33 protein-coding genes and 2 pseudogenes are annotated in these 44,584 nt (G+C 40.9%); 10 read left to right on the plus strand and 25 right to left on the minus strand.

Going from position 1 to position 44,584, the window contains the following annotated elements:
* Positions 1 to 35: 35 nt before the first annotated feature.
* The 7 genes from JWQ54_RS05380 to JWQ54_RS05410 form a co-directional block, all read right to left on the minus strand.
* Positions 36 to 1,550: a right-handed parallel beta-helix repeat-containing protein gene (locus tag JWQ54_RS05380; RefSeq protein ID WP_299581312.1), complete on the minus strand. Its 1,515-nt coding sequence runs from the start codon at positions 1,548 to 1,550 to the stop codon at positions 36 to 38.
* Between the two features lie 161 nt (positions 1,551 to 1,711).
* Positions 1,712 to 2,797 carry a glycosyltransferase family 4 protein gene (locus JWQ54_RS05385; RefSeq protein WP_299581314.1) on the minus strand — a complete coding sequence of 362 codons (1,086 nt, stop codon included), beginning with the start codon at positions 2,795 to 2,797 and terminating at the stop codon, positions 1,712 to 1,714.
* 41 nt (positions 2,798 to 2,838) lie between these two features.
* Complete coding sequence (locus tag JWQ54_RS05390; RefSeq protein ID WP_299581316.1) at positions 2,839 to 3,426, minus strand: serine acetyltransferase; 588 nt, start codon at positions 3,424 to 3,426, stop codon at positions 2,839 to 2,841.
* A 7-nt stretch (positions 3,427 to 3,433) separates the two neighbouring features.
* Complete coding sequence (locus JWQ54_RS05395) at positions 3,434 to 4,417, minus strand: glycosyltransferase (protein ID WP_299581318.1); 984 nt, start codon at positions 4,415 to 4,417, stop codon at positions 3,434 to 3,436.
* Positions 4,418 to 4,425: 8 nt separating this feature from the next.
* The gene (locus JWQ54_RS05400) at positions 4,426 to 5,898 is read right to left on the minus strand and encodes a lipopolysaccharide biosynthesis protein (protein WP_299581320.1); all 1,473 of its coding nucleotides are present in this window, start codon (positions 5,896 to 5,898) and stop codon (positions 4,426 to 4,428) included.
* The gene (locus JWQ54_RS05405) at positions 5,885 to 7,078 is read right to left on the minus strand and encodes an O-antigen ligase family protein (protein ID WP_299581322.1); all 1,194 of its coding nucleotides are present in this window, start codon (positions 7,076 to 7,078) and stop codon (positions 5,885 to 5,887) included. The genes JWQ54_RS05400 and JWQ54_RS05405 overlap by 14 nt, the downstream gene beginning before the upstream one ends.
* A gap of 247 nt (positions 7,079 to 7,325) precedes the next feature.
* Positions 7,326 to 8,105, minus strand: a complete 780-nt coding sequence (locus JWQ54_RS05410) for a polysaccharide biosynthesis/export family protein (protein WP_299581325.1) — start codon at positions 8,103 to 8,105, stop codon at positions 7,326 to 7,328.
* A 504-nt stretch (positions 8,106 to 8,609) separates the two neighbouring features.
* Here JWQ54_RS05410 and JWQ54_RS05415 point away from each other — a divergent pair.
* The 5 genes from JWQ54_RS05415 (at position 8,610) to JWQ54_RS05435 (ending at position 14,114) form a co-directional block, all read left to right on the plus strand.
* The gene (locus JWQ54_RS05415; protein ID WP_299581327.1) at positions 8,610 to 9,293 is read left to right on the plus strand and encodes a hypothetical protein; all 684 of its coding nucleotides are present in this window, start codon (positions 8,610 to 8,612) and stop codon (positions 9,291 to 9,293) included.
* Between the two features lie 65 nt (positions 9,294 to 9,358).
* The gene (locus tag JWQ54_RS05420) at positions 9,359 to 10,780 is read left to right on the plus strand and encodes an MBG domain-containing protein (RefSeq protein WP_299581330.1); all 1,422 of its coding nucleotides are present in this window, start codon (positions 9,359 to 9,361) and stop codon (positions 10,778 to 10,780) included.
* A gap of 16 nt (positions 10,781 to 10,796) precedes the next feature.
* Positions 10,797 to 11,765, plus strand: coding sequence for a type IX secretion system membrane protein PorP/SprF (locus JWQ54_RS05425; RefSeq protein WP_299581333.1), 969 nt, complete (start codon positions 10,797 to 10,799; stop codon positions 11,763 to 11,765).
* A 580-nt stretch (positions 11,766 to 12,345) separates the two neighbouring features.
* Positions 12,346 to 13,368, plus strand: a complete 1,023-nt coding sequence (locus JWQ54_RS05430; RefSeq protein WP_299581336.1) for an Atu2307/SP_0267 family LLM class monooxygenase — start codon at positions 12,346 to 12,348, stop codon at positions 13,366 to 13,368.
* A 410-nt stretch (positions 13,369 to 13,778) separates the two neighbouring features.
* Positions 13,779 to 14,114 (plus strand): hypothetical protein, encoded by a 336-nt coding sequence (locus JWQ54_RS05435; RefSeq protein WP_299581339.1) that lies wholly within the window; start codon positions 13,779 to 13,781, stop codon positions 14,112 to 14,114.
* Between the two features lie 307 nt (positions 14,115 to 14,421).
* Here JWQ54_RS05435 and JWQ54_RS05440 read toward each other — a convergent pair whose 3' ends face one another.
* The 14 genes and pseudogenes from JWQ54_RS05440 to JWQ54_RS05505 all read right to left on the minus strand — a co-directional run bounded on the left by JWQ54_RS05440 (position 14,422) and on the right by JWQ54_RS05505 (position 34,744).
* The gene (locus JWQ54_RS05440; RefSeq protein WP_299581342.1) at positions 14,422 to 16,914 is read right to left on the minus strand and encodes a M1 family metallopeptidase; all 2,493 of its coding nucleotides are present in this window, start codon (positions 16,912 to 16,914) and stop codon (positions 14,422 to 14,424) included.
* Positions 16,915 to 17,150: 236 nt separating this feature from the next.
* Entirely contained in the window at positions 17,151 to 17,642 is a 492-nt protein-coding gene (locus tag JWQ54_RS05445; RefSeq protein ID WP_299581345.1) for a nuclear transport factor 2 family protein, read from the minus strand.
* A 566-nt stretch (positions 17,643 to 18,208) separates the two neighbouring features.
* On the minus strand, positions 18,209 to 19,762 hold the full coding sequence (locus JWQ54_RS05450; RefSeq protein ID WP_299581348.1) for a M81 family metallopeptidase: 1,554 nt from the start codon (positions 19,760 to 19,762) through the stop codon (positions 18,209 to 18,211).
* Between the two features lie 106 nt (positions 19,763 to 19,868).
* Positions 19,869 to 20,216: pseudogene (locus JWQ54_RS05455) on the minus strand (PQQ-dependent sugar dehydrogenase).
* Positions 20,217 to 20,333: 117 nt separating this feature from the next.
* Positions 20,334 to 21,494, minus strand: a complete 1,161-nt coding sequence (locus tag JWQ54_RS05460) for an efflux RND transporter periplasmic adaptor subunit (protein ID WP_299581351.1) — start codon at positions 21,492 to 21,494, stop codon at positions 20,334 to 20,336.
* Entirely contained in the window at positions 21,491 to 25,876 is a 4,386-nt protein-coding gene (locus JWQ54_RS05465; protein WP_299581354.1) for a CusA/CzcA family heavy metal efflux RND transporter, read from the minus strand. The genes JWQ54_RS05460 and JWQ54_RS05465 overlap by 4 nt, the downstream gene beginning before the upstream one ends.
* A 64-nt stretch (positions 25,877 to 25,940) precedes the next feature.
* Positions 25,941 to 26,324, minus strand: a complete 384-nt coding sequence (locus tag JWQ54_RS05470) for a hypothetical protein (RefSeq protein WP_299581357.1) — start codon at positions 26,322 to 26,324, stop codon at positions 25,941 to 25,943.
* Positions 26,325 to 26,355: 31 nt separating this feature from the next.
* A complete protein-coding gene (locus JWQ54_RS05475; RefSeq protein ID WP_299581359.1) occupies positions 26,356 to 26,604 on the minus strand; it encodes a hypothetical protein in 249 nt (82 codons plus the stop codon).
* Between the two features lie 405 nt (positions 26,605 to 27,009).
* On the minus strand, positions 27,010 to 27,498 hold the full coding sequence (locus tag JWQ54_RS05480; protein ID WP_367187086.1) for a hypothetical protein: 489 nt from the start codon (positions 27,496 to 27,498) through the stop codon (positions 27,010 to 27,012).
* A gap of 243 nt (positions 27,499 to 27,741) precedes the next feature.
* Entirely contained in the window at positions 27,742 to 27,984 is a 243-nt protein-coding gene (locus tag JWQ54_RS05485; RefSeq protein ID WP_299581361.1) for a hypothetical protein, read from the minus strand.
* Between the two features lie 117 nt (positions 27,985 to 28,101).
* Positions 28,102 to 29,481, minus strand: a complete 1,380-nt coding sequence (locus JWQ54_RS05490; RefSeq protein ID WP_299581363.1) for an efflux transporter outer membrane subunit — start codon at positions 29,479 to 29,481, stop codon at positions 28,102 to 28,104.
* 4 nt (positions 29,482 to 29,485) lie between these two features.
* Entirely contained in the window at positions 29,486 to 32,656 is a 3,171-nt protein-coding gene (locus JWQ54_RS05495) for an efflux RND transporter permease subunit (RefSeq protein WP_299581365.1), read from the minus strand.
* A 29-nt stretch (positions 32,657 to 32,685) separates the two neighbouring features.
* Positions 32,686 to 33,837, minus strand: coding sequence for an efflux RND transporter periplasmic adaptor subunit (locus JWQ54_RS05500; protein ID WP_299581367.1), 1,152 nt, complete (start codon positions 33,835 to 33,837; stop codon positions 32,686 to 32,688).
* Between the two features lie 382 nt (positions 33,838 to 34,219).
* Positions 34,220 to 34,744, minus strand: a complete 525-nt coding sequence (locus tag JWQ54_RS05505) for a hypothetical protein (protein ID WP_299581369.1) — start codon at positions 34,742 to 34,744, stop codon at positions 34,220 to 34,222.
* A 424-nt stretch (positions 34,745 to 35,168) separates the two neighbouring features.
* On the opposite strand from JWQ54_RS05505, the gene JWQ54_RS05510 reads away from it, so the two are divergent.
* From JWQ54_RS05510 to JWQ54_RS05530, 5 genes are all read left to right on the plus strand, one after another.
* The gene (locus JWQ54_RS05510; RefSeq protein WP_299581372.1) at positions 35,169 to 36,341 is read left to right on the plus strand and encodes a cupin domain-containing protein; all 1,173 of its coding nucleotides are present in this window, start codon (positions 35,169 to 35,171) and stop codon (positions 36,339 to 36,341) included.
* Positions 36,342 to 36,384: 43 nt separating this feature from the next.
* Positions 36,385 to 37,254: a formate dehydrogenase accessory sulfurtransferase FdhD gene (gene fdhD, locus JWQ54_RS05515; protein ID WP_299581374.1), complete on the plus strand. Its 870-nt coding sequence runs from the start codon at positions 36,385 to 36,387 to the stop codon at positions 37,252 to 37,254.
* Positions 37,244 to 37,600 (plus strand): hypothetical protein, encoded by a 357-nt coding sequence (locus JWQ54_RS05520; protein ID WP_299581376.1) that lies wholly within the window; start codon positions 37,244 to 37,246, stop codon positions 37,598 to 37,600. The genes fdhD and JWQ54_RS05520 overlap by 11 nt, the downstream gene beginning before the upstream one ends.
* A gap of 11 nt (positions 37,601 to 37,611) precedes the next feature.
* Positions 37,612 to 39,930, plus strand: coding sequence for an FdhF/YdeP family oxidoreductase (locus tag JWQ54_RS05525; protein WP_299581379.1), 2,319 nt, complete (start codon positions 37,612 to 37,614; stop codon positions 39,928 to 39,930).
* A 78-nt stretch (positions 39,931 to 40,008) separates the two neighbouring features.
* Positions 40,009 to 41,244 (plus strand): OFA family MFS transporter, encoded by a 1,236-nt coding sequence (locus JWQ54_RS05530; RefSeq protein ID WP_299581382.1) that lies wholly within the window; start codon positions 40,009 to 40,011, stop codon positions 41,242 to 41,244.
* Positions 41,245 to 41,365: 121 nt separating this feature from the next.
* Here the strand turns inward: JWQ54_RS05530 and JWQ54_RS05535 are convergent, their stop codons facing one another.
* The 4 genes and pseudogenes from JWQ54_RS05535 to JWQ54_RS05550 all read right to left on the minus strand — a co-directional run.
* The gene (locus JWQ54_RS05535) at positions 41,366 to 42,172 is read right to left on the minus strand and encodes an AraC family transcriptional regulator (protein WP_299581385.1); all 807 of its coding nucleotides are present in this window, start codon (positions 42,170 to 42,172) and stop codon (positions 41,366 to 41,368) included.
* A 152-nt stretch (positions 42,173 to 42,324) separates the two neighbouring features.
* Positions 42,325 to 42,633, minus strand: coding sequence for a hypothetical protein (locus JWQ54_RS05540; protein WP_299581388.1), 309 nt, complete (start codon positions 42,631 to 42,633; stop codon positions 42,325 to 42,327).
* Positions 42,634 to 42,664: 31 nt separating this feature from the next.
* Positions 42,665 to 44,197 (minus strand): PAS domain-containing sensor histidine kinase, encoded by a 1,533-nt coding sequence (locus tag JWQ54_RS05545; protein ID WP_299581391.1) that lies wholly within the window; start codon positions 44,195 to 44,197, stop codon positions 42,665 to 42,667.
* Positions 44,194 to 44,584 (minus strand): annotated as a pseudogene (locus JWQ54_RS05550) (hypothetical protein); the annotation flags it as partial. The pseudogene JWQ54_RS05550 and the gene JWQ54_RS05545, both read right to left, overlap by 4 nt.

The following is a 44,584-nucleotide window of genomic DNA, read 5'->3' on the forward strand; positions in this document are numbered from 1 at the left end:
AATGCATCCTGTATATTTTTCTTTTAGTAAGTACATCATTCTTTACCGTACCACAAAATAATTGGTTTATTAACAGGATCACATATCTGGTACTCAAATGCCCCTATATCCGGAGCCTTGCCCGTAAATGGCAGGCCAACGTTTTTTCCGGCATCTATGCATGGGGAGGCTTTTTGCAGATGTAGATCATTAGCAGTTGTTAAAAGCGGGTTTGTTGAAATTGAGTGATTTGCTTTCCCTGTTTTAACCTGGTACTGAGCTAAGGTATTTAAAATATAGGATGTACGATCTGAATAAATATCGCTTATTCCATTATTAAAAAAACAATTATAGTCATCTTCTGCAAGCACGCCAGTATCATCTGAACTAAAATTAACCATAGCATACCAGCCGGGGGTTTTCATATTACTAAAAATATTATTAACAAGCTTAATCATTGAAACCTCAGATACAGATGCATAATCCAGATCAAAAAAGCGGCTTTGAAAATCATATATGGAGTTATTAAAAACATTCACCCCGCCGGCTTTATAGATACCGATTGCAACACTGGTGAAGTCTATGCCGCCCCCAATCATTACATTTCTGGCTAACGTGGAATTTAATATTGCGCCGATCCCATTTGCCGCGCCATGATTATTTACGATTTCGCATTTTGCATAGTTTATAACGTAAATATAAGAATGGCCGCAATCATACATATAATTTCCTTGAACAAGGCTGTCAAATGCGTTTTCCAGTTCTATCGCATCTGTTTTAATATTATAGATTTTGTTATTCAGAATAGTGTGCGAATAAACAACATAGTATGCACCATCCAGATCAATTCCGCTTAGATTGCAGTCATGAATTGTATTATCCTGAAAAATACAATCATGGGTTTCAATCATTGTCCAAATTCCACGAAGTGTAAAATTACTTATTATATTACCTGTATAGTTGTTGTGATGGCATTGAGAATGATGTTCCCATATGCCATTTCCGTTTCCATCATTAGTAGCTCCATCAAGGATGTTATTGTTAAACGAATTAAAAGACCCTTGTACAGTAATTCCGCCATAGAAAATACAGTTTTCTATAGTGCAATTCGTAATCCCTATATCCGTGCTATTCCAGATATTCCCTAATTGGGCTATGATGTTTTTAGTGCCCGATCTTTTGAAGGCTATGCCTTTTACAATGATATTTGTCTTAAAAACCGTTAAAATATTCAAAGCCAAATTTGTACCGCCATCAATTACCGGTAAATCCCCGGTTCCGTAGTTGCTAAAAATTAAACCATCGCAAATAGGCACAAGCGTGCTTGAAGTCCATATATCACCTTTCTTAAACAAAATAAAATCACCTGATTTAAGACCCGATAACGACTCAAATTTAGCTATCGTTTTCCATGGAGTTGATGGATTCTGAGCTTGAACAAAACTCCTGTTATCATCACCCGAACTTGATGAAAAATAATAGGTTGCCGCAAAAGCACTTTGAACAGAACACGAAATAATAAGTATAAAAATTATTTTCTTAATTGAGAATTTACTCAAAGTGAACTGCATTTTGCTTATATTTTATAAAATTCTATTATTTCTTTTAACGAAGTCAGGAGTGTTATAGTTACATAATCTATAAATGTACGGGATAGGTGTTGTATATAAGAATTTACACAAAAAACTATTGATGCCTCCTGGAGAGCTATCTGCAACAAAAAACTTTAAACTCATTTGGTGACTAACCGTTCATAGATTTCATTTAGATCACTTGTATATTTATTGATGGATACGTTTGCGTTAATATAGTTGAAAGCATTTTGAGCAATGATTTCAGTGTCAATTTTCCGCAGGATTATATCTTCTATTTTTGATGCTAATTCTTCAGGATCATTTTTCTTTATAACAATTCCATTCTGATTGTTTTTTACAACAGATATGATTGAAGCATCATCTGTTACAATTACTGTGTTTACTGATGCCATTGCTTCAAGTATGGAAATAGGCATCCCTTCCGAATGTACGGAAGGAAGTAAAAACACATCCGAATTATAAAGTGCTTCCCATTTTTCAAGGCCGGATATTACCCCGTGATAGGCGAAATTTAAACCCTGGTAACCAGATAAATCATTTAGCAACTTATCAAGGTCAGGGCCGGTTCCATAGATATCAAATTGAAACTGATCAAAATATTTTTGCAAATATTTAAAAGCGTCGCTTATTACGAATATCCCTTTACTGGTATTGATACGACCCAAAAATATCAATTTTAATATCCCTTCTCTTCTTACATCCTTTAATTCTAAGCCTGGATTTATGTTAATCGCATTGGGCAATACCTGGAAATCCAAATTGCCATACCGCCTGGTAAGCTCTTGCTTTTCAAACTCGCTTAAAACAATAATTTTATCTGAATTGTTAAATAAATAGGCAAGGCAATACCTAACCAACTTATCCTTTGATTCATTCATTAGAAAATACCCGCCATGAACGTGAAATACCACTTTTTTCCGGAACACCTTTTTTAAAATCAAATGGATCAGGAAATCCCTTAGTATAGATTTTCTTTCAAGACCTATATTTAAATGAACAATTTGAAACCGCTTAAAAAAAGGATAGGTAAATGCTTTAGCATAGCTATAAAGCAATTTAAAAAACCATTTGATATTTTTTTTTTCGTTGTCCTTTGACCCAAGTTTTAAATGGATAAACCGGGTCTTATTTGAGTTAATAATGTCAGCAACAAGGCTGGATATACCACTAACATTATCTTTGGCATATAAACTAGGACTGGATATCAAAACTTTAGGTTTCATATTATTTTCTTAAATACACTGCTGCCAACATCTTACCCCTGTTAGGTTGTTGGAGACGCCGCCATCTTGACTTGATTTGTTCCAGGTATAGTTTTATTGATTATCCTGGCCGGGTTGCCTACTGCAATACAATTATCAGGAATACTTTTGACTACAACAGCCCCCGCCCCGATCCGTACATGATTACCTATAGTAATAGCACCTATTATAATAACATTACACCCAATTTCGACATGATTACCAATTACAGGTGATTTACTTATGCTGCCATCTTCAAAAACTTTATTCCCTATTGTTGTACATTGTCTTAGAACACAGTTTTCACCAATTACTACCTGGTTATTAAGTACAGTTGCCTGGCCATGGTACAAAATAAAATTCTTCCCGATACGAGTATTCCATGGAATTTCCATACTAAAAAACCATTCCACTAAAATTTTATAAAATACGAGATAAATAAAACCCAGGTAATAATAAATCTTACGGGTACAACAAAAATTGGCTATTCTGAAAAGCAACAGTACTAGCCTTCCTTTTATATTACCTTTATTGGCGCGCCAATCTTGAAAAACAAAATTAAAAAACCATTTATAGTTAGATTTATGATTGTTGTTTAAGGTGTTTTTCATAAAACATTTAGGTTCTTTTAACGGCTTCAGATTTTGTTATTGTACAATATAAATACATAAGCTTTGCATAAAAAAGAGGCGATAATGAAAATAATTTGAAGGCATATTTATGTTTTTTTTTCACTAATTCCGAATTGTTTATAAAGTACTTATATCTAAGCAGCGTATCAACTACCCTGGTATATTGGCTCGGGTAACTATTTTTTCCCGCAAGAAGAAGCAAATTAAGTAAGGAAATATTTGCCATTACATCAAACGATTTGGCCTCTGCAATAGAATTGGTATCTTTTTTTGAAACCAAGTCAACCATTTTACCCGAAACATCTATAATTTCCATGTATTTAGGATTGAATTTGCTCATACTTGCAGAGTCGGCCCTAACAAGGTAATTATATTTTGCCAGGTTCAGAAGTACAGTTTTATTGGCTCCTAAAAACGCCTTACAGGTATAAAGAATATCTTCATTGATATATCCCTCGAATTTAATTTGCCGGGCGAGTTCTGCTTTATATAATTTATTATTGGCACTTCTTTCAAGATCACCTTTTAAACAGGCTGATAAGGCTTCACTATGATTAAATTCTATAGGAATTGAACTTTCGGCAGGACAACTAATCTTATAATCGAAGATTACCTTCATCCGGCAGGCACAAATATCTGCGTCAAATTTTTGGGCATTCTCTATAAGAAGCTCGTACATATCAGGTTCTATGGTATCATCCGCATCTATAAATCCTATATATTGTCCGGACGCACTTTGTAAACCAGTGTTTCTTGCAGCAGATACGCCTGCATTTTCCTGTTCAATTAAAATTACCCGGTGATCAATGGCAGCGTAGTAATTACACCGCAAACTACTTCCATCAGTAGAGCCATCATTCACCAGGATAAGCTCAAAGTCTCTAAAGGTTTGTAACAGAATTGATTCTATACAGCCATCAAGGTAGTTTACTTTATTATATACAGGTACTATGATCGAAAGAAATGCCATTTAATATCTTATATAAGTGAGGTTTTGGGACTGTCAGGTAACGGTTGGCTATCTTTTTGATACCGGATAAAGCCAGTGATTAAAACAATAGCTGTAATGCTGAAAAATATAGAAAAAACGACATGCGAATTATACCTGCCTGCAACGAACACATAACCTGAAATGATAATTAACAGAAAAATATAATAGCCGAGACAGCTTTTAAAATTTGTTACTCCTTTTTTAATAAGAAATAAATTTTGGCAAATGTGAAAAATCAAAAAGGAGATAAAGACTGAATAGTTAATAACGGAAAGGGTTCTAAAATACAATAAACCTATAAAACATCCTCCAACATTAAGCAGCAAGCTTAAAAGATTCAGCCACATGTCTACTTTTTCAAATTTAATTGCTACAATAAGATTGGCCTGCAATAATACGGTTGGAAATATAAGCATTGTTAAAAACATCTGTTTTAAGCCGATTATTGCACCATTATATTGTTTGCCGAATGCAAAAGGGAGAATTACATCGGCAAAAGAATAGACGAAGGTGTAAGATAGCATGGCGAAACAAGTATAAATTATCAATATATTTTGATAGAGTTTTTTTTGTGCTTCTACATTTCCAGAATTATAATATTTGACAAACTGTGAGTAAATTGTGGCGGAAATTATTACAGGTAATATCATAAAAATGGAAAATATCCTGAATGAAATTTCATAGTTGGCAACATCCTGCAACGTTAACATTTTAGAGATAATTATATTAGCAATGCGCCAGTAAATAATTGATACACTGCCTATCACAACAAATTGCCAGTTTAACAAAATCTGTTTTTTTAAATCATCCCACACCACTTTCGACTGCCACACAATTTTTAAACCCATATTATTAGATGAGCCCACTTTTATAAATAAATTAAGCGTCAAAAAGCGAAGAATTATTAAAAAAACAGATAATGTAAGAATCGAAAAAGGGTAAAGGAATAATAAGCACCCAAGCAGGAGCCTTAAAAACCCGTCAATAATTAATACTATAAAAGTCTTTTTTTGTTTAAACTCTGCTATGTTAAGGTTCTTAATTGCATAAATTACATTATCAAATATAATATTGGAGCCCAGAATTATGCTTAACCATCTGATTTGTCCATTTGGATAAAGTATAAAAGCGATCGCTATATTCAGAGCATAAAACAGGACGCCCAAACCCGTTTGAATTTTTAAGAACTTACCAAAAAAATCAGCCTTATTTATTGCCTGGTCAAATTCACGTATAAACCATTGCCCCAGGCCCATGGAAGAGAATGCCACCATTATTTGATATATCGTAGAGGCAATTAAGAAATGAGCAAAATCAGCGCTAACGAATTTACGGGCCATGATAACAAAAAACAAACTGAGAAAAACTGTTTGCAAAACATTCGCAATAACTCCCCACAAGCTATTTTTAACCAGGGATGACTTTAATGATTTGGGGAATTTGAAACTAATCCAATTCATAAGTATACGTTTTGAAAGGATAGGTAATAATTAAAACGGTCATACTTGCAACCATAATTAAAATTCTGTTATCATATATGGAGTATACAGTGTTAAATGCGACTAACCAACAGATCAATGCGGCGATCAAAAAAATTACTCTTTTATCAATGAAGCCTTTTAAATAATATAACAATCCTTTGAACAAAGGGACGAGTATAAATAATACAAAAATTCCAAATCCGATAAATCCTAATTCTACTATAATTTTCAAATATCCATTTTCCGGCTGATCGAAATATAACAATACACCGGGTTCAATTTCCAGGTATTGATCCTGATCATGCCTCATTACGTAGTTTTTATAATTTCCTGATCCAATTCCCAGGTAGGGATGCTTCTCGGCAATTGTCAATGCTTTATTCCAGAGAGATTGGCGGAATAAATAATCTTCAGATAAATTTTGAGCTCTATTAAATATAGTAATGTTGGGTGAAAAAATTGAGTAACCAACAGCCAGTATGAGTAATATTGCTATCCCATAAATACGGATTTTTTTTCCGACCATAAAAAACACGAAAAACATTCCAACAGCAAAACCACCTATTGCTGACCTGCTTCCAGCATAAGCAATACCTACCAAAGCAAATACATAGATCAGGAAGTTTATGGTCCTGCCCTTTTTTGATATTCCTTCTTCAACAAATAAAAACAAAAAGCTGCCCATTGCCATGTACTGTCCGCTGGCCTGTGAATCATAAAATATTCCGGGATACCTGATTAAATTATAATTAGAGTCAACCGTATTATTGTTAAGATCCTGGTAGATTGTAAACTTTAATCCAACAATTATCTGTATTAAAAGAAAACTTAAGGCAATCACATAGCTTATTTTTAATGCATTGATGGCCCTGATATAAAAATTCGAATCTTTGATGCACTCTAAAATAAAGAAACGGCTAAAAATAAAAACCGGGATTATCTTTAAAACGTTCAGATAAGTGGTATCAGGAAACTCCGAAATGAGTCCGCTAAGTATAGTAACGATACATAGCAGGATAAATAAAAAGAAATAAAGCCTGTATTTGCTTTTAAAGTCAATATTTATAAAATCCTTAAAAAGAAAAAAAAAGCAGTAAATACAAATAAAATCAAATGTTCTGAACCCTCCCCAGACCTCTTTTACGATCTTCAAATTCATCAGAGGCAGAAAATAGAGAATAAAAATAAGGCATGACTGAACATTATTTCCTTTATAAAATATAACCCTGATGAAAAATATCAATAACGTTATAATCGGCAGGATGAAAATTAAATTAGCAAACATATTCGTTTAATCCTTTTAGGGGCAGTATAATTTGATGCGGCTGAGTTTAAAACTTCCCTGAAAAATATCCTTCAGGGAAATTTTATTTAAGGCAGGTGGTGTCTAATTATATATTATCAGATTACCTGTATAAATTAGACAGAACAATAGCAATAATGGAAAGTCCCGACAGAACTAAGGTCGCTGTACGGTAACCACGATCCACCTGGGCAAATTTGGTACGGTCGGCCTGTACATAAATTTCATCGTTGTTTCTCAGGTAGTAATAAGGAGAGTCAAATAGTTTTTTTGATGTTAAGTCTACCGGAATATAATTTCTTTTTCCGTCCACCTCTCTGATAAGAATGATGTTGTTCCGGAGCGCCGTGATATTTAAGTCTCCTGCTAAACTTAAAGCCTGGGTTATTGTAGTTCTTTCATTCTGCAGCGTATAAACATTCGGCCGTTGCACATCACCAAAAATTGAAACTTTGAAATTGATAAGCCTAACGTTTACAACAGGATCTTTATAAAAGCTAAGAAGCAATTGATCCATCTTTGTACTTAGTTGTGATGTCGTCAGGCCCGCAGCCTTTAAATTCCCGATTAAAGGTAAGTGAATATCGCCTTTGTCATCAACAAGATAACCTGTAATTGGATTTTCAGGGGAGTTGTCAAAAGGGCTGCCATTTACACGGTTTAAGTTATAATTAAATATCGCGGATGATTCCGGATTTCTGCTATTTACATTTATACCTAAAATATCTGCAGGTTGTATAATTAAAGGGGAATAGTTATTTACCTGTTCTTGAGTAATCGTATTGTGGTTTAGGTCCTGAAAGTAAGGTATGTTTTTATAAGAGCTGCAGGAGCAAAATAAAATCAATAAAAATGCGACATAAAAAGAGGTTTTTTTATTCATAAGGGATGGGATTATCAATAGTTTATTAAAAGTAAAATTAAAAAAATATCTGATTAATTAATTTATATACCACTAAGCAACCTGTTAAGCCAATATAGTGCCATTATGTTAAAATCCAGGACTAGCTTCCTGTTGCACCTATTTATAAAAATATTTCCTGGCGATATCTGCCTGCTCATGCTTAAAAATCGGCTTTTTGAGGAATTAACGGCTTGATTAATTTTTCAATTCTTAATAATACTTTTTTAGCCCTCCTTCAAATCATATCAATTTCAGCAAGAAGACGGGGATTTAATTCCACATAATTAAAAAAACAAGTGTAAATCTTGGGTAAAACAGAGGAATTACTGTCCCCAAGACAGATTGTCTTATTTGTAAATATCATTCCCTTTAATTCTCCTTAATGCAACATTACGTGAATAGCTTCCCTTTGCATTCAGGTTAGCAACTTTAATTTGAGCACTTCGTATAACGTGACATAATCTTACTTATATACTTAGCAATATGGCACCTAAAAACACAATTTTAAAATCGGGATTTATTTTATTATTTCTATTTTCTTTTTCTGCAGGTTTCGCCCAAAAAACGCTGACCGGCCCGAGCGACGCAACTACACCCCCTCCTGCCCTCGCATCATCCGTTCAAAAAATCATTAACAACAACGGGACAATTAGTTTAAGTACCGCCACTGTTGCTGGCAATACATACCAATGGTTCAAGAAAGATCAATCCGGAACCATGCAGCTCGTACAGCAAGGCCCCGGAAGTACATTTACTGAAAATGCGTCAGGAAAAGGGTATTATACATATGAATTAGTGGAAAGCAACAGTAACGGTTGTACATCTGTCGCTTCAGAGCCTTTCACTATTTATGTACTGCCGCAATGGACTGCCGCGATAACTCCAAGTACCACTACGGTCTGCGAGCAGGGGCATTCAACTTCCATCCTTACCGCATTACCTGCAAGTGATGACAGCTTCTCCTACTCTTATCAATGGACAAGAAACGGATCAGCCATAACCGGAGCAAATAGCAGTACCTACACTGTAAGTGAAACTACTGCCGGCAATGTAAATTATGGGGTAACAATTACCTCAAAATTAAGCACCTCAAGCAGTTCTGCAGCTTCACAATCCATAACTGTTATTCCGGTGCCAACCAAGCCAACAGTGGTCGCCGGTTTGTAAAATGCCGATTAAATTAAACAATCCACTTGATGAGGCCGGGCTTTTTTCTATTACTACTTTTTATAATGCATTTCCCGCTTACGGGCTTTACCAAAAGCAATCCGGAAGGAGGAGGAAATGTAGTGATCATCAGCGCCGGCAAGTCTGCTACGTTACATGCCACAACCAACGGAGCTGTTGCTTACCAGTGGTATAAGGATGGAATACCTGTAAAGCTCGCCCTCCAAAAAGATCTTGTAGTCAGGGAAGCAGGGAAATATACCGTTGTAGGGTTTAACCAGGAATCCTGTCCTTCAGAAATGTCAGACCCCATAGAGGTGAAATTTTCAAATAATGCAAAACATGACCTTTGGATTACCGCAGAAGATAATTCAAGGTCATATGGTTCGGATAATCCGGCTTTTACTTTTAAGTTCGAGGGTTTTGTTAATGGAGATGATCAAAGCGTTTTAACAAGCATACCTATGGCTACAACCCAGGCAACCAAAAAATCCGGTGCCGGAAAGTATGCAATTGTAACAACCGGGGCTACAGCCGGCAAATATAATATCCATTTCAAAAGCGGATATTTAACAATTACCCAAGCACCGCTAACTGTTACCGCAAAAGATGATACAAAGTTTAAGGATGGGCAGCCTTATAAACCAGGCAAAGGGGTTGAATTCTCAGGCTTTTTAAATAATGATACTCCAGATTCATTAAAAGGGAATCTAATATATTCAGGAAATGCGATAGGCGCGATCAATCCCGGAGACTATAAGATTTTGCCCGAAGGGTTAAGCTCAGCCAATTACCAGGTCAATTATATACCGGGTGAATTAACTATTTCTGATCAAAGTGTTGACCTTGGAGTCCGGACTTATGCTGAAACCAAGAGTGTTGGCGTTGGTGAAATTTTTACTTATTACATAAGCGCCACCAATAAAACCTCAAAAGCAACCAGTGTACAATTAACGGATATATTACCACAGGATATTGATTTTGTTAAAATTACCAGTTCAACCTTTGGCAATGCCAGCTATGACAGAAGCAATAATACACTGACCTGGCTAATCGGGGATTTTGCCGCTAACGAAAAAGCGGTGCTGGAATTACAAGTCAGGTCGCTTAAACCAGGCGATATTAAAAATTCGGTCACAATAAGTTCAGCGGAAAAAGATAGCAATCCGGCCGATAATATAGCCGTCGACTACAAAAAAATTAACAGCCTGAAAATTCCGAACATATTTACTCCAAATGGAGATGGGGTGAATGAGGCCTTTGTAATTCCAGGTTTGGAGAGTTACCACGATAACGAAATCACCATTTTTAACCGGGCAGGGAACAGCATATATCAAAAAAAATCGTATCAAAACGACTGGGATGGTTCAAACTTGAGCGATGGAACTTATTTCTACATCCTGAAAGTCAAAATTGGCGATGACAAGACGGATGTGTATAAAGGTTATGTAACCCTCCTGCGATCAAACATTAATCACCTTAATTAATTATTAACACCTGATTATGAAAAATTTATTTTTTATAATATGTCTCTTAGCTATGGGACATACGGTTCTTTCACAACCGGCTTCACAAAACAACAAGTATATATTTAATGGATTATATATAAACCCGGCTTATTCGGGCTATAAACAGGATTTATATGTTCAATCATTCTATAAATCTCAATGGACTGGCTTCAGCGGGGCACCCACCAGCTATTCCTTGGCAGCCGATGGCCTGATCGTAAATTCAAAAGTTGGCCTGGGCCTGGTATTTTCCAGTGATAATATTGGTGCCCAAAGTAATCTTTCCGGTTATGGCAGCTATGCCTATCACCTCCAGATGGATGCAGATGAAAATTCCATATTATCTTTCGGCTTAGGTTTAGGATTTGTTCAGAACGGCCTTGACGGGACAAAGCTAAATGCTGTTGAAAACGGTGACAGCAATGTCCCGGTAAATTTTCAAAGTATATTATTGCCTGATTCAAAGGCTGGTATTATGTACAGCAATGAAAAAATTTACGCGGGGATCTCCATGGACAATATGATTGCGCATTATTTTAAAAAAGATAACTCTATAAATGCAATTGTTCCGAAACCCCGGTATTATTTAACAGGCGGCGGGTTAATGACGCTGAATGATGACATGAAATTAAGGCCTTCATTTCTACTGACTGATACACAGGACGGACTTAAGAGCCTTGATTTGAATCTGTTTGTTCTGCTTGGTGACCGTTTATGGATAGGAGGCACATACCAGACTGATGTTACTCATTCCTTTTCTAATTCAAACATTGCCTCACAAAACACAAATGCAGTGGCGGCAATGGTAGAAATAGTTGTTAATGACAAGATCAGGCTGGGTTATTCTTTCGATTATTCCATGTCAGCTTTGGGTAACAACAATTACGGCTCTCATGAGATCTCTATAGGTTTATATTTTAGATCTAAAAAATCGTCCTTAACCAGTAACAATCGCTATTTCTGATCATTACCGGGATCAAATGCTATTCGTCCCGGCTATGCAGTCTTTCTAGGGATTGTTATTTATGATGGTGGTCAAAATAGCACTTATTAACACTGCCACCACGGACAGCCAAATACGGAAGAAGTCAGGTCTGTCAATTGGGTATGGAATAAATAGCCTTACGTGTGAAAAGCTTGTGGATTTATGCCGTGCGAGCCTTAACCGCCCTGGCTTCGTGGGCCACCTTTGCCGTTACAGATGATCCGCTTAAATTAACTACAATAATTTATTCCGTTATTCATAATTCCTATATTTGCATAATAAGATTTGCAATCAGTCTGTATATAAAAAAATGGTAAGTATTTCGGTGAGTAAGAAATTAAGCCATTATAAAATATTGAATATCAGCACAATACAAGGGTAATACAAATCCTTCCGGCTCCACCCGAAGGGATAATCATCTGATTATCCCTTTTTTCATAAACGGCACAAAGAGGAGATAAAATATGTTTTGACATTTATATGTTTAAACATATAAAAAATACAGCCTAATTTTACATCGGCGGGATACCTGTCATTTTTATGCTTTAAACTTTGAGCTATGGAAATCGGAATCGACAGTTTTGCGGCGACAGGCAGTCTGGAAAGTGCACTGGATGCACAGGGTAACATAAAGGCCATGGAAGACCTGCTGGCCAGGATAGTGTGGGCCGACCAGGTGGGCCTTGACGTTTTTGGTATTGGTGAGCATCACCGGAAAGAATTTTTAGACTCCGCTACCGCGGTGATCCTCGCGGCGGCGGCGGCCCGTACCAAACGCATCCGGCTGACCAGCGCGGTAGCGGTACTAAGCGCCGCCGATCCGGTAAGACTGTTCCAGAATTTCGCGACGCTGGATATCATTTCCAAAGGACGTGCGGAAATGGTGGTTGGCCGCGGCTCGTCCGTTGAGGCTTTCCCCCTATTTGGGTTTAACCTGCAGGAATACGATCCTTTATTTGAGGAGAAGATCAACCTGCTGTTAAAGATCAGGGATAATGAAGTGGTGAACTGGTCCGGACGTTTCCGCGCCGCTTTGAACAACCAGGCCATTTATCCCCGTCCGGTACAGGAAAAAATGCCGGTATGGCTGGGTGTAGGTGGCACGCCGGCATCCTTTGTCCGTGCAGGCTCACTGGGCGTGCCGCTGATGGTCGCGGTGATCGGGGGCGATACGGAACGTTTCAGGCCGCTGGTGGATCTATACCGGCGGGCTGGCCGGGAGGCAGGTTTCGCGCCGGAAGCGCTTAAGGTGGGGCTTCATTCCCTTGGCTATGTGGCCGGCACGACAGAAGAGGCGGCAGAAGCATACTATCCGGGTTATTTTAAGATATTTACCAAATTTGGCCGGGAACGCGGCTGGCCGCCGGTGACACGGGCTGGCTTTGACGCGCAACGGGGGCCGAAAGGTGCTTACCTGATCGGTTCGCCTGAGGTGGTGGCTGAAAAAATCCTGCGCCACAGTGAAGCACTGGGCGGCATATCAAGGGTCACTTTCCAGATGGATAACGCGGGGCTTTCACACGAGCAACTATTAAAATCCACCGAACTGATAGGCCAAAAGATTAAACCGCTATTGCAATAAAGCGCTAATACTGGCCTCTGCACACCAATCAAACAGATCAGCCCTGTCACAAAAGTATTGGCGTTATTTTAAAGGAGCTGATATCGATATTTTTCGGTGTGTTTATCTCCATTGGGAACCATTGACCTTTTTGATCATTTTCCAGAATTTCATTTTGGATATCTAATCCAGTGTAAAGCTAATCTTCGCGAAGTATAAGAAACGCTTGTTAAAACAGTCTAAGCAGGCATGAGCAATGCTATGCATACAAAGCATTCAGACAGGGCTTATCTATTTAGCAGTTTAGCGTTTGAAAAAGTTTCACCATAAATTCAATTTCTTGCATATATTAATTAATATATGCAAGATTAGTTTTAAGGCCAAACCTGTTGTTACAGGGCGCCAGGTTGCCTGCGTCCTGGTTTAACCGGATGAAAGTATACGAGAATGAGCACGATCAATTGACAACGTTCAGCCTTGCGTACAAATCTGCTTTAAGAACTGCATTTATCGTTTATCTTAGCGCCATGACCAATAATTTTAAAATTGACTTTGAAGGCAGCGATTTCGAGTTTTTTTCCATGAACAGGTGGAAGCTGCAGCTATACCAGGTATACGTCATGTACGAAGGTAAAAGGAAACGTTTTCACATGCAGCTTAATGAGGAGGGGAAATTTTATATTACAGATAAACAAACCTGCCCCCAGATCTACCTGCACCTGGAAGATACGCTGGGCGATGCGATTTTGAAACTTGGGCGATCCTGATGCTTGTATAACCTCATTAAATGTTTCGGCTGCGGGAAAGAAGGCGGCCCGGCAGAATTCCAGCTATGGATAGCAAATAAGGTAAAATGACTTCATTGAGCGATTCCTGGCGAAATCAATACACCACGTCTTTGCCAGCGGCTCTCTAAATTACCGTATCACTGGTGCGGAATTTATATTAAGCCATAGCTAAATTATATGCCGCTTGCCGTCCTGGCTTTGCCTTTAATTTATTAAAAGAGATCATATCCAACGCCTTAACCGTTGCATATGATCTGAACAAATCTTTCAGTATTGTATGAGAACACTATGCTTTGACTTTATTTATCTCTTTAATTGCGTCCTCCGCCAGGTTAACAGATGCATTGTCATTAAGTTTCTTCCGGGCATCTTCGATTTGTTGTAAGGCAGCGATGAGCTTGGGCGCAATATTATACCTTTTGAAACTGATGGCAAGGTCCCTGATGGCAATAATGCCTTGCTGTACGTATGCTTTATTGTCCAACCGGCCGATCATTTGGGTGAACGGACCTTGGGTAAGGTTAAATTTTACCTGCGTAGAACCTTTATTGAAAGCATTGATCACGTAGGGCCATTCCTTGTCCGACCCACTGGCAGCATACACATTAATAATGGCCTGCCCCAGCTGTCCTTTGTCATCTGCTTCCATGCTTTTGGCAATTTTGAATGCATCCGCGGGCGCAATATTGTTAAAAGCAATAAGTGCGGCACCTTTGACCGTATAGGAAGGGCTGGACAGCGACGCTTTGTAAATAGCAGCATATGCCTGGGATTTGGTTTTGCCCAATACGCTGATGGCGGCGCCGCGAACAGGGTAATTTGCGTCCTGGGTTGCCAGGTCGGTTATGATGGGCAGGGCGGCGTTGGCAACTGCCGCACTGTCCATTTTAAGCGCCTTGATTGCTTTGATCCGCATGCCATGGTACTTGTCTTTTAATGCCGATAGCACAATGCTTAGTCCCTGCTCAGAAGTTTCCTGGCTGGTGGCTGCGTTCAGTGCCTCCAGCCTGTCCAGGTAAAGCGGTGCATGGCGATATTGGTAGCTAAATTCTTGAATGGTCTTATGGTCAGCCTTTTTTGTGATCAGCATCTTGTCAGCATCAACATTCACCAAGTCAGGCTTTGCGGGAAGTTTAAACGTGAGTGTATCAGTTTTTTGCGTAAGCCAAACCTGTTTCCGCGTGGTTTTTCCGCCGGCATAGATGTCTATAGCAACGGGCAGGCGGAATACCTGGCCGTCTTGCTTTTGACTGATAAAAATCGTTTCCTGGTGATCGGCTTCGCTCCATTGATAAGCAATATCTAGTAGCGGGTGGCCTGCACCGTAATACCACTGGTTAAAGAACCAGTTCATATCCTTCCCTGAGATCTCTTCCATGGCCAGTCTCAGGTCCTGCACCTCGGCATTTTTAAAGGCATGCGTTTTCAGGTAAAGGCCTAGTCCTTTAAAAAATGCATCGTCCCCCAGGTAGCTGCGCATCATATTCAAGACAAGGCCGCCCTTGTCGTAAATATTTGAGCCGTTAACACCTTCCTGGTCTGTATATACAAAAGGCGTTAGCGCCTGCTTATAGGCGGAGGCATTGTTCAGGTAGGCCTGTAGTTCATCGTACCGTTTAGCATCGCCATCGTCTTTTCCATATTTTTTTTCGTTCCAGTATTTCTCGCCAAAAACTGCAAAAGATTCGTTAAGCGTTTCGTTGCTCCAGCTTTCGCAGGTCACCAAATCGCCAAACCATTGGTGAAAAAGCTCGTGTGCTATCGTCGTTCCGCCCGAACCGTTCGGATCGTCAATGAGGTCCCATGGCGTTTTCTGCACGTAATCGCCATGCAAGGTGGCCGAACTGTTTTCCATAGCACCAAGGGGGTAATCGCGGACAACTACCTGTGCGTATTTCTCCCATGGAAAATCCACGCCCAGCGCCTTCGAGAAAAGCTCCATCATTTCAGGCGTTTGCCCGAAAACCTGTCTAGCATAAGGGGCATAAGCCGGCTCCATGTAATAAGAAACTTCTTTGTTACGCCATTTATCTTTATAGATCTTAAAATCGCCTATCGCCATCATAAACAGGTAAGGGCAATGCGGCAGCGACTGTTTCCAGGTGTCGGTGCGCGTACCGTCAGCATTGTTCTTCTGGCTGATGAGCAGGCCGTTTGATAAGGTGGTATATTTTGCAGGCACCGTCATGCTCAGCTGCTCAGTTGTTTTTTGATCGGGCTTGTCGATCGTTGGGAACCAGCAGGACGAACTTTCGGCCTCGCCCTGTGTCCAGATCTGCGTTGGCTTTCCGGCTTCTTTACCAGTAGGATTTACAAAGTATAAACCTTTTCCGTCGTACTTAAAGCCCGGTTTACTGTGCACGTCATCAGGCTTGGCAGTATACTCGATATACAGCGTATAATGTTCGTTTTGCTTGTAGGTCCTGTTCAATTGGACTGCTATTGAAAGGCTGTCTTCGTAACGGTATTTAAGCGGGACTATCTTTCCGTTTTCCATAATGCCGATGGTTTTGATATCCATCCACTTGGCATCAAGCCTTACGGAATCTACCGGGTAAAAATGCGGCTTCAGGGTCACCCACTCTTTTCCGTTCAAATAGGACCGCTGGTAATCGAACCTGACGTCAAGCCGGGTGTCTATCAAATCATTGATCTTCGGGGCGCTTGCATGGTAATACGGAATATTTGCAGGGTGAAGATTCAGCTGAGCCGTTGCAGATTGAAAAACAGCGCACGTAAATGCCAGGCTGCAAAGTAGAGATGTATATATTTTTTTCATTAAATCAATTAGTGTCGCCGGAGCGCAAAGCTAAACACCTGCAATGAAATTTGATGTAATTTTTACGATACAAAATCCCCGGCTTATTCCGGTTTTTCCGCCGAGCCGGATATCCAGCCGGTCACCTGGAAAAAGGCAATTTTCAACAGTGTTTTCAATTCCGTTTGTCCCGTATTGAACATAGACAACGGGATATTCCACCGGTCTAACAGGCGGCTTGCCGTGTATTCCGGTTGTTACTTTCCCGCATGCAAGCTGGCAATACGGTACAGCTGCCATTTATTATCTTTATACCGCCAAAAGGCCACAAATCTGCCCGGTCCGGATGGTGTTTCGCTTTCCTGGTGATTAATAAATTTGTGATAACCTATTTCTATGGCGCCGAATCCAGCTATTGAATATACCTCTATGCTTCCCTTCACCAGCACCCTGCTCACCTTACCGCAAATATTTTCCTTTATCGCAGCTAAAAGATCTTTTTTCGAGGTCATCAGGCCGCCTTCGTCATGATAAAACTCTATACTATCGGCAAAGATAGCGGCCTGGGTATACATGTCACAGTTATTATAGGCGTTAAAATAGACGCTATCCATATGGACAATAGTATTATACAATTCCTGCGACTGGGGTTTATAAGTAATGGTTTCCTGGCTTTGAGCCGATGCAGTGACCGAAATAAAAAGGCTAATAGCTAAAGCAATAAGTGCTGATAATTTAATTTTTTTCATGATTTAATTTTATTAAGAATGCGCTTACCAGTTCTATGCCACTTACATAATAAACTAATAATCAGCAATTTAAATTTATACAAAATTATAGCGTTCGCTAATGATACAACTTTTTGTTTGCTTTCGATACTATTCAGTTAATAAGAAAGCTTACTTTTTACCCTTTCTACGTTGCCGGCGTTGGGATCGATATTAATGGCTCGGGCTGCGCCTTGTGCCGCTTGCTCCTCCCCTGTTATATTCATATTGTTACAATGATTAAGCGGTATGTTTTATACTTTGTAACCTGTAAATCTATCCTAATATGTCATTGAAGATTAAGATATTATGCAGTGGCGTAGCTCCGTAGGAAAAGTATGGTATGCAAGGTTGCGTAGGGACTATTACGAGTATTTTACAGATAGCGGTTTTCACCCTATTGATACTGCAATTAGACTAAGACCTATCACAAAGTTCATCATCGAAAAGCATATCTTAAGTAACAAGAACTAAATCTGCCCGGTTGGTGCGCTCAAAATCCCTATTGAGAAGAATCCACCAAATCGTTGACGCACTAAATGTTGACCTTACAGCGACGGCACCAATTTAGCCTTCAGGTCAGGGTCTTTCATATTGCGGTCCAATGGAAAAATGGGTCGCTTTAATCTTTTATAGGGTAAATGCTCAATATCCTGGTCTACCCCACCGGGTGTTAATGCCAATAGCCAATCGGCATGCATGGCAAATAGTTCAGGTTCAAGGTAACCGATCTTCACCACAACAATAGCAGCCGTCCGTGGATTAAGGCCCAGTTTGGTGAAATCTTTTTCATGATGATATGGCTTCCTTTTTTGGGTTACGATAATGTGCACGCTTCCCATTTTTATGGACGCTTCCACTTCGGCATCAATATCACCCTTGACAATTGATTCGACTGTCCCGGTGATATGTACCGGCGGCGCAAGCCTTGCGTCGACTTTTGCACCCGCATAGCCATCCACATGACCACCAACACGCGCCGCTATTGCTTTTTTAATGAGTTCAGGGCCCGGAATGGAGGCATAGATCAGTGACGGCCCTTTATCTGTTCTAAACTCCGGCCGGTTCAATATTTGTGTTAAGGTCCAGGTCACATCCCCTGCGCCTCCGGCTGTCGGGTTATCGCCGGAATCGCTAATATAAAAAGGACGCTTTGTGCTTATGATCGCCTTTTCCAGGCATTCCTTTAAATTGCCTGTGGGTGCAACAAACTTAAAATCCTTTCGCACGTCCCAGAAGCTTTTAGCCAGGTACTCGGCTGTGCTGGTCACTTTGGCTTTGTCATCGCCGGTTACTATTACTACGGCATGGTTCCGTGGTTCATCGGCCCAAGCGTAACCTATCCATATCGCTGCATCGACTATACCTTCTTGTTTAGCGGCCGGCCATACTTTCTCGTACAGGCTTTTGCCAGGCTCAATCCTGGTGCTGGTCTTTTCGCCGGGCAACAGAATTGGGACCGCTACATAGGCCTTGTAAGCTGGTTTGCCTTTTCCGCTTACAAGCCGGTCGATCAGGTTAGTCACAGCACGGCGTTTGGTTTGTACTGCGTCTTCATGAGGCGCCATGCGATAACAGGTGATCAGGTCGCTGTTTTCAGCCAGGCGCCATGACACGTTACCGTGCAGGTCCATTGCTGTTGAAATAATGGTCTTCTTACCAACCACTTTCCTTATCCGGACTATGAAATCTCCCTCGGGATCATCCAGGCCAACTACACTCATTGCCCCGTGAATATCATAAAACAGGCCGTCGTACGGCCCGCATTTTTGAAGTGCAGCCAGGGTTTTTCTCACCAGCGACTCATAAGCCGCCCTGGTAACCGCGCCGCCCGGTAAGGCGTGTCCATCTATGGTCGGAACCCATACCGCCGCCTTACGGATGGTTGAATCAGGCGCCCAAAAAGGATAAATTGAGAAAATAGCATCACCGTGTTTTGCATGAAATGCGGCCTCATCGGTGAGTGCCGGCGAAAAAGTGCTCGATTCGATGCCCAAACCTGCAATAGCAATACGCGGCAGGCGTTCAACCGGTGTATTGGTTTGTGCTATGGCTAGCGATCCTGCTACGCATAAGATTAACAAAAAGGGAAACGGTTTCATAATTTGAGGATTAGCTGGAACTTTGTATTATCAAAAATAGGCAAATCATATTACCTGTAACTGCCGGACAATATTTTAATAATGCAAATCAATCAGTTTAATGGTGCTATTTCCCTATCCTATAAAGGTTACCATTATCCGTGACACCATACAATGCTCCATCTTTCCCGGTGGCCAGTGAACGCCAGCGCTCATTTTTGTCTTTCAACAGTCGTTCTTCTGCAACCACCTTATTTTCTTTGATGATTAGCCGGATGATATGCAGGTTGCCTTCATAAAATGTGATTCCTCAGGGCGATGTGCTTGGGTTCCAATAGTAGATTGGTTGGATCATACCTTCTTTTTGTTGAATTCCATCGCCAACCTTTACACCCCTGTGCTCGATCCCGTAAGTAATGACAGGCCAGCTATAGTTTTTGCCAGGCTTAATGATATTAACATGCACCCCGCCCATTCATACGTCCTCGCTTGAACATAAAAAAAGGGGATTCGCGTTGCGAGTCCCCTTGCAGTTCGCCAAATGGCTATTTCCCGAACTACTTATGGATAATTTGAAACCAAATTTTATAGCTCAATTATCATTATCTCCAACGTTTTTCATAGCTGATAAAATAGAAAAAGCGCCTTTTAGAACGAACAACCTATCCTTTAATTCGGGTTTGCTTAACTGAATCTGACTCCAGCCATCTTGCTGAACGCCAACATTAACAGGAACCATATTAAATAACATATCCTTGCCATGCAAAGTAGACATAAACACACAGCGTTGACCCCCATAATTAACAATAGCATCTTCCGGTACTGCTAATGTGTTTTGAGGCTGGGTTTCAATGGTAGCCTGTAAAAACATATTAGGCAAAATATTTTTGTCACTTTTTAAAAAATGACAATGTACCATCACACTATGACCGGTATCCAGCATACGACCAATCAGAATTACTTTTCCGGGATAGGTTTTATCAGGAATGCTGGGTAAGCTTATTTTCACCGAATTGCCAATGGCTATTTTAGCTATATCCTGTTCATAAACAGTTAAAGCGGCATGAATATCATCGGTATTAACCAATTCCATTAATACATCTGTTGGATTTATATACTTCCCTATATTAACATTTACTTTTGATACATAACCGGAAATGGGTGAAGTAATATAAACAATCGGCTTGATGGCGGCCGGTGTAAGCTTTTGCGGGTTTATACCCAGCATGGTAAGCTTTTGTGCCAGCCCGGATGATTGTGCCTGCTGGCTGTTATAATCAGCCAGCGATTGTTGATAAAGCTTAAGCGGGCTGGCTTGTTGCTCGCTCAATACGCGCTGGCGCTCTAACTCCTGCTTTAAAAAGGTAGTTTTGCTTACAGAGGTCAAATAATCTTGTTGCAGGGTAATGTAATCCTGGTTCTCCACTTCGGCAATTACCTGGCCCTTGCGTACGGGTTCACCTGGCAGCATTGACGTACTTTTCAGAAAGCCCCCAAATGGAATGTTTACTGCTATTAGGTTTTCTGGCGGTACATCCACTTGTCCGTTTACGTGTATAGACGTAGCCAGTTTGTGCATAGGTATATGGCCCGTGTCAATCCCGCCGTTTTTTATTTGTTCAGGTGTAAAAAGTATAGTATTGCTTTTACCCTGCGGTTGCTGTTGTTGTACAGGTGCATTATCTTTTTTATCCTGCTTTACACCGCAAGCGGCTAAAAACAGGGAAAGGAGCACTATATAGTTGATTTTCATGGTTTTTCTGTTTGACCCTGGAAATACCAGAGCACATTAATAGTTTGATCTAATTGTAAAAGTGCATCAAGCCTGTCTGTTCGTAATTGAACCGACTGACTATACAAATTGGCCCATTCCAGGTAGCTGATTCCACCGTTGTTAAAGGACAAGGTTGCCGTATGCAGTATTTCATCAGCCTGTTTAAGTGCAGATGATTCGTAATAATTAAGCGCTTGCTGTTGTTGAACATAGCGTTGATAGGCTTGCCGCCATTGGCCTGTAAACTCAGTTTGCTTCTCACTGAGGGCATATTCGGCCGATTTTTTTTGATAATTTAAAGACCGTGCGGCAGCTTTATATTGCCCAAAGAACAAAGGAATATTAACGCCAACCAAAAAGGACGAAAAGCGGTTGCCTTGCGTTAAAATAACATTTGCATTATTAATATCAGGCCCTGCAAAACTTTGGTTACTGTAACCCAGGTTTAACTCCGGCAACCCTTTCGATCTGTTTAATTTAGTTTTCCAGTCATAGATGCTTACCTGTTGCTGTGCCTGCCTTACTTCAGGATTTTGCAGCGTTGTTGCTGAATCTGGCTGGAAAATAGTTTGCCAGGCTGGCAATGTTGGGTCATCAGGTAATAATAATGAATTGCTGCCCAGCAAAACCTGCAAACGGCTTTGCAATACATTGATTTCCGATTCCAGCATCCGTCGTTGGTTTTTAAGCATACCCGCCCTGGCTTCTGCGCTGGTCAGGTTTATCTTTGATGATTCACCTGTATTAAACCTTAACTGCTCCAGTTTAATTACCGACTTGTAAATTGAATCCTGCTCAGTTAATAACTTTAATTTAGCAAGAGAGCCAGCCATTTGCAAATACACATCACGAACCTGGTAAACGATTTGATTTTTCAAAGATTCTTCCTGCAATGCGGTTAAACCACTTTCTGCATTTAAATAATTGCGCTGGTTGCTATAATAAAATGGCAGCGCAAAGGTTTGGCTAACGGCAATCCGGTTGTCTATGTTTGAGCTGTTTATTTTACCTGCATCAAAATTCATCTGGGTTTTAGGAATATCGTAGGCCGTTCCGATATTAGCTTTTGATGCCAGCGTTTGATCTTGTGCAGACAAAATTGAGGAGTTATGTAATAAAGCTTGTTTAACAGCATCATTAACTCTAATTTTTTCGCCTTGTATTTGTGAATAGGCAGGCAAAATAAACAACATAATAATAGTTGTTGCAGTTAAAGTTTTGACCAATTTACCTGAAAGCTTTGTTGAGGATTTGGATTTGTAGCCAAATAGTTTATATAATGCAGGTAAAACAACAAGTGTAAGCAATGTAGCTGTTATAAGGCCTCCAATAACAACTGTAGCCAATGGCCTTTGCACTTCTGCACCCGCATGGTTAGATATAGCCATTGGAAAGAAGCCTAACGATGCTACAGTAGCTGTCATTAAAACGGGACGAAGCCGGTTGGATGTACCTTTGCGGATCCGCTCGTCCGGATCATTAACCCCTTCTTTCTTCAATCGGTTAAACTCCGTGATCAATACAATACCGTTAAGTACAGCTACCCCGAAAAGCGCAATAAAGCCAACACCGGCTGATATGCTGAAAGACATTCCGCGCAGCCATAAGGCAAAAACGCCACCGGTGGCTGCCAATGGTATAGCTGAAAATACAATTAGTGCTTCTTTAAACTGTTTAAAAGCAAAGTATAACAGAATGAATATGAAAAAAAGCGAAGCCGGGACGGCGATTGATAAACGCTTTTTAGCCGAATTCAAACTTTGAAATTGTCCGCCGTATTCTACGTAATATCCCGGGAGGAGCTTTAAACTTCGCTTTACCTGTTGCTGCAATTCATTGACAACACTTTCCACGTCCCTGCCCCTCACATTGAAGGAAACGGATACCCGGCGTTGGCCATTATCACGTTGAATTTGATTAGGGCCTTCTTTTAAAGATATGTTTGCCAGCTGGCTAAGCGGCACCTGCATACCTCCGGGGGTATTGATTTGTAATTGTCCGATCTGATCCATGTTGGACCTTGCCGAATCAGCTATCCTAAGCACCAGGTCAAATTGCCGCTCTCCTTCATAAATACTGCCGGCTTTTTCACCCGCAAATGTGGCATTTAAAATATGGTTCACCTGGCTTATGCTTACGTTATATTGCGCTAATGCCGCCCGGTTATAGTGTACTACCAATTGAGGGAGTCCGGTTATTTTTTCAGTGGTCACATCGGCGGCGCCCTTTACTTTGGCTATTATACCACTTAACTGGCCGGCCTGGTGCGCCAGTTGCTGCAAATCATCTCCATATATCTTTACAACCACATCCTGCTTGGCGCCCGATATCAGTTCGTTAAAACGCATCTGCACCGGGTATTCAAAGCCAAAGTTTAAGCCCGGAACCTGCCCCAATCGTTTGCTCATGGTATCCTCCAATGCAGCATAGTCATGTGCGGTTGTCCAGGTGTCTTTATCATCCAGCGTTACAAAAATATCACATTGCTCCAGCGACATTGGATCAGTTGGTATTTCAGCTGATCCGATACGGCAGGTAACCTGCTGAACTTCAGGAAATTTTTTCAGCTCGGCACTGGCCATTTGCATGCCCTTAATGGTTTGTGTTAAGGAAGTTCCCGGTAAAAACCTGGCGTCAATAGCAAAATCGCCTTCCTCCAGCTGTGGTATAAATTCGCCACCTAACTTGTTAAACACCAAAAAAGCAAACACAATTAGTGCAATCGCTATCAGCATAACAGATTTCGGATAACTAAGAACTTTACTTAATAAAGGTGTATAGCACTTTTGTATGGCCGCCATCATCTTATCCGCGAAGTTGATTTTCTTTTCCGCTTTCTTTTTAATGGTCAGCGCAGTCATCATCGGCACATAGGTGAGTGACAGTAAAAATGCGCCAACCAGCGCAAAAGCAACCGTCTCGGCCATTGGCCTAAACATTTTACCTTCTATTTCCTGCAAACTTAAAATAGGCAGATAAACCACCAGGATTATAATCTGGCCAAAAATGGCAGCATTCATCAATCGTGATGAAGAGTCCTTAACTTCCTGATTCACTTCATTCTGCGAAAATTCCGCTGTAGCATGATTGCTAATTTTCTCCTTAAAACGGTGCATCACGCCTTCAACAATAATAACAGCTCCATCCACAATCAAACCAAAATCCAATGCTCCTAAACTCATCAGATTTGCAGAAACATTAAATATGTTCATCATAATCAATGCAAAAAGCATTGCAAGTGGAATAACTGATGCCACTACAAGTCCGGAACGGAAATTACCCAGAAATAACACCAATACAAAAATGACGATCAATGCACCTTCAATCAGATTTCGCTTTACGGTAGATATAGAGTTCCCTACCATTTTGCTGCGTTCATAATATGGCAAAATAGTAACCCCAACAGGCAGCCTGGTTTTTATTTCTTCAATGCGTTGCTTTACCTGATCTACAACCTGCATTGCATTTGCACCTTTAAGCATTAGCACCACTGCACCGGATACTTCACCATACTTATTGTTATACATGGCTCCAAAGCGCAAAGAATGTCCCTCTTTTACCTCTGCAACATCTGCCAGGGTCAGCGGTAACCCATTTACCTTTTTAACCTGGATACTGCGCAGATCCGCCAGCGTAATGGCCATCCCCTCAGTACGGATATAATAAGCATTAGGCCCTTTTTCTATATAGGCGCCACCCGAATTTTCGTTATTTTGCTGCACAGCATTATAAAGCTCATCAAGTGTGATACCCAAACTTCTGATTTTTGCCGGGTCAATAACCACCTGGTATTGCTTTAATGTACCGCCAAGGCTGCTTACATCTGCAACACCTGGTACCCCTAACAGTTGCCGTCTTACAATCCATTCCTGAATTGTCCGCAGTTCTGTTAATGAATATTTATTTTCATACCCGGGTTTGGGTACTACATAATACTGGTATACTTCACCCAGGCCGGTGGTTACAGGCCCCATGTCGGGCTCGCCAACACCCGGAGGTATCATGCTTTTTAACTGCCCCAGTCGCTCGGTTACCTGTTGACGGGCACGGGTAATGTCTACATTGTCATCAAAAACAACGGTTACGTTGGACAAGCCAAACCGTGATATTGATCTCATTTCTTTTAATTCCGGCAATGACGCCATCAAACGCTCAGTAGGCGCTGTAATTAAGCGCTCCACTTCCGGCGCCGCCAGTGACGGAGATGCCGTTATAATGAGCACCTGGTTATTTGTAATGTCAGGAACAGCATCAACAGGTAATTGTGCAGCAGAATATATCCCGGCAGCTACCATAAGCAGCACCAGTATACCCACAATAAGCTTGTTCCTGACCGAAAATTCTATTATACGGTCAATCATAAAAAGTTAGCTTAAAATAAAAAAATAAATAATCTGAAATAATTACAGATCTTAAATAAGGATGTTATGATACCGCCCTTGGTGGCTTAAAAATGGAGGAAAGTAATGAATGAGGTAATGTAAACCTATGAGAAGTTAACTTTTCCTTAATTAGCGGATAAAAAACACTGCTTAAGGTTAAGATGCTCTGTGGCATCGACATTTGAAGACCAAAACAGTGCAAGTGTACTGTTTTGAAAGGCAACTGCATATCTTGGTCATAATCTGCATCAATAACCGTTTTATCAAGATAATGCATTTTAAAAAAACTGTAGATCGTCGTTTCAGGATGCAGATGTTTATGCTGCACATAATGCTGCACAAGCAAGGGCAAGCGGGCAAACTCACCCAGTTGTGTCATCTGCATTAAAAAAATCAGGAGAAATAATCGTGCTATTCTTTTTTTCATAAAACGTCGGTTACATACCGTTGGATTTTATTTACCTAATCTGTTTGGATTCGCCCTTCCTGGATATAGCCCATTTGGATCGTTGAGGAGCAAATTTTGCTTGCTTATTTTTTCCTTTCTTAAGGGTATCCGTTGCTATGTTCTTCCTTTCGTTTTCTCCATTTTGGTTCCTGATCTTTTTAGGCTCAAAAGAACTATCCTGCTCAATAATTTCGAAATTATGCCTGCTGCCATAAATAGATCCCGAAGGGGTGCTTAATGGCATTTTCCCGGTTACCATAATCCGGAAATTATATTAAAGCAAGCTATCATTAATTTTGTTTTCATGTTAAACAGCAATCGTTGTTTCCCTACAAATTGTCCTTCACTACATTTTACTTTCAACAGATTGTTGCTATAATAGTTAAAATCAGCGAGAAGCCGGTAGCTTTGTTTTTTATTAGTAGTTGTTTTTAACGCTGCAAATGTATTTCTATAAAGCATATAAATCAAAGCGATATTATTTATAATGGTATAGATGAAATCTATATAGTTAGGGTCCTGTAAATAACAATTTTATAGGTAAAAATGCCTGGTTATTTGTTGCAGGGCTGAGGTCTTTGACAAACCGGTCAATTAGCTATTGGCGATAAGGGTTCACAATACCGGGAAAGGGAGCTGAATTGCTTTTATTGATGGCTAATGGTTAGGTAATACATTTCGAAAATTTAAATTGTTCCAATTTTTGAAGGGAACACCCGGATACATGGAATTGACAAAACCCTGTCACTATTATTGCAATAATATTATCACACGTTACCTGGTTTTGCATTTTTTGAAACATTTTTCGAGGCCACAAACAAGGCTCTTCCACGTTTTTGGTATAATCAATAACCATCCAAACCACAGTTGGTTGTGTTAACCGCGTTTGGCAAAAAAACTGGGCAAAGCTTACGTGCAGGTTATTAAGCGGGGCATTCATTAATGCCGGATCGAGTGTTGGATCGGACGCGCTGAACTGGCCCGAAAGTACTACACTGTCCTTCACCTTAATAATATAGCCTTCAACCGTAAAACTTAACTCGGGCATTGGTATAAAGGTAAAGCCCAATCTTGCATTTTCAGATCGCTCCTGTTTAAGATTAGGGATGCCTGCCGCCTTAGGTATCGGGCTATAGTTTGGTGCTATCTTCACTTCAGATATTACGGAACCCTGCACGTTGGTGAATGTATTGCTGTAATTTATCTGCTGTAGTAATGGCCCCTGAATCCTGTGCCTAATGATCCGCGAATATTAAAGTTCTGGGCCACTTTATAACCTGTAGCAAATTTTGTGGTAAAACTCGACCCATAAACCAAAAAGTGGCTGATGGATTTTGCCGATCTGTATGAGCATTATGGGGCTCCGTAACTGCATAATCATTTCCGCTCCGGCGAATCATTTAAAACTTAGCGAACTTCTTTTTAAAATTATCTTATCAATACATGCTCCTATTGCATATACAACATGTGCCTCCAGAAAGTCTTCGTTTCGCTGCATCCACTCACTTCCCAGTTTAAATAGGATTGCCCCCTTTCCATCATTAAATTTTATTTTCCAGACATGCCATGACTTAAAGTAAGCACTCGAGATTTGAACTAAATGTGCGGTTCCATCCTCTAACTTAATCTTATATTTCATTGTTGTGCGTTTTTTAATTATTGATATGCTAAATAGACGTTGATAAGCAAATGGGTATTGTTGTTAAAGAATGGTTTTAACTTTATTTAACGATAGCATAAGGAGTATTCACAATTGCTACTGCCATCCGCCGCCAAGCGATCGATATAAATAGACAATTGCCTGAAGTTGTTGCAGCCGGTCATTAATGCTATTTAATTGTGCAGTCAATAAGTTTTGCTGTGCCGTAAGCACCTCTGTATAATTTGCTGATCCATAACGAACTAGTTGCTGCGTATAATCTACTGATTTCTCGAGATTATCCAACTGCGAAACCCTGGTGATGGCTTTTTCTCCCGCGGCTTGGTAGGACATCAGGGCGTTCGACACATCCTGCCCCGCGCTTAAAACAGTAGATTGAAAATTCAAAAGCGCCTGTTTTTGTTGTTCTTTGGCCACCTGCAATCGTGTTTTATTGGTGCCCTTATTAAAAATAGGTTGTGTTAAACCGGCGGCCAGGTTTCCTACCAATGATCCCACACCGAAAAAGGATACGTAACTAGAATAGCCACCGGAGCCGGTTAAGGTAAAGGATGGATAAAAATAAGTCCGGGCCATATTGGTTAGTTCGTAGGCATTTCTGAAACCATATTCGGCTGCCAAAACATCGGGTCTGTTGGCCAGCATTTGGGCCGGGATACCGAGGGTTAGCCTGGCAATCGGTTTTTGATCGTCAATTTTAGCTCGTGCAACAGGGCCTGGAACTCTGGCCAGCAATAAATTGATTATGTTTTCTGTTTGCCAAATGCTTTGTTTTAAATCCGGGATGGTTACCTTAACGGCGTACTTACTGGCCTCGCTTTGTACAACAGCAGCACCAGTAACAACGTCGGCATTTTTCAGGTCCTTCATTACATCCACCGTGGTCTGCCAATTCTTTACACTTTGTTCGGTAATTAGCAACTGCCTATCTAAAGCCATCAGGTAATAATAATTATTAGCAATATCGGCAACCAACGCAGTTTGCACAGCCCTGGCATTTGCTGATGATTGTAAAAGAGAAGCCAACTGAGCCTTTTTTGCACTTTTTAATTTACCCCAAATGTCAGCTTCCCAGCTTGCTGTCAATCCAGTCGAATATTCGCGACCATTGTTAACATTCTTGGAACCAGCAGCGTTAGAAAAGCCCGACCATGTTAAACCGGCATTTGCATCAATACCAGGATAATAAGCCGCCTTACTCTGATTATAATAAGCCTGTGCTTGCCCGGTTACGGAATAAGCTGTTTGAAGGTTAATATTATGACTAATACCCTCGGTGATCAATTTTTGCAGCAGCGTGTCTGTAAAAATTTCGTTCCAGTGCAGTTTTGCGATGGAATTCGTATCTATACTATTATAATCCCTGAATAACTGTGTATTAATGGGTGCCGGTTTTTTATAGGGCTTTGTTACATGACAGGCAGCAAACATGCCCAACGTAACTGCAAGTACTCCTATTTTTATAATATTTTTCATGCTGTTATTTGGTTGGATTCGGGTGAATCGTGTTTGAATGATCTGTAGATGGGTCGATACTAGTTGTTGCTATTTTATCCTTTTTAACCTTTTCCTGCAATGTTTGGAATAGGATGAATAGCACAGGTGTAATAAAGACCCCAAATAGCGTACCTATTAGCATACCACCTACCGCACCGGTACCAATAGAACGATTTCCATTAGCTCCCGCACCCGTGGCTACCGTTAATGGGATAAGCCCAAAAATGAATGCAAACGACGTCATTAATATGGGGCGAAGCCTGGCTTGCGCGCCGCTTAACGCTGCTTCCACAACGCCCATCCCGGCTCTGCGTCTTTCGACAGCAAACTCAACAATCAGTATAGCATTTTTTGATAAGAGACCAATGAGCATGATCAGGGTTATCTGAAGGTAAATATTATTGTTTATGCCAAACAAATAAGCGAAAATGAAAGCCCCGGCTAAACCAATGGGGATGGTAAGCAAAATGGACAGCGGTAAAATATAGCTTTCGTACTGACCACTTAATATCAGGTAAACAAATACTAAACAAAGCAGGAAAATGTAAATGGTTTGGCTGTTGCCGGAAAGCTCCTGCCGCGTTATACCTGAATATTCATAACCATAACCTTGCGGCAACTGCTGTGCTGCAGCCTGCTGGATAGCGGCTACGGCCTGCCCCGAGCTATAACCCATATTTGGTGAGCCGTTGATGTTAATGGAGTTAAAAAGGTTAAAGCGTGTGATGGATTGCGGTCCGTAATCTTGTGTCAATGTCACAAATTCAGTAACGGGAATCATCTCCCCTAACGAATTTCTTACAAATACAGAATTCATGCTTTGCGGTGTAGCCCTGTATTCTGGCGAAGCCTGTACCATAACCCGATATTGCTGCCCGAATTGGGTGATGTTTGAGGCATATATCCCACCAAAATACCCTTGCATAGCGCCGGTAACATCGGTAACATTTAATCCTGCCTCTTTAATTTTAGGCACATTTACATCCATTAAATATTGCGGGAAATTGGGATTAAATGAAGTTGTTGCGAACTGTATTTCGGGCCGCTCGGTGAGCGCCGATAAAAAATCCTGGCCTATTTTATAAAACTGCGCAATGCTTCCGCCCGTTTTATCCTGCAACTGGAAAGCAAAGCCGTTGGTTGCACCAAAACCTTGTATAGTTGGCGGAGCCACAAACTTAATTTCGGCTTCTGTAATTGTGGCTGCCTTTTGTGTCAGTTCTTTAATGATTACCTGAATATCTCTTTTTCTTTGCGTCCATGGGATCAACTTCATAATTACCATACCGTAATTATTGCCATTGCCAGAAAGCGGACCGCGCCCATTAACCGCAAGAATGTTGTTTACTTCGGGTATAGTGCGACCGAGTGCTTCAATTTTACGTGTTACCTTATTTGTTCTGTCAAGCGAAGCGCCTGGCGGGAGGCTGATGTTACAGCTGATCGAACCAAGATCTTCGTTTGGGACAAAGCCTGTAGGGGTAGATTTAGCTATAAAAAACAACAATATTACAAAGATTAAAAGCAACGAAACAGGAATCCATTTTTTACGACTGAAAAAAGTAACCGCCTGTATATAACGGTTGCTCATACGGTCAAAGGCTGTATTAAATGCCAGGTAAAACTTTTGTATAAAGCTTAACCTTTTGTTTTCCTTATCGTGTCCTTTTAAAAAAAGCGCGCATAATGCCGGGCTTAAGGTAAGCGCGTTAACAGCAGAAAGAATAATAGCGATAGCCAGTGTCAACCCAAACTGTTTATAGAAAACACCGGAAGAACCACCGATAAAGCTAACTGGTATAAACACCGCTGACATGACCAGCGTTATCGAAACAATGGCACCTGAAATTTCACTTAGTGCATCAATACTGGCTTCTCTTGCAGAGTGATACCCGGCATCCAGCTTAGCATGTACCGCTTCCACCACTACTATGGCATCATCTACAACTATTCCAATAGCTAAAATAATGGCAAACAGGGTTAACAGATTGATGGTAAAACCGAAGATATTTAAAAAGAAAAAGGTGCCGATGATGGCTACCGGAACGGAGATAGCCGGTATAAGAGTAGACCGGAAGTCCTGCAGAAAAATAAACACAACAATGAACACTAAAATAAAAGCCTCCAGCAAGGTGTGCAATACTTTATCAATAGAGGCGATTAAAAAATCATCGGCATTTTGTAACGCGACATATTTTATACCATTTGGAAAATTTTTAGCGGCAATTGCCATGGCTTTGACCGTTTCCTGGATAACCTGATGTGCATTTGAACCAGCAACCTGCGAAACATCCATAGAAATGGCAGGATGACCATTCATGCGGGTGGAATTAAAATAATTTAGCGCCCCAAGTTCAATACGGGCAACGTCGCGTAGCCTAAGTACCCTACTCCGTGTATTTGAACGGACAACGATATCGCCGAACTGGGTTGTATCATTCAATGTGCCCGGATATTTAATCACATATTGAAATGCCTGGCCTCCCCTTTCACCAAACTGCCCAGGGGCTGCCTGTATATTCTGCTCAGCCAAAGCAGCGGTTATATCCGCCGGGACAAGCCCATAAGAGGCCATTACCTGGGCATTTAACCAGATACGCATGGAATAATCCATTTGACTGGCTAAAGTGGCATCTCCTACACCCTGGATCCTTTTTATTACAGGAACAATGTTGATATCGGCGTAATTTTGTAGAAAGGTTTGATCATAATTGGGGCTTTCACTATAAACTGAATACGTTATTAAACTGCTTGTTTGTTTTTTTTGTACTGTTACGCCTGCTTTTGTTACTTCTTGAGGTAATAAAGCGGATGCCCGGGATACCGCATTTTGCACATTGATGGCTGCCAAATTCGGATCGCTACCCACTTTAAAGCTTACTGTAATATTAGCAGAACCATCATTATTTGCGGTTGAAGTAAGGTAATCCATGTTTTCAACCCCATTAATTTGCTGCTCCAGCGGGATAACTACAGTTTTTAATACCACATCTGCACTTGCCCCGCTATAGGTAGCCTGCACCTGGACTGTGGGCGGTGCAATATCCGGGTATTGAGAAATTGGCAGAGTAAGCAATCCTACTATACCCAAGGTCACTATGATAATGGAAACGACTGTTGAAAGGACAGGACGTTCGATGAATTTTTTTAACATAATCTGGAGATAAATAGAAATGTTGCTGCCTATGGATTGCTATAAACGACCTCGGGACTCAATAGCTTTGGATTGATCTGCATATTCTCACGAAGAGAACTTATACCATCAACTACAATCAGCTGTCCGGCTTTAACTCCTTGCTGAACCACGTAGTTCTGTCCTGCACTTGCGCGAACCTTTAACTCCTGCGATTTGACTTTATTTGCAGCACCCACTACATAAACAAATAACTTACCCTGTATTTGATAAGTTGACTTTTGAGGAACCAGTAAGGCTGTATCTATTATTGTAGGAATACGCACAATGGCGCTGCTTCCGCTGCGTACCAAACCACTCGGATTCTTGAAAGTGGCTCTCATATTAATGGCGCCCGTTTGTGCGTTGATAAGCCCGCTAGCAGTTTCTACCTTCCCCTTGGTTGCCAATTGTGTTCCATTAGCCAATACTAAAATAACAGGCGGCAACGTGGTCAGTTTTTGCTGCATCGTGCCCCCTTTGGCGGCTGCAAAAAAGTCAAGTCCTTGCCGTTCATTAATTGAGAAGTAGGCGTAAATACTTTCAATATTTGACACCGTGGTTAATGGATTGACTGTAGTGCTGCTGATTAGACTGCCAATTTTATAAGGCAGCACGCCGATTACCCCATTTGCAGGGCTATAAATTGTTGTGTAACTCAAGTTTGTTTTTGCGTTATTAAGTGCGGCCTTTGCCTGTGCAAGGGCCGCTTGTTTTGCTTCCAGAGTATATTGCGCCGATTTAAGTTCAAAAGGACTAACAATATCCTTTTCGACGATGGGCTTTACCTTCTCCACCTGCATTTGAGCAGCGTTTACATCAGCCACTGCAATTTTTATATTGGCTTCGGCAGTTCTTACATCCTGCTCATATTGTGGCGCATTAATACTAAAAAGTAATTGCCCCCGCTTAACTGATACTCCCTCATCAACATAAATATTTTCAACATATCCGTCAATCTTAGGCCTGATCTCAATGTTTTGGATACCTAGTATAGATGCCGGATAATCTGCGTTGATTTCGGCTTTCCTTTGTGTGAGTTTCATCACCGTATAGGTTTTAGGCTGTATTTTTGTCGTCTTCGTTCCGCCCCCTCCGCACGAAGATAAAATTAGCAAAGCCAGGAATGGCAAGGGAGACAAAACGATTTTAAGCTGATTCATATTATAAAAATAATTAAAATAGTCGACAAATTTTAAACGTAAATCACTGGTTACTATTGTTTTCTATATTGGGTACCACAGCCATCTATATCAATTCTTTTATCTCGGTATCTGTAATAGGTACCTGCGCACGCCGATTAAATAACCTCCATTTCACCGCCTCAAGTCGGACCGCTATAGTCTCTCTTTGCAACTTGTAAAGAGAGTTTTGCTTTTTAATGAATTTTCAAGTTGTATCTGATACATTTAGGGGCATATTTTGAATTCGATTCCCTTACCAAATACAGTAATCTTAGGGCAGCCTGTTTAAAACCAGGTATTAACTCCAGCCTAATAAAAATAATTCAGCTATAAAATCTCAAAATAAAAGGTAATAAAATAGCTAAAAACTGATTCCTAATTGCAGCGCAGTAGTGTATGATCCAGGCAGGTTATTGCCAAACCGCGCAGGTTCGCTTAATGAAAGATAAACCTGGTAATCTTTTTTACTCATAATTATTTTACTGAATACAGGAGTGACCCCATACCTGCCGTCTGTCTGAAAAGCTAGCCTTGGGATAATGGTAAAACCATTATGAAAACGGAACATAACTCCGGGGTGGAAAAGCATATAATTCATTTTGGTTGATCCACCCTGTGAAAGCATAAACGGCACCATTTCGAAACTAAAACCTAAATGATCGCTCTTTAAAAGGTTAAGTCCGAATGGTAAGCCGAACGCGGAACTTTTTGAAAAATTGGCTGTAAAGCCATTATTATTAAAAGTACCTATTGGTACCAATACAGCGAAAAAACCTGTAACTCGTGGATAATTAGGAGCAGGCTGCTCCTGTTGGGCAAAGCTATTTTTAAAAAACAAACAAAGTATCAAAATTGCAATGGCCCCTTTAATTCTTAAATTTTTCATATTGATATAAATTAATTTCCGGGAAAGTAAGACCGATAATTTGTGTTAATTCTGTCTGCTTTTTGTATAAATTCTGAATATGATAAATTTTCAATTAAACTAAATAGGATTTAGAAATCTTTGAAAGTGATATGATAGAGCTGTAAAATTAAGTTGAAATATTGGGATAATTACACCCAAAAACAGCACTGTTTAGCTATAAACGATGATTTTATGAATGATTATCCTATATTTAGAAATTTCGATTGATGGATTTGTACCGCCTGCTTTCCGGCTACCACATTAAAAAACAACCAGTCATTTTACAGGTAAGGGCAGGTTATGAAAATAATGTTTTGTTTATACAACAAAGGTTTCAAATAGACAAACCTGTTGTTTTTATCAGCCATAATTTTGTCCCATAATCAATTACAAAACGATTAATATGGGAACAACTACAAGGCGGGAGTTTCTTTCCGCAACATCACTTTCAACTATGGGAGTTGTAATAGCAGCAACAGGGATGAATGCACTATCGACGGAAACAGCCGCTGCATCACCATCAAAAAAATTCCATTCAGCGCCTGCGCAAGCCGAGTTGGAAGATTTTGTATTTGATATGGCCAATAGTAAAGCTGGCTGGTTGGGTGCAGGTGGCAGTGCCAGGGAAGCCACAGTAGAGGAGTTCCCGGTATCTCAAAGTATTGCAGGAGTTATAATGCGGTTGAACCCCGGGGGCTTTCGCGAACTGCATTGGCACTCCATAGCCGGGGAGTGGGCCTTTATTTTAGAAGGAAAGGTACGCACAACTGTTATCACTCCTGGCGGGACAACATCAACAGATGAATTTGAAGTGGGCGATATTTGGTTTTTTCCCAAGGGGTATGGGCATAGTTTGCAGTGTGTGGGTAATGAGCCGTGCGCTTTTGTGCTTGGTTTCGACAATGGTCATTTTTCAGAGTTTGGGACTTTTAGCATAACAGATTGGGTGAGTCATACCCCGCCTGATCTCATCGCCCGTAATTCGGGACTGCCCCTTAGTGTTTTGGCATCCTTACCTAAAAAAGAGCTGTACATTGGAAAAGGCAAGATCGCAGCGGAACAAAGCCCCAGCAATTTGAACCCGGCTATCCCCGCCAGTTTTTCCTCTCATAAATTTCGCCTGGAGACTGATGGTATTAAACAGGAATTTAAAGGCGGTTATATTAAGGTTGTGTCTTCAAAAGAATTTCCGATACAAAACACATTAACATCGCTCCGAATGAACATTGAGCCAGGCGCCATACGCGAATTGCACTGGCACCCTAATGCTGATGAGTGGCAATATGTGATAAGCGGCCAGGGACGTGTAACCATTTTCGGTTCGCATGGACGGGTTAAAACCATGGATTATGGCAAAGGGATGGTATCTTTTATTAAACAAGGTTATGGCCATTATATTGAAAATACTGGAAAAGAAACTTTGAAGCTGGTAGTGCTTTTCAACAGCCCGGTATACCAGGAATTGACCCTGAACGACTGGTTAAATGCTAATCCGGCCCAACTTGTTGCCGATCACTTTGGCCTCACTTTAGATCAGGCCAAATCCGTATCCAAACATCAAACAGGGATCTTTTAATGAACCTCAAAAAAACGTTAGATAATTATTAATCTGATAATTTATGACCATCAAGGAAAGTCCAACTAAAGGAGTACCTGTTATTAAAATAAACCGTAACCAGAGGTTGGCGACTATGGATAAGCTTGCTATAGAAGAGCCCTTAGAAATAAGGCTTGCTTTTGGTGCAGACCTGAACAGGACAGTAAAAAGTATCTCAGTAACCATGCGCACGCCCGGCAGCGATGCGGAACTGGCAACCGGTTTTTTATTTACAGAAGGGATTATAAAAGACATGAACGACCTGGCTTCTGTAAACCATTGTTTTATTGCCTGCGCAGAGAATAAAGAAAATGTGATACAGGTTGAGCTGAGTGAAGATGCAATACCTGAACTGAAAAACACAGAACGTAATTTTTATACCACCTCAAGCTGTGGTGTTTGTGGTAAAGGATCAATTGCTGCCATAAAAACTGTAAGCGCTTTTCAGCCCGGCCAAAACGAAGATTTTTTTATTACCCGGGAAATGATGCTGGAGCTACCAGATCGCTTAAGGCTTTACCAGGACATTTTTGACGTTACCGGGGGCTTGCATGCATGTGCTTTATTCAATACCAGTGGAGAACTTTTATTGCTTCGCGAAGATGTTGGAAGGCATAATGCGCTAGACAAACTAATTGGCGCCGCGTTGGAAAAAGATTTATTACCACTGGAAAACGCCGTGCTATTGTTAAGTGGCAGGGCCAGTTTTGAATTGGTACAGAAAGCAGCAATGGCTGGCATTAATATTATTGGAGCAATTGGAGCACCCTCCAGCCTGGCGGTACAACTGGCCGGTGAGTTTGGAATAACCTTAGTTGGTTTTTTACGCCAGCAGCGATTTAATATTTATACAATGGGACAACGTATTTTAATACCGAAGTATGAAAATTAGAATAAAAGAAAACGCATTGCGATATCGCCTTACCAAAAGCGATATCTCCGGCTTGGCCGATAATGGCTACTTACAGGAACAAACCAGTTTTGCAGAGCAACCGTTGATTTATGCATTAAAGGCTGTAGAAGATGATACATTAAGTGCAGGGTTTTCTGGCAATACCATAACCCTATTTATGCCGAAGCAAATGGCCGCCGAACTAATCAATACAGAAAAGGTCGGTTTTAAAGCTATAAACGGTGCTCTGCAACTGCTGGTTGAAAAAGATTTTACCTGCCTGGATAATGTGGATGAAGACCAAAGCGATAATTATCCCAATCCACTGGCATTTCAAAAGGACTAAATTACGTAGTTATGGCAACAAATAAAGAGACCCCTTCGGCTGAAAATCCGGAAAAGTTATTGAATTTAAAATCAACCGGACCAAAAAAGTGGGCTGCCGGCATCCCGGCTGTAGTGGCAGCTTTAAGCGATGTAATTGAAGAGGGTATTCCTTTTAGAGGAACCGGGGCATTATTTGTAATGAACCAGAAAGGGGGCTTTGATTGTTCCAGTTGCGCCTGGCCCGATCCTGATGATGACCGGTCACCGGTGGGTGAGTATTGCGAGAATGGAGCGAAGGCGCTGGCAGAAGAAGCAACTACTAAAAAAGTAACGGCCGATTTTTTTGCGCAGAATTCCATAGTTGACCTGGCTAATTTAACCGACTTTGAGATCGGTAAAAAAGGACGGCTAACCGAACCGATGTATTTGCCTGAAGAAGGCACGCATTACCAGCCGATTAGCTGGGATGATGCTTTTACAAAAATTGCTCAACATTTAAATGCGCTGGAATCACCTGATGAGGCTATTTTTTATACATCCGGCCGTACCAGCAATGAAACCTCGTTTTTGTACCAGCTATTTGCAAAAGAGTTTGGTACCAATAATATGCCCGATTGCTCTAACATGTGCCACGAGTCCTCCGGTACCGCTTTAAGGCCAACAATTGGTATTGGCAAAGGGACAGTAACACTGAATGATTTTTATGATACGGATCTGGTAGTGATCATCGGTCATAATCCTGGCACCAATGCACCACGTATGATGTCTGCGCTTGAGAAGGGGAAAAAGAACGGGGCAAAGATCATCGCCATCAATCCTCTGCCTGAAGCGGGTTTAATGGCTTTCAGAAACCCCCAGGAGATCAAAGGAATTTTAGGAACGGGTGCACAGCTGGCGGACCTTTATCTTCCGGTTAAAATAAACGGTGATATGGCTTTGTTAAAAGCTTTTGAAATGCTGCTGCTTGAAGCAGAAAGAACATCACCCGGAAAAGTACTGGACAATGAATTTATAGCCGGAAATACCGTTGGTTATAGTGAATTTATTAAACAGTTTAATAACTATGAGTTAGACGAACTGGCCATTGCCGCCGGGTTGCCGTCGGCCGATATTCGCCTTGCTGCTGATATGCTGGCAAATAATAAGCGGATCATCTTTTGCTGGGGCATGGGCTTGACACAGCAGCCCAATGGCGTGGAAATGATCAGGGAGATCGTCAACATCTGCCTGATGAAGGGAAGTATAGGCAAACCTGGTGCAGGCGTATGCCCGGTTCGGGGGCACAGCAATGTACAGGGTAACCGCACCATGATGATTGACGAAAAACCCACACAAAAACAACTTGACCGTTTAAAAGAGGTTTTTGGATTTGAACCACCGCGCGAACACGGGTATGATGTGGTGAATGCTATCAAAGCGATGCATGCAGGAAAAGCAAAGGTATTCTTTGGCATGGGGGGTAATTTCCTTTCGGCCACACCAGATACCACCTATACTGCCGAAGCGCTGCGTCAGCTAAGACTGAGTGTTCATGTCTCCATTAAGCTTAACCGCAGTCACCTGGTGCATGGAAAAGAGGCCTTAATATTGCCAACCTTATCAAGGAGCGATAAAGATATGGTAAATGGCGAGCTGCAATTTATCAGCACTGAAAACTCGATGGGTGTGGTGCAGTCATCCAAAGGCATCTTAAAACCTGTCTCTGATCAGCTGATCAATGAGACACATATCGTTTGCAGAATGGCCATGGCAACTTTAGGCAGCCGGTCCGTGGTGGATTGGAGTCGCTACATGAACTGTTATGACGATATCAGGGATATTATTGAAAAATGTATCCCGGGCTTTGAAAATTACAATATGCGTGTGCGGCAGAAGAGCGGGTTTTATTTACCCAACGGGGCCAGGGATGGTAAGTTCATTACGGATAAATTTGGAGATAAAGCGCCATTTACTATTACAAAATTACCTGTAAATACGCTGGCTGATGATGAATACATGATGGCATCAACCCGTACCCATGACCAGTTCAATACCACCATATATGGATTGGAAGACCGCTATCGCGGAATAAAAAATGAACGGCGGGTTGTGTTTATGAACCAGAAGGATATGGATAATGCCGGATATACCGAAGGGGAAAAGGTAGACTTGTTTAATTACGACGATGGTATAGAGCGCGTAGCACGATTATTTGTAGTGGTTTCTTACCCAATTCCCGAACGCAATACGGTGACCTATTTTCCGGAAACCAATGTATTACTATCGATAAATAATGTTGTTGGCGAAAGCAATATGCCCGCGGCAAAGTTTATCAGGATAAAAATAAAAAAACATCAATCGCTGGTATAGTAGTTATGGAATTGATTGCTCTATATAAGTAAGCTATACAACAAATTAATCTAATAATCAACATAAAGACAAACCATTATGAATAATTATAAGCGTTGGGGAATTGCCATAGCCGGTGTATTACTGCAAATGGCGTTAGGAGCTGTATATGCATGGAGCGTATTCCGGGTTCCGCTTGCAAAGCAATTTAACTGGTCAATCTCAGAAGTCACTCTTACCTTCACTATTGCGATCATGTCGTTGGGGTTTGCTTCATTCTTCGGTGGACTTTGGTTGAAGCGGGTTGGCCCCCGTGTGGTGGCACTTACAGGCGGCGTGTTGTATGGCGCAGGAGTCTTCCTTGCCAGCTATTCGTACCACGGGTTGTGGTGGCTATACCTGACATATGGTGTTATTGGTGGAATCGGACTTGGCTTCTCGTATATTGTTCCCATTTCAGTATTGGTGAAGTGGTTTCCCGACCGTCGCGGTTTAATGACGGGTATTGCCGTGGGAGGCTTTGGAGCAGGGGCGCTGATAACGGCGCCGGTTGCTACGCGACTGATTCAAAGCGTGGGCGTGTTGCAGACCTTTGCTTATCTTGGCATCGTTTACATGATTACCACTGTGATTCCAGGCTATTTCATGCAGAACCCGCCAGAGGGATGGCAGCCCCGGGGATGGACGCCTGGTAAAAATCAGCAGGTGCGGAAAAGCACTAAAGACTTTACGCTTGGCGGTGCATTGAAGACCTGGCAATGGTGGGCCTTGTGGCTCCTGCTCTTCCTGAATACCTCGGCAGGGATCTCGATCATTTCCCAGGAAGCTCCTCTGTTTCAGGATCTGACTAAGGTTACTGCGATCATAGCCGCGGGCATGATCGGCATTGTGAGTATTGGGAACGCATTGGGACGTGTTTTCTGGGCATGGGCTTCCGACCTGATGAGCCGGCGGACCACCTTCGCCGTGATGTTTATTGTGCAGATCGGGCTGTTCTGGGTTCTTCCGGGTCTCAATTCCGCAACCAGTGTTACGGGTATCGTCTTTATTATCCTGATGTGCTATGGCGGCGGATTTGGCACCATGCCCGCATTTGTTGCAGATTACTTCGGGCCGACTAACGTGGGTTCCATCTACGGACTTATACTAACAGCCTGGGGATTTGCAAGCGCTTTCGGACCCCTCCTGATCGCCCATATGCGCCAAACAAGCGGGGCTTATGCAACCGGGCTGCATATAATTGCGGTAATAATGGCAGTTTCGGTTATTTTGCCTTTGCTGGTAAGGTCCCCGGCCGGTCGCAGCAATCATAGCGATATTTACAATTTGCACTAAGGCAAGATGATCGATCATTAAACAACTGTCATGTAATAGACAATATTTTCCAAATAATGTGAAACTGACGAAAGTATACCATCGCAGATACGAAATGATGTAAGGTGTTTTTCACATCATCTTACATCATCGTTTTGTATTCCATTAACCTTAAGCCTTTCCTTTTTGCAAATACTTTGCATAAATGGCTTGCATCATTAAATCCACATTCAAAAGCTATGTTTGTGATCGGGTCACTGGTGTTCTTTAATTTATCGCAAACCCTTTCAATTCGCAGATCTTCCAAATATAAATGGATCGTTTTGCCAAAGTACTGCTTAAAAAGTTTATTCAGATAAACCGGGTGAAAACCCAGCCGGGTGGCGAGGTTATCTAAGGTCCACTTCTCAGCATAGCTTTCCTGTAACAGGTTCCGGATCTTTTTTACCTGGTAAGGGATCAGTTTTTTTTCTCCCAGGTCCCGCCTTGATAATTCAACTGCACTTTCCAGCACCAGGCCCTCCAATAGCAGATTTGAAGCGTTGCCTGGTTTCCTGAATTCATTAAAGATCCTGAAAAAGAGATGTGATATATGTTGATTGTCGACAACGGAGAAATCGTCAAATCTTATTTTGGCATCCTTTAATTTTTCTAACCAAAGGGTATCAAACTCTACAAATAAGCAGGTGCGGGCATTTTCCCGGATAACTGTCTTATGCTCCCGGTCTTTTGGATAGATCAATAGTTGCCCTTCGCCAATAAGCAGGTCATCTTTTTTACCAATTTCCTGAAATGTTCCTTTTAAGGCAAAACAAAAATGTTCATTTTGATGATAATGCAGCGGTGAGGAAGATAATGGGGCATATTGCTGCTCTGATAATGATATTCCTCCTATACTAATGGCCTTTTTAGTAATGCCATAATATTCACCCGATCTAAGTGTTTCCAATTTGAAAAATATTTGTGTTATTGCATAATTAAATTTCACCCTTTACCCGGGCGTAACCACTAATATTGTGGTTAAAACACGCTTTTAAGAAAGTTCCTCATATGCTTAAAAGCGCCAATACCAAGTCGTTTTTTAAAATACCGCGCTATTAATCAACCAATTACATTAAAAACAATTAAAATGGCCGTAACAAAAACAACCAATATGCCACCGATAAATAAAAGATCGGCAATCCATTCAAAAAGGCCACCCCTTTTTATACTTCCACGAATGGAAAGGAATGAAAGAATACAACTAAGCATAAAGAAAAAAATAGCGACAATGTCCGTTTTATCAATAATTGTTCGCTGTGATAGCTTTAAAAATCTTAGGGATGTAAGTACCACAAAGCATAATCCCAATAAATTTGAGGATGCGTTCAAAATATGCGGCGCCTTTTCGTTTCCTTTATAAATCTTCATATCTGACATTGTAAAAATTTTTTTTATCATCCTATTTTTCGTCGTCTGCTTTAGTCTTAGGCAGTTCGATTAAAAATATAGTACCAACTCCAGACTGACTTTGAACATCCATTTCGCCGCCCAAAGTCTTTACCTGGCTTTTAACCATGAATAAGCCCATTCCTTTACCCTCAACATCCAGGTGAAAACGCTTATAAAGGCCGAATACTTCTTTTCCCTTGCTGCCAAGATCAATACCTCTCCCATTATCTTTAAAGCTGATCATCATCTTATTACCTTCTATCCATGATTTGATCTCAATTTCCAGTGATTTATCCTGTTGGCGATATTTAATACTATTAGAGACGAGATTGAAGAAAATGCTGTACAAATAACTTTTTATCGTAAAAAGCTCTCCTGCACTGGAAAAATCAGTTAAAACCCGGATATTTTCCCGTTCTATTACCAGGTGAAAACCAGTTAGTACATCCCTGAGCAGTTCCATGAAAATAATATCTTCCTTTTTTTCGTTGATTTCCCGCCGAACTTGTAAAATATGGTTAAGATCCATGACAATCTCATCCAGTTTCAGGATAGACTGAAACAGGAAATTCTCTGTCACAGTCCTTTCATTTAAAGAGAGGTCAACCTGCTTAAGAATTTGGGCCAGTCCAGTAATATTTGCCAGCGGAGCACGCAGGTTATGAGAAACAATATAAGAGAATTGTTCAAGGTCTTTGTTCCGCTGAACCAGATCATCGGTGATCCGGGCATGTTCAATTTTTACTAATTTAGCGGTTGTAATTTTGATAACGGAACAGCAAAGTCCTATTATTTTATCTTGTGCGTCTTTTACCGGATTCATACAGATATTGTACCATTCAGGTGTACCATTCAGCAATGGGTAACAAGCCTCATAATTTATAGGATCACCACTCATTGCAGCATACATTATATCCCTGAAACGTTCCTTGCGATCTTCATTCAGGAGTTGCCAAAAACAACAACCTTCTTGCAGCTGTGTGCCAAATGACTGCTCAGACCAATGATTGGCAATCGCATTGTAGGTTAATATTTGCAGATTGTTGTCCAGCAGCAAAAAGGCAATGTCGGTCGTTTTAAATATAGTGCGCAGGTGGGATTGTGATTTTTTTAGCGAATCATCTGCTTCTGCCAGGTTCCGGGTACCTTCAGCTACACTATGTTCCAAAAGTCTGTTTTTCATTAATATTTTATTGGCAACACAGGAGGTTATAAGTGCGGCAATTACCGAAATACCCGAATTAACAAAGGCAACCCAGGAGAGCGGAAGTGTCCGATTTAAAGTCAGATGCGTAACCAATATCAGGCAACAGGCAATAAGAGAATAAATAATAATCCGCTTTATAGGTTGTCCCACAACCAATAATACACAGCATACATATAAAACATCCACCTTTATTTTACCCGGTAACAGGTGGCTGATGCAAGTAATTGCTATCAGGCAACAAAATGCAAGTATATAGGCTTTATTAAAGTCCCGCTTTCCACGATCGGGACTTGGAATTATATTAAACATAATATTTTTAATTAACTCCTTTTTCATTTTTCAATTGAGTATAAGGAAGGCATGCTTTGAATATGTGATGATGATTCAGAGCCTATCTGGTATTTACCATAGCGCCATTTTTTAATCATTGGTTGTATTACCTGTTGCTGAAACCTTTCCTGTTCCAGATCTGCCGCATCCCGGTCATAAATACCTTTGGCTTCTGCAACATGGGCCTTCTGAAGTCCAAAGGAGAAAATGTTCCGGTTGATATTCGTTAAATAGAGTGAGCCAAAGGCGGCATTCCAGTTTTGTGAAGGCCCTGCAGTAGTAGCGACTAACCCTGGCAAGCCGGAAGGCAGCCCATTTAAACCGTTTATAGTTCCATATGCCTGCTGGGCTGATAAAGTAAGATCAGGCAGACCATCCCTTTTGGCGCTGGTA

This window comes from Mucilaginibacter sp. (assembly GCF_028288225.1).
GTDB lineage: Bacteria > Bacteroidota > Bacteroidia > Sphingobacteriales > Sphingobacteriaceae > Mucilaginibacter.

Coding starts and splice junctions, on each gene's coding strand:
- JWQ54_RS05380 (WP_299581312.1), bottom strand. CDS start 1,550: ATGCAGTTCACTTTGAGTAAATTCTCAATTAAGAAAATAATTTTTATA.
- JWQ54_RS05385 (WP_299581314.1), bottom strand. CDS start 2,797: ATGAAACCTAAAGTTTTGATATCCAGTCCTAGTTTATATGCCAAAGAT.
- JWQ54_RS05390 (WP_299581316.1), bottom strand. CDS start 3,426: ATGAAAAACACCTTAAACAACAATCATAAATCTAACTATAAATGGTTT.
- JWQ54_RS05395 (WP_299581318.1), bottom strand. CDS start 4,417: ATGGCATTTCTTTCGATCATAGTACCTGTATATAATAAAGTAAACTAC.
- JWQ54_RS05400 (WP_299581320.1), bottom strand. CDS start 5,898: ATGAATTGGATTAGTTTCAAATTCCCCAAATCATTAAAGTCATCCCTG.
- JWQ54_RS05405 (WP_299581322.1), bottom strand. CDS start 7,078: ATGAATTTGAAGATCGTAAAAGAGGTCTGGGGAGGGTTCAGAACATTT.
- JWQ54_RS05410 (WP_299581325.1), bottom strand. CDS start 8,105: ATGAATAAAAAAACCTCTTTTTATGTCGCATTTTTATTGATTTTATTT.
- JWQ54_RS05415 (WP_299581327.1), top strand. CDS start 8,610: ATGGCACCTAAAAACACAATTTTAAAATCGGGATTTATTTTATTATTT.
- JWQ54_RS05420 (WP_299581330.1), top strand. CDS start 9,359: ATGCATTTCCCGCTTACGGGCTTTACCAAAAGCAATCCGGAAGGAGGA.
- JWQ54_RS05425 (WP_299581333.1), top strand. CDS start 10,797: ATGAAAAATTTATTTTTTATAATATGTCTCTTAGCTATGGGACATACG.
- JWQ54_RS05430 (WP_299581336.1), top strand. CDS start 12,346: ATGGAAATCGGAATCGACAGTTTTGCGGCGACAGGCAGTCTGGAAAGT.
- JWQ54_RS05435 (WP_299581339.1), top strand. CDS start 13,779: ATGAAAGTATACGAGAATGAGCACGATCAATTGACAACGTTCAGCCTT.
- JWQ54_RS05440 (WP_299581342.1), bottom strand. CDS start 16,914: ATGAAAAAAATATATACATCTCTACTTTGCAGCCTGGCATTTACGTGC.
- JWQ54_RS05445 (WP_299581345.1), bottom strand. CDS start 17,642: ATGAAAAAAATTAAATTATCAGCACTTATTGCTTTAGCTATTAGCCTT.
- JWQ54_RS05450 (WP_299581348.1), bottom strand. CDS start 19,762: ATGAAACCGTTTCCCTTTTTGTTAATCTTATGCGTAGCAGGATCGCTA.
- JWQ54_RS05460 (WP_299581351.1), bottom strand. CDS start 21,494: ATGAAAATCAACTATATAGTGCTCCTTTCCCTGTTTTTAGCCGCTTGC.
- JWQ54_RS05465 (WP_299581354.1), bottom strand. CDS start 25,876: ATGATTGACCGTATAATAGAATTTTCGGTCAGGAACAAGCTTATTGTG.
- JWQ54_RS05470 (WP_299581357.1), bottom strand. CDS start 26,324: ATGAAAAAAAGAATAGCACGATTATTTCTCCTGATTTTTTTAATGCAG.
- JWQ54_RS05475 (WP_299581359.1), bottom strand. CDS start 26,604: ATGGTAACCGGGAAAATGCCATTAAGCACCCCTTCGGGATCTATTTAT.
- JWQ54_RS05485 (WP_299581361.1), bottom strand. CDS start 27,984: ATGAAATATAAGATTAAGTTAGAGGATGGAACCGCACATTTAGTTCAA.
- JWQ54_RS05490 (WP_299581363.1), bottom strand. CDS start 29,481: ATGAAAAATATTATAAAAATAGGAGTACTTGCAGTTACGTTGGGCATG.
- JWQ54_RS05495 (WP_299581365.1), bottom strand. CDS start 32,656: ATGTTAAAAAAATTCATCGAACGTCCTGTCCTTTCAACAGTCGTTTCC.
- JWQ54_RS05500 (WP_299581367.1), bottom strand. CDS start 33,837: ATGAATCAGCTTAAAATCGTTTTGTCTCCCTTGCCATTCCTGGCTTTG.
- JWQ54_RS05505 (WP_299581369.1), bottom strand. CDS start 34,744: ATGAAAAATTTAAGAATTAAAGGGGCCATTGCAATTTTGATACTTTGT.
- JWQ54_RS05510 (WP_299581372.1), top strand. CDS start 35,169: ATGGGAACAACTACAAGGCGGGAGTTTCTTTCCGCAACATCACTTTCA.
- fdhD (WP_299581374.1), top strand. CDS start 36,385: ATGACCATCAAGGAAAGTCCAACTAAAGGAGTACCTGTTATTAAAATA.
- JWQ54_RS05520 (WP_299581376.1), top strand. CDS start 37,244: ATGAAAATTAGAATAAAAGAAAACGCATTGCGATATCGCCTTACCAAA.
- JWQ54_RS05525 (WP_299581379.1), top strand. CDS start 37,612: ATGGCAACAAATAAAGAGACCCCTTCGGCTGAAAATCCGGAAAAGTTA.
- JWQ54_RS05530 (WP_299581382.1), top strand. CDS start 40,009: ATGAATAATTATAAGCGTTGGGGAATTGCCATAGCCGGTGTATTACTG.
- JWQ54_RS05540 (WP_299581388.1), bottom strand. CDS start 42,633: ATGAAGATTTATAAAGGAAACGAAAAGGCGCCGCATATTTTGAACGCA.
- JWQ54_RS05545 (WP_299581391.1), bottom strand. CDS start 44,197: ATGAAAAAGGAGTTAATTAAAAATATTATGTTTAATATAATTCCAAGT.